The organism is Mycobacterium sp., from assembly GCF_032159565.1.
Classification (GTDB): Bacteria; Actinomycetota; Actinomycetes; order Mycobacteriales; family Mycobacteriaceae; genus Mycobacterium.
Genome location: NZ_JAVHWR010000122.1, coordinates 1 through 55,695 on the forward strand (window position 1 = coordinate 1; position 55,695 = coordinate 55,695).

A 55,695-nucleotide genomic window follows, 5' to 3' on the forward strand; every position below is an offset into this window, starting at 1 on the left:
ACCGGATGTGGAATTGGCTCAAACGTCATCACGACAATTTGGCATCGATAGGGGCGCATCACGTCGTCCTCTACACGTCCATTTGGGAACCCGGCCGAGTGCTGGTGACGATCGGTATTCGGCACGCCCGCTCGATTCGCGACGTCATCCGTTCGCCCGCGGTATTCAAATGGTTCGACATCGCCGGACTCGACGACATCCCGCCGATCTTCGGCGGTCAGGTGGTCGAGAAGATCGATCTAGATCCGCCATCGTCGGAAGAACATGTGGGCAGGATCGTGGTCGGCGTCATGTCGTCGGTAGCCGATGTGTCGGCGCTGATGGAGAAGGTGCACGACGGCCTCGACCGGTTCAAGCGTGGAGGCGTGCGCAAGATCTGGGTTTACCGCGCCCTCGACGACGGGCAGGAAGTGATGATCCTGCAGGAGATCGACAACGAGACCAATGCCCGGCAGTGGATCGATCACCCCGATGCCGCCGCGGAGTGGATGTCGAACGCTGGGCTCGGCGCCTATCCGACGCGATTCGTCGGCAAGTTCGCTCATCTGATGAGCATCGGCAGTAAGAACTGATGGGTCAGTAGATGTTCGTCTGCCTCTGTACCGGAGCCACCAGCCACGTGGTGAGCGAGTGCGTTGCAAAGGGCGCCTCGACATCGAAGGAAGTGGCGGCCGCGTGCGGAGCCGGATCCGACTGCGGACGATGCAAGCGCACGGTCCGGGCGATCATCGAAGCTCACTTCGCCAACAACGGCACCCCCTCGGCCGCCAGCCGCTAGTCCCCAGTTCAGTAACTGGCGATTCGTTCGACGCACCCGCCGCTAGGTGCCCGCACTCCCCCGCCTGTCATTGAACGCGGCGAGCGCGTCGGCGTTGGCCGCTGCCCCCATCAACGCGGCGAAGTGAATGTTCTCGCGTTCGGTGGCCGCGGCGATTCCCGGCCGGAACGGATCTGCAATCGTCTGCTTGACCGCCATCAGGCTCGCAATCGGTCTGGCCGAGAGGATTTCGGCGTGCCGACGGGCCTCGGCCAGGAGATCGTCCGGCTCACACACCCGCCATGCCAATCCCATGCGCAGCGCCTCGTCGGCGGTGACCCACTCCGAGGACATCAGCATCCACGCCGCATTCTGCCTGCCGACCAACTTGGGCAGCAGATACGACGATGCCGCTTCCGGTGCGACGCCGAGACTGGTGAATGGACACTTCAACCGCGCCTGCGCCGACATGAACACAAGGTCGGCATAGCCGAGAATCGTTGCGCCGATGCCGACGCCGAGCCCATTGACGGCACAGATCAACGGCTTCGGGAAGTTGGTCAACTCCTCGATCATCGCCGTGAAGTGGCTGCCCGCCTCCGCCATCGAAGGATCGGTGATCCGCGCCTGCATCTCCGTGAGGTCGTTGCCAGCGCTGAACGCCCGTCCGTTGCCGGTCAGCAGAACGACAGCGATCTCGGCATCCTCGGCGGCCTCGCGGATCGCGACCGCTGTCGCCTGGTAGAGCGCCTCGTTGAACGCGTTGAGCACATCGGGCCGGTTGAGCGTGAGCGTCCGTACCCGTTTGGCGTCGCTGATCTGCAACACCGACTTGTACTCCTCGCGTGCGCCTGCCACAGCAGAAGCGTAAGGCTCAGCCGTTGCTGTACACCCGAGTGGGTGCGACGAGCACTGCCGTGCGGCGTTGTTCGGCCATCGTCCGGTCGTAGGTGTCCCAATCGTCGTGGGTGCCGCCTGCGGCGGCGAACACGTCACGCAGCAGCAGCCGAAGCTGGTCGGCGTCGGAGAGCCAGGGCTGCGGATCGTCGGGTCCGGCGAGTTCGGCATTGCCCTCGACGGTCGCCCACTGCCAGCCGTTGCGGAAGGTCGCCGCCAGCTGCGGTCGGGCCCGTAGATTCGCGAGCTTCACCCTGCCGTAGGTGACGAACGCCAGCACCGGGCTTCCGCTTCCGGGATGCGGAAGCACGCCCGCGTTCACCAGGGACGCCTGAATGGTGTTGTCGGCTCGCAGGGTCGACACCACCGTCAAGCCGCTCTCGCCGCGGGCCAAGGCCACCGCCTCATCGATGGTGGTCATCTGCTCACCTTCTGCCTTCCTTCGTCGAACGGGCTGCGGTAGACGTAACGGCTGGTGGGCACGGTGTCGACGTTCTCATTTGCGCCGAAGGCGGCGGTGCTGGCGAGCATGCGCTCCATCCGGTTACGGAGGTCGTCGTCGTCGGCAGCTCCGAAGAACGCGTGCAGATCGGACATCGCCTCTGCGGGAAACAGTTCCTCGACGATCGCCGAAAGGGCAGGCGCGCCATCGGTCAACGGCCGCACCACCGCGTTCTGGGTGTAGCCGAACGTTGCCTGGGTTTCGATCGCCACCGGTGTGTGGTCGATGTGCCAGCGCGACAGCCAGATCGCTTCGTCGAGGTCGCCGGGGCGGCGCAGCAGTGCCACATTGGCAAGACCGGCCGTGCGCTGACCGGGCACGGTCGCCGGCGGTGGCAGCGGCACGGATTCTGTGACGAGATAAGCCGCGACGTCCTCACACTCCTTGCGCAGCCGCGCCGTCGTGGCAACGAGCTGCGCCCCGTAGGACTGCTGGGTCCAGACGCTGACGACGGCGACCACCGGGGGGTCCATCGTCGTCAGTGTCATCAGCGAGTCGCGCACGTCGGCATCGCGGACATTGATCGCCAGTCCCGGCAGGCCGATGTCGAGAAGGTCCGCGGCGACCTGCGTGCGCAGCCTGGCGCACCAGGCGCCGTCGGCGTCGGCTCCCCGCAGAGTGAGGATGACTTTCTCCACCACCCGAACCTAATCGGAATCGTTGTGCTCAGGTTGTGCTCAGGCCTCGAGCCGTTCGCGGATGCTGGCGAGCCGTTGTCTCAGCTCGGCTTCGTCGATGACACCGCGGGCCAACAAGGAGTGGGCCAAAGAGACCAGTTGGCTTTCCGGATAGGGCAGATCCGCGTAAAGGGTCGCCGACAGCTCGTCCTCCTCGTCGCGCCGTTGCTTGAAGTCCGGGATGTCCGCGTCACAGGCCGCCCGGTCGAGCGCGTCGCACATCCCGTCCAAGCTCGTCTTCCACGGCGGCACAGGGTTTTCGACACCCCACTTGGCGGCCATCGCCGGCCAGACCTGATTGCGTTCGACGATTTCGTCCAGCGGCGCGATCCGGGAGCGCCCTGTCGCGGCGTCCGCTTCTGTCATCCGCCCGTTCCCGGGTGCAGTGCCGGTCGGGTGTCGACGATCGCGTTGGTGGTCACGCCGGCTTTCGGCAGCGCGACGCCGATAAGGCAGTCGCGGGTGAGGATCTCCACCAACTGGTCCTCGGTCCAGTCCTCGGTGCCTTCGGGCCGCATCGGCATGACCATGAACCGGTGCTTCTGGTTCGAATCCTGGACGTGAACGGTGATCTCGTTGGACAGGTAAAGCCCGAACTCCGCCAGCACCTGACGCGGCCAGCGAACCAGACGACGACGATAATTCGGTGTCCGGTACCACTCCGGGGAGTTGCCCAGGATGGGCCGCGGGTAGCAAGAGCACAACGCGCACACGATCACGTTGTGCACCGTCGGGGTGTCGGCGAGAATCTGGAACGCGGTGAAATCGCTAGGGGTGCCCCACCCGGTAGGGTGCAGCCAGTCGACGCCGACCTCTTTGCTGGCCGTCATCGGTTCGACCAGCGCCAGCTTCTTGAAATCAGGATCCAGCCACGCCTTGGCCACCAGATGCGCCGCCGGTGTGATCCCGATGTGCTCGGCGAACTCGGTCATCCGGCGGTGTTCTTCGGCAGTGAAGATGCCTTTCTCGATGCACAGTTCGCGCAGCGCGATCTCGAGGACCTCGAAGTCGGTGATCTCGTCGACCATCGGCGCGACGGTGCGGTCGTGATCATGGTCATGACTGTGGTCAGACATGCGAACTCCTTTCCGGACGACTCACTCGGCGGCTTGAAGCCAGTGTTCGGGAATTTCGGTGGAGATGACGTCGTCGGCTGTTCCCGTGTAGCCGTACCACAGGTCGGCCATGTTGAAGCGGACGACGTAAAACCACTCGGCCTGCGCGGGCCGGTCCCACGTCTCGTCCTCGGCGGCCGGGCTTTCGTACGCCACCGTCTCGATCTGGCCGGTCGCGCCGCGGACATACGCCGGCGTGCGGGTGTAGAAGATCACCGGAAGCTCGCGCACCACGACGGGATCGCCGACCTTGAACCTCGGCGTTCCAGCCTGCCCGGCAAACATCTGCGGATCGCCCTTACCGGCCGCCTCCTCGGCGTGGTTGTTGCGCTTGACCCCCGATCCGTCCCCTTCTGACTTCGGCTTGGCTTCCAGTTTCTTGCCGTCGAGCCCGCCTGCATATCGCTCCTGGACTTCGGCCATGCGCTCGCTCAACTCGGTCAGGCCGATGTGGTGTTTCTCGACCAGGACGCGCGCGACGGCCAGCAGCCAGCGCCCGTAGTACGGCAGCCCCAGGTATTCGGCCCGGCCCACGTCGACGTTGCCCATTCGGCGGCGCTCCTCGGACAGCCAGATGCCGCGCCAGCCGAGTGTCTCGCAGATGATGTAGGTCTCTTCCTCCCACTGCTCGTACTGCTTGTTCTCGTACTTCATCGGCGCACACGACTCGCCGCCGACGTCATGGACGGGTTTGAGGTAGGCGGTGATCCGGTGATGATCAAGCATGTCCGGCGTCGGTGCATCCGGTAGTTCCGGATACGACGATTTCAGCCGGGCCACCAGGTCGAGTTGAGTTGCTCGCTCCGCGGCCGTACTCATCCGACTCCCTTCGTGCGCGGCCGACGTCGAGCCGGCGCACGCGACACCAATTGGCAAACCCCGTGGGTGACTTTCGTGATCTGAAATCGTTAGCTGACTCTATCGCCGAATGGTTGCTGGTGTACGGAAATTCGGAATGGGTCGGCCCGCGGTTATCCCCTACTGCGGACAGGTGATCCATGCACTGTGGCGTATTGCTTTCAACGTGGTGAAGCCCGCTCGGACTGTTGGAGGGGGCGGCGGTCCCCAATGAACATGGCGCGGGAGCGGTTCAACAGGGCCTGACAGCCGACATGTCGTGGTGCCAGCTTGCCCCGGATGCGGCCGCGGCCGGGTGAGAATGATCGGGTGACCAAGGGGCTGGGCCTGCGACTGAACCTGCCGGGCAACGGCGCGGTCGCCAGGAGCCTTCTCGGCGTGCTCGTCCTGACCGCCGCGGCCTTGTTGTGGGCCCCGGCGGGCGCGGCGACCTCGACCGCCGCGGCCGGTGCGATCGCGAGCGCGATCGCACTGCAAGACAACCCGCTCGGTCGGATCCCGATCGTGCTTGCGGTCTCCGCCGAACTGGGAGTCGCCGTTCTGGCAGGCGCTCTGACCTCCGGCTACAGCGTCGTCTTCGTCATCGTGGTCGCAGTGTGGTGTTTTTTCGCGGGCATACAGTGGGCGGTCGGCGCACCCGCGGGGCTTCTTGCCGGAGCGTCGGGCTTGCTCTTGGTCATCCAGCACCCCCAACCGATCCTGGCCGCATTCGGGTCCGCCCTTTTCGCCGTCTTGGCCGGCCTGACGCAGGCCGCGCTGATCGCGCTGAGACCACCGCGGCGTTGGCGCCTCGAGCGCGAAGCGCTGACGACGGTCTACCGGTCGCTGAGCACCGATGCGCGGCGGCTGGCAACCGAGCCAACGGCGGAGGTCGACTCGTCGCAACTGTTGGCGTGTAAGGAAGCGTTCAGCAGTAACGAGACCCAGGCCGGTCGCCGCGCACCGGCATATCGGGACTGGCACGCGCTTCCGGAGCAGATCGCCAAGACGTTGATGGCATTGCGTGGCAAGGCGGCGGGGCACGACGCGATCCGCGATGTGTTGACGGCGACGGCGGACATGCTCGCGGCGATCGCCGGTCAGAACCGGACTGCGCGGCGGGATGCGGAATACGCGCTCAAGGGCGTCGACGCGTCCGTCGCGGCCGTCGCGATATCGGACGCCCCAGTGGCGCAGCGTCTTTCCCGTCAACTCCACCGCGCAGATGCGCTGCGCTTCGGTCGACGCCACGTCGGTGACTGGACCGACACCCTGAAAGCGGCGCTAGGCGTCGCCGCCGGACATCTCACCCTGAAATCGCCGATATCGCGGCACGCCGCCCGGCTCGCCGGGGCCGCCGGGTCCGGAATCGCAATCGCACGCTTCGCCGACGTCCCCGCGGGCTATTGGATTCCTCTGACGGTGCTGCTCGTCATGCGACCGGAGACGGCCCACACCTACACGCGGTGCGTCGGTCGTGTCGCGGGCATCTGCGGCGGAGTTGTGGTCGCGTCCGCCGTGACGCTGCTGTGGGAGCCGACCGGCTTTGCCGCGGCAATCCTTGCGGTGGGTTTTCTCGGGCTCACATACGCGGTATCGATCTTCGGGTATATCGCGGTGACGGCAGCCTTCGCTGCGACGATCGTCCTGCTCCTCGACATCACGGATGCATCGTCGTCCATCACCGACCTCCTCTTCGCGGTCATCATCGGTGGTGCACTCACAGTGCTGTTCCACGTGGTCATTCCCGATGACGCGCTGATCCGGCTTCGCCAGCGTGCCGGCGAGCTGCTGAAGACCGAAATCGACTACGCCGCAACGGTCATCAAGGCGTATGTGCACGACCTCGACCATCCATCGGATGCGCTGGACGCGGCGTGGCAGCGTGCGTTTCGGGCCCGTGCGGCCTTCGAAGCCGCCGCCGGGGCAACCCGAATCGAGTCACGGGACCTGAGGCGCTGGCTCAGATCGTTTCGCGCGGGCCTGAATGTCGTCACCACTTCGTGTACCGCGCTGGAACAAAGCCTGCCGCCGCACCCGTCCGCGGCGCTGAGCCGCGAGTTCGTGCTGGCCGTGGACGACTACGTCGAAGCGCTGCGCGGCGATCCCCCGTCTCCAGCGACTCCGTGGAGCGTCGACACGGTGCAGTTGATAGCCGCAGACCAGCAATTACGCGACGCCGCAACACATATCGACGACGGTGCCGCACGAATTCTCGTCGCGGAGATCGGCACAATAACCCGCAGCCTCGCTGGCATGGCCGTCGACGTCCCTGACGTGGCCGCGCCCTGATTCTCAGCCTCAGTTCTCGTCGCGCGCCCACTTGGGCGTGATGAAGACGCCCTCGGCCTCGACGGTGACGCCGTCTTCGTCGGAGAGATGGCCGACCACATGGGTTTTCACACCTTCGGTGCGGTCGATTCGCGCCTCGGCATGCAGCCGGCCCAGCCGCGTCGTACGCAGGTAGCGCATCGTGATGGTGCCGGTAAACCGAGGTGTTATCCCGTCGCTGGCCGCCTCGCCGAGCACGTGATCGAGCACCAGTGCCGAGATCCCGCCGTGCACATGACCGGGCGGACCTTCGTACGGCGCCCCCATCACGAAGTCGGTGAACGTACCGCCCGCTTCGTCGCGGTGGATCACCAGGGGCGGAGCGATCGGGTTGCGAATACCGACGACGGGATTACCCCACGCCATCCGGTCGCCTCCGGTGGTGTACCGCACCCCGAACGGGCCGTCGATCTGCCGTGCCCGTAATCGTGCGGTCAATGCGTCGATCTCGGCTTTGACCGCCGCCACCTCCTCGGCGTCGACCTCCGTTCGGATCGTTGCGTCGACGAGGTCGCGGACCGATTCGGCGAGCGGCTGGTAGACGGCACGCATCCGGTCGACTTCCTCGGAAGTCAGGTCCCCGATGTGGGTGAACTCCAACACCCCGAAACTAGAACACGTTTCTATTATGAAGTCGAATCACGCCCGCCTGCGGGGTGGAGCAACACGATTGCAATACGGCGGTACCACGACCGCCATCATTCCGTGAAAAAAACAGCTGTGGTTGGTGGCGTAGCAGGTCCGTCTGTCGGTCCCTCGGTGGCCGAGATCCTTCAGTGGCATGCCGGTGGAAGTGGTTCACCCACCAAGACGGCCGCCCGAGTCGCCGACGCGATCGCGGCAAGGGGTGATGACGGCACCTGGCTTTCCGTCGTGCCGCGCGATGCGTTGCTTGCGGCTGCCGAGGACATTGAAAGGCGCCAAGGCGCACGGACACCGCCGCTGTACGGCGTGCCATTCGGGGTCAAGGACAGCATCGACGTCGCGGGCGTCGCGACCACGCTCTCCTGCCCCGACTATGCGTACACCGCCTCGACGACGGCACCCGCCGTGCGCCGACTGATCGACGCCGGTGCGCTCTATGTCGGCAAGACCAACCTCGATCAGTTCGCCACCGGGCTCAACGGCACCAGGACCCCGTACACGGTGCCGCGCGGTGTGTACGGCAACGACATGATCTCCGGCGGATCGAGCTCTGGCTCGGCGCTGGCCGTCGCACTGGGCCAGGTGCCATTCGCCGTGGCCACCGACACGGCAGGCTCTGGCAGGGTGCCCGCGGCACTCAACGGCGTCGTCGGGTTCAAACCGTCACGCGGCCTGATCAGCACCGTCGGCCTGGTCCCGGCGTGCAAATCGCTGGACTGCATAAGCGTTATGGCCGGCTGCATCGACGACGTCGACCGCGTCTTCGAGGTGATGGCGGCCCGTGACGACAACGACGCGTGGTCGCGCGGACGCGGCCCTCGTTACGACGGCTCTGACATTCGGATGGGGCTGCCTGCCGCCGATGTGCTGGAATTCTTCGGCGACGACGGGATGCGCCGCGCGCACATGGCCTTCCGCGAGCAGGTGAGCGGCATGGCCACCGTCGTCGACACATCGCTCGAGCCCTTCCTGGCCGCCGGTTCCCTTCTCTACCAGGGCCCGTGGGTGGCGGAACGGTTGGTGGAATTTGGTGACTTCCTTGCCGCCCAGCCAGATTCGATCCATCCAGTCGTCCGCGACATCCTGCGCAGCGGGCAGAAGTACACCGCGGTCGACGCTTTCGCCGCACTGCAGCGGCTCGCCGAACTGAAGGCGGTCGTCGGTCGGCTTTGGCAACACATGGACGTGCTTGTGGTCCCCACGATCGGCACCACCTTCACCGTCGACGAGGTGCTTGCACGGCCGATCGACTGCAACACGATGCTGGGTCACTACACACATTTCGGCAATCTGCTCGACCTGATCGGGATTGCGTTGCCGCTCGGCACAACGGCCGACGGCAGGCCCTACAGCGCCATGCTCCTCGGGGCGGCTCTGTCCGATGACACCGTGCTCGAGTTTGCCGCGCACATCCTCGACGAACCACGCGATCGTTTTTCGCCTGATCCCGTTGCGACATCCATCTTCCCCACCTCCGCCGAGGAGCACTCGTGAATGCGACCATCGACCTGCTTGCGGAACCCACGCCGTTCACCCTCGTGGGCGGCAAGACGGCGCTGATCGTCATCGACATGCAGCGAGACTTCCTGCTGCCCGGCGGATTCGGCGAGAGCCTGGGCAACGACGTCGATCAGTTGCTCAAGGTGGTACCGCCGTTGGCGGCTCTGATCGCGGCGGCCAGGGCGTCGGGAGTCTTGGTCATCCACACCCGCGAAGGCCATCGGCCCGATTTGTCGGACTGCCCGCCGGCCAAGCGCAACCGCGGAGCCCCGTCCAAGCGGATCGGAGATGCCGGGAAGTACGGCCGGATCCTCATCCGCGGTGAGTACGGCCACGACATCGTCGACGAGTTGGCGCCAGTCGAGGGAGAGATCGTCATCGACAAGCCCGGCAAGGGCGCGTTCTACGCCACCCAACTCCAGGACCTTCTCACCGGCGCGGGCATCACCCAGTTGCTGATCACCGGCGTCACAACCGAGGTCTGCGTGCACACCACCACGCGCGAGGCGAACGATCGCGGCTACGAGTGCCTTGTCGTATCCGATTGTGTCGGTTCATATTTCCCGGACTTCCAGCGCATCGGGCTGGAAATGATCAAGGCCCAGGGCGGCATCTTCGGATGGGTCGCCGACAGCACGGCTGTGATCCCGGCACTTCAAGCCCTCACCATCACCGCCGTCTGAGAGGAACCCGCCATGTCCACCGACGTGACACCAGCCGATCCACCCATTGATCCGCCTGGCCCGACTGAACCCGCACCGACGTCGATACCGTGGTGGACGCGCGGCGACCTGAACGCGTTCTTCGGTCTCGGCTTCAACATCCTGGTCAATGTGCTGACGCTGACCGGACTGATGATCGGTGTCATCTCGGTCCCTGCTGGCGACGTACTCGGCACCATATTGCCTGCCCTCGGCGTCGCTCTGATCCTTGGCAACCTGTACTACACATTCCTCGCGCGCCGGCTTGCAACTCGCGAGAACCGAACCGACGTCACGGCCCTCCCGTACGGCCCCAGCGTGCCGCACATGTTCATCGTCGTCTTCGTGGTGATGCTGCCGGTATATCTGAACACCAAAGATCCTCTGCAAGCCTGGGAATCGGGACTGGCATGGGCCTTCATGATCGGTGTGATCGTCATGATCGGCGCATTTGTGGGTCCCTTCATTCGCAAGCTCACCCCCCGCGCCGCGATGCTCGGCACCCTGGCCGGCATCTCGATCACGTTCATCTCCATGCGGCCCGCGGCCCAGATGTGGGAAGCCGCCTGGATCGGCCTCCCAGTCATGGCGATCATCCTGATCGGGTTCTTCACCGATGTGAAGCTGCCGTTCGGCATCCCGGTCGGACTCGCCGCGCTACTCGTGGGCACGGCGATCGGTTGGATCGGCGGCTTTATGTCCGCACCCGACGTCGGACAGGCGATCTCCGACATCGCAATCGGCATCCCCGACCTACGGATCGACATGCTCTTCTCTGGCCTTACGCACCTGGCGCCCCTGCTGGGCACCGCAATACCGTTGGGTGTCTACAACTTCACAGAAGCCATGAGCAATGTGGAGAGCGCCGCGGCCGCCGGCGACAGCTATAACCTGCGCAGCGTGCTTCTCGCCGACGGCGCCGGGGCCGTCATCGGCTCCGCGTTCGGCTCGCCGTTCCCACCGGCGGTCTACATCGGTCACCCTGGCTGGAAGGACGCGGGCGGCCGTACCAGCTATTCACTCGCCAGCGGCGTCGTCATCGGAATCTTCTGTTTCCTTGGCCTTTTCGGTGTCCTGGACGCGCTGTTGCCTGTCCCCGCGATCGTGCCGATCCTCTTGTACATCGGCCTGTTGATCGGTGCCCAGGCGTTTCAGGCGGTGCCGCGTCTGCACGCAGTCGCCGTCGTCGCCGCCATCCTGCCGAACCTCGCGCAGTGGGCCAGCGGGCTGATCGACAACGCGCTCAACGCTGCTGGGACGTCGGCGGACAAAGTCGGTCTTGAAGCACTCAACGGCGCGGGCGTCGTCTACGAAGGGCTGCAGACACTCGGTGAGGGCGCCGTTCTGGTGGGTCTCATTCTCGGCACCACGGTGACCTTCATCCTCGAGAAGAAATTCCTCTACGCGGCGATCGCGTCCGCCGTCGGGGCGGCGTTGTCGTTCATCGGTCTGATCCACGCGCCACAAGTCGCATGGGCGGCGAATCCGGCGGTCGCGCTGGGCTATCTGTTCTTCGGAATCGTATGCGTCGCCTACTCATTCCTGCCCGGTGCGAAAGATCCGGTGGAAGTCGACGAGTCGGACATCGTCGCGGGTCACTGAGCCGTACCGTCCGGTGTGAACGGGACGTCGGCGTCGGGTTCGAGTACGACATACATTCGTCGCCACGGGTCGGGACCCTCCAGTCGCCACTGATGACCCGAGCCTGCGGTGTCCTCGGCGGCAGCACATCGCCCGGGCGAAGCGTGAACTCGTCGCCATCGCGGGTTGAGAAGATCAGCGTGCCGGACAACGTCACCACCAGTTGGCGGACGGGCGCATTGTGCCAGGCGAGCGATCCCCCGCCCGCGGTCTCCTCGACCTTCACGTGCGCGGCCGACATCGCGGGCGACACCAGATCGTTATTGCGACCCGGCAAGATGTCGAGCCTGCCGTCGCGGAAATGCGAACCGCCGTCTTGTCCCGTCCAGAGTCGGACGCAGCGGATCATTCGGGGCTCCTCGCGTACGTGACCAATCCTGCTCCTCGCGTCCGCGCCCGGTCGTACTCTGCGTAGGTGAACACCGCCACCGTAGTCGTGACGCTGTTGCTCGCAGCCCTGTTCACCTTCGCCTCGAGTATCAAACTGCTCGGCGTCCCCAAGTCCCTGGAGATCCGCGACCATCTCGGGGTCTCACCGATTCAGTGGCGGATCATCGGAGCGCTTGAACTCGCTGGCGTCGCCGGGGTGCTGGCCGGATTGCTGTGGCCGCCGATCGGCATCGCTGCGGCGATCGGGCTCATCCTGCTGTCGATCGGCGCTGTCGCGTTTCATCTCCGCGCGTCGGATCGCGTCGCGGACATGGTGCCTGCGGTGATCGGCGTCGCATTGGCCGCGGCGACCGCCGTGCTGCACACCATCTGAAGTCACCGCCGTCACACCAGTCCAGGAAGGTGTCTTAGCTTACCTAAGCTTTCGTGGTCAACTGTCTACAACAAGGATTATGGTGCAGGTATGGCACCACGCACCGACAGTTTGGATCCCCGCGCCGAGCGGGTTCGCGGCAAGCTTCGCGAGGCGGCGTTCGCGCTGGCGCACGAGCGTCCGGTCGACCGGCTGACGGTGGTTGACATAGTGGCGCGCGCCGCGGTCAGCCGCCAGGTCTTCTATCAACACTTCGACGATCGCGACGACGCGATCGCGTACGCATTCACGGCGGCGTTCGCGTCGGCCGCCGGGGGTATCGCCGGCGATCCGCGTGCCCGGATCGTGGCCCTCTTCGACTTCGCCTCCGAGCACCGTGCGATGTATCGAAACGTGGTTCCGAGTGCCGTCACCCTGCCGGTGGTCGCCGCCTTCCGCGCCGAACTCGCACCCGCGTGTGAACAGATGGCCTGCGACGGCATGGCCGCTGTCTCCGGCATTTCCGGCCTCAGCGCGGAGTCGGTGAGCCGGTTTCTGGTCGGCGGCTTCATCGAGGTGCTGCGCTCCTGGATGGAGGACCGCGACGCCACCGATCTGCGCGGCAGGGTCACCGCCGCACTGGACACCGTCGGCGCGCTGCTTGGCCTGTCTGCTTCCGCCGCAGTGCGCTGAACCGATTCGAGCTTCCAAGAAGGGTTTTCACATGGCACGACATGCTTCTCCCGAGATGACCGAGGTGACGAAGACGGGCATCCGCAACATGGTGCTCGCGATGGTGGCGTTGACGGTGTTCGTCGTCGCGATGATCGCCAGCTACTCCGGCGCCTTCGCCAGGCCCACCCTGCACCACCTGACCGTCGCGGTGTCCGCGCCGGCACAAGTGGTCGACGCGGTCCGCGGCCAGGATGCTCTGACGGTCAACGTGGTTGGTGATGACGCGGCGGCGCGGCAACAGGTCCTCGACCGAGCGGCCGACTCGGCCATTGTCGTCGCCCCGACAGGCCAGATGAAGATCTATGTTGCCGGCGGCGGTGGCAAGAGCGTTGCGACCGCAGCCGAAGCCGTCGGCCGGGCAATCGCGTTGAAGGGGCGTTTCACCCCGGCCGTGGAGGATGTGGCGCCGACGTCTGCGGCGGACCCCTCGGGCACCGTCGAGTTCTACGCCGTCATCTTCCTGTCAATCGGAGCATCGTTGGGCGCGACGGCATTCGGCTACATCATGGGCAAGGTGCGCAGGCCCGGCACCTTCCTTTTGCGCACGCTGACGCTGAGCGGATATTCGGCGCTGCTGGCCGGCGTGGTGACGGTCTACGCCGACGCCATGCTCGGCGCTTTGCCTGGACACCCGTGGGCCGTGTTCGGTGTGCTCTGGCTCTACTCGATGGCCGTCGGTGGCGCGGTCACCGGCGCCGCGGCGGCGTTCGGATCCGCAGCCTCGATGTTGCTCACCCTGTTCCTCGTGGTCGTCGGCAACGCGGCTGCCGCAGGGCCCGTAGGCAGGCCGCTGCTGTCGCCGTTCTACGCCACGTTCACGATGATCGTGCCGCAGGGTTCCGGTGTCGCACTTCTGCGCAGCATTTCCTACTTCGGCGGTCACGGCGCGGCGACTCCGCTGCTGACGCTCGGCGTGTGGGGTGCGGCTGGCTGCCTGCTTGCGGCGCTCGCCACGGCATCACGAGTGAATTATGGTGCCCTTCGTGAGCGTATCGCTGAGCCAGTCCGATCGGTACTACGACCTCGGCACCTATCACCGGCAGGTCGACACGCCGTCGGCGCAGGCGCAGACGTGGGTTGACCGTGGGCTCGTATGGGCGTACGCGTTCAATCACGACGAAGCGATCCGCTGCTTCGAACGTGCCCTCGAACTGGACCCGGATCTCGCCATCGCCCGCTGGGGCATCGCCTACTCCGTCGGCCCGAACTACAACAAGGCATGGGAGGCGTTCGATCCGGTCGATCTCGCAGCGTCATTGGCCCGCGCGCGAATGGAACTCGGGCTGGCGACCACCGGACGGGCTTCCGCTGTCGAACGCGCGATGATCGAGGCGCTGAAAGGTCGGTTTCCGACCGACGACCCTGACGACATCGACGCGTTGCATGCCGGACACGTTAGCTACGCCGACGCGATGGCGACACTGGCCGAGGTGTATCCCGACGACGTCGACGTGCAGGCGCTTGCCGCCGACGCGCTGGTCAACGTCACCGCGTGGGCATTGTGGGACACCAGAACAGGTGAGCCCGCACCCGGCTCACGGGTTCTGGAAGCCAAGCGCATCCTCGATGACGCGCTGGCGGTTGCGGCGGGCCGCGAGCATCCCGGCGTGCTGCACCTCTATCTGCACACCATGGAGATGTCGGCCACCCCGCAGGACGCCCTGCCTGCCGCCGATCTGCTACGTGGCCTGGTCCCGGACGCGGGTCATCTGCAGCACATGGCCAGCCACATTGACGTGCTGTGCGGCGACTACCGCAACTCGGTGGTGTCGAATCTGACTGCTGTACAGGCCGATCGACTTTTCGTCGAACGCGAGGGACCGCTGAATTTCTATTCGCTCTACCGCGCGCACAATTTGCACTTCGTGGTCTACTCGGCGATGTTCGAGGGTAACTCGGCCATCGCATTGCGTGCCGCCGACGAGCTGGCCGAACAGCTCACTCCGGAACTGCTGGCCATCGAGTCACCTCCGATGGCGGATTGGCTGGAAGCGTTCGTACCGTTGCGAATTCACGTGCTGGTCCGGTTCGGCCGGTGGGACGAGCTGATCTCCCAGCCTGTCCCAGACGACGTCGACCTGTACTGCACGACGGCCGCCACCATTCACTACGGCCGCGGGGTCGCGCACGCTGCGAAGGGGCAGATCGCGCAGGCGCATGCGGAGCGTGAGGCGTTCACGGCCGCTTACGGCCGCATTCCCGAGTCCCGGTACCTGTTCAACAACACCGCACGCGACATCCTGGCGGTCGCCGCGGAAATGCTGGACGGCGAAATCGCCTACCGGAAAGCCGAAGTCGACGACGCGTTCGCGCACCTGCGACGCGCGATCGAACTCGACGACGCGCTTCCCTACGACGAACCCTGGGGCTGGATGCAACCGACCCGCCACGCGTACGGGGCACTGCTGTTGGAGCAGGGCCTGGTCGAGCAGGCCGCCGCGGTGTACGCCGCCGATCTCGGGCTCGATCCCACCCTCAGCCGGCCGTGCCAGCACCCCGGCAACGTGTGGAGCCTGCACGGCTATCACGAATGCCTGCAACGGCTGGGCCGCACGGCGGAGGCGGGCATCATCGGCCAGCAGCTGGCGCTGGCGGTGGCGCGTGCGGACGTGCCCGTCGCCGCATCCTGCGCATGCCGGCTCGAGGTCGTCGAGCCATGTCATTGATCGTCAGGTGGGGGCTTCGTGCAGTTCGATCGGATTGCCGTCGGAATCGGTGATCTGTACCTGCTTGCCGCCGGGGCCTACCATGACGTCGCTGCGGACCGTGACACCGCCGGTGCGCAAACGGTCGACCTCTGCGTCAAGATCGTCAACGTAGAGCACGATCCGGTTCCATCCGCCGGGCTCCTGGCTTTGGCCGTCCATCGGTCGTGATCCCGAGCTCTCCGGCCCGCTCAGCAGGAGATTCAGAGCGCCGCGCGAAACGATCGCGATCGGGCCGGAACGTTGCTCGAGCCGGAACCCGATCCGGGTTGTGTAAAAGGCGATTGCACGATCGAGGTCGGTGGTCTGGTAGCGCACGACGGCGTCTTTAGTGCTCCTCGGCCGCCACGGTGCAGGCCGACTCGGCGCCGGGCCTTGATCAGACATAGGCCATATGTTACGAACGTTCGTCGCCAGGATCTTGTAGGAATTTGACCCCATCGCGGTCAGCTAGGTGAAGGTCCTTGACCGGTCGGCCTACCCGCATCAATTGGGCCGGCGAGGTGCCGGTGAACTCGCTGACATCGTGTATGAGATGCGATTGGTCGAAGTAGCCGCTGGCGACAGCCAGTTCTCCCCAGTCGGGTATGTTGGCATGTCGAGCCAACGCATGGATTCGCTGGAATCGCATCACCCGACTGAGCCGTTTCGGGGTCATTCCGACCTCCGCTGTGAACACCTCGATCAACCTGCGCCGGCTGAGCTGAACACTGGCCGCCACATCGCCGACGGTCACGCCTGGCCGCGCAAGCTGATCGAGTGCTACCGGCACCGCTGGGTGACCGCGGCGAACGTCTGACAGCCGGGACCGCAACGCCTGTTCGAGCACATCAAAGCGAGACCCCGGGGTCGCGGCGACGATCAGCCGCTCTCTCAGTTCGGTCGCCGAGCGTCCCCAGAGTGTGTCGAGATCGACGTGCCGGTCGATAAGCTCACCCGGTGGCAGACCGACGAACGCCATGGCGCCACCGGGCCGGAAGTGGACACCAACGATCGACGCATGGTCACGCGGGTCTATCACGAAATAGCGCCGATAGGCGCCGGACACCACCGCGCCGGTGTAGCGCCGCCAGGCCATGCTGCGTGGATCCCGAATGTGCAGCGCGTCGTTCTGCAGGTTGACCACCAGTTCGAGCGTGCCACTGGGCAGGATTCGTTCCGTTGAGTGAACCGGCGCATCGCGCAGCATCCAGAGGTACGCCACGTACTCCGCAAGCGGTGGGCCTGGACAATGCGTCAGGTACTGCACTCTCTCAGGATGCCCGCTCAGCCGAAGCCGACCCGCTCGAGCCAGAAGCCGACGAGCTCGCCATCACCGGTCACCTCGACGTGGCCCGAGTCCACGGGGATGCGCCGATAAACCGTCAGCAACAGATCCGCCACCGGTGCCCGCATCCCGGCCGTGGCGTGCTCGTCGGACCGGCGCCGTGCGATCACGTCCCCGGCGAAATCCACCAGCCAGGCGGTCCTGGTGCCTGTAGCGCACAGCCCGATCGTCCGGTCCGGGCCAAGCAACTCCCGCATCCATGGATGAACGTCGAAATGAAATGGCAGACAGCCAAGTTCGAGCCACTCGTCGACGGCGTCCATTGCAACATCACCATCAAGCGCGAATCGAGGTCGACCGCGATGGCGGCGTCGGCCCCGGTGGATCGCGGTTTCGTGTGTGAAGCGCCGCGCATAGAAGGCAGAACCTCCACCGTCGACGGGGCACCACATCTGTGCATCGGGTCCCTTCTCCTCAAGATCGCAGCCATCCGCTGCGCGGCCTCTGGAAGCGATGCGCGGAGCAGTGTCGGTTGTTCGCCGGCGAAGGCCGCCAGGTCACGGAGGGCCACGTCCGGCGGAGGCTCCGTTGCGCGGATGCCGACGATCTCCGCCGCCCAAAGCAATCCACCGTCGACGTGGCGCATCAGCTGGCAGACATTCCTGCCGGACATGTCGGCACCGGCCTGCGGACATCCGCGCCGCCGATATAGCGGGTCGGTTGCGCGGTCTGCGCCATGTTCTGCGCGCAATGCCGGTCGAAGTCCATCATCACGTCCGCCCGTTGGACCACGGCGGCGCCCCAAATTCATCGTGACACGGGCTGCGTAAACTCCGGCCATGGGCGAACCGGGATGGGTGCAGCACGCGATCTGGTGGCAGCTCTATCCGCTCGGGTTCGTCGGCGCGTTCCCCGCAGATCCGTCGCCGAGTCCCGACGAGCACCGGCTGCGCCGCATCATCGAGTGGCTGGACTACGCCGTGGCACTCGGGGCGTCGGGGATCGCGCTCGGCCCGATCTTCGCCTCCTGCACTCACGGTTACGACACCACCGACCACCACCGGATCGACCCCAGGCTTGGGGACGACGGGGACTTCGACGAACTGGTCGCCGAGGCGCACCGCCGAGGGCTGCGGGTGCTGCTCGACGGGGTCTTCAACCACGTCGGCACCGACTTTCCCCGCTACCGCGCCGCGGTCGCCGGAGGCGACAGTTCGTGGTTCCGGCCGACCGGCAGCGACTTCGAGACGTTCGAGGGGCACGGCGAACTCATCGCGCTCAACCACGACAACCCCGAGGTCATCGACTACACCGTCGACGTGATGAAACATTGGCTGAGCCGAGGAGCCGACGGCTGGCGCCTCGACGCCGCATACGCCGTGCCCGACGGATTCTGGGCGCAGGTGCTGCCGCGGGTGCGGACCGACTTCGGTGACGCGTGGTTCGTCGGCGAGGTCATCCACGGGGATTACTCGGTGCACGTCCGCGACGCCGGGTTCGACTCCGCCACCCAGTACGAACTGTGGAAGGCGATCTGGAGCAGCCTCAACGACGGCAACTTCCACGAGCTCGACTGGGCGATGCAGCGGCACAACGACTTCCTCGACGTGTTCGTGCCGATGACCTTCGTCGGCAACCATGACGTGACCAGGATCGCCAGCAAGCTCGACAATTCCCGCCACCTCGAACACGCGCTCGTCTGTCTTCTCACGATCGGCGGCACTCCGAGCGTGTACGCCGGCGACGAGTCGGGTTACCGCGGCGTCAAAGAGGAGCGCGTCGGCGGCGACGACGCCGTGCGGCCCGAGTTCACCTCGCGGCCGGTGGGTGGCGAAGGGCACGGCCACGACATCTACCGGCTGCACCGGTACCTGATCGGATTGCGCCGACGTCATCCGTGGTTGCACACCGCCGAGACGTCGGCCGTCGTGCTGACCAACACGCAGTACGTGTACCGGACGCGCCGCGGCTCGGACGCGCTGCTGGTCGCACTCAACATCGACGATGCGCCAATGTCCTTGTCTCTGAGCGAGTTCGGGTATGCTGAGGGGCGGATCGTCGCGGGTTCCGGTGCACCGCCGCAGGACGTGATCGCCCGGGCCGAGATCGAGCCGCACGGCTGGCTGATCATCGCGCCGAGCTGACCCTCAGGACAGCCGCGCCAGCGTCGCGGGGTCCTCCTCGCCGCCGTAGAACTTGTCCAGCACCGCGACGAAGTCGGCATTGTCCTCGGTCGCTCTGGCGAACAGCGTCATGGACGACCGCAGCTTCATGTCGTCGGGCCGGCCGAAGATCTCCTCGGCCGAGCGGCCGTCGATCCTGGCCACCAACGTTGCGCACTCCCGCAGCCGTGGGCCGAGCTGTTCATGTTCCAGGTAGGCGCGGGCCTCGTCGGCCGACGAGATCCCGAACCGCACCGCGGTGGGGCTACTGCCGAGGCCGCGCAGTTGCGGAAACACGAACCACATCCAATGGCTTCTCTTGCGGCCTGCGGCCAATTCGTCGATGACGGTGTCGTAAATACCAACTTGTGCGTCCACAAACCGGCGCAGGTCATACCGATCGTCGGTCATGTTGTCCATCCCAATATCTCGCGATTTCCTCACTGTGATGATGACTTCAAGTTTCACCAAGTAGTCTTCGCCCGGCAGCCGATTTCTTGGGAAAGGACGCCCATGCCGCCTTTGTCCACGGGCCGCAACGGTGCGCAGGCGACGACCGAGGAACACACCGGGGTGGAGCCGGCTTCCGGGACGGGCCGATTCCGCAGGCGAAATTTGCTGTCGAGAGTCAGTATCCAATCCAAGCTGTTGGTCATGCTGCTGTTTACGAGCATCTTGTCGGCGGCCGTCGTCGGCTTCATCGGCTACCAATCCGGCCGCAGCTCGCTGCGCGCGGCGGTGTTCGACGGACTGACCGAGATCCGGGGTTCGCAGGCCAGGCAATTGGAGGGGCAATTCAGAGACCTCGAGAATTCACTGGTCGTGTGGTCCAGGGGGTCCACCACTGCCGACGCGATCGACGCGTTCACCGCCGGTTTCGATCAGCTCGGCAGCGCCACCATCAATCCCGCCCAGCAGCAGTCCATCGCCGACTACTACACCAACAATTTCGCCAAGTCCGAGGAACGGCAGACCGGCAACAAAGTCGACGTCGCCACGCTGCTGCCGGCCTCCAACGCCGAGAGGTACCTGCAGGCTTACTACACCGCGCCGTTCAACGACTGGGACGTCGCGATAAACAACGACGACGCGCACGACGGCAGCGCCTGGTCGGCGGCCAACGTCCGCTTCAACGAGTTCTTCCGGGAGATGGTGAACCGGTTCGAGTTCGAGGACGTTCTCATGCTCGACACCAGGGGCAACGTGGTGTACAGCGCCTACAAGGGTGTCGACCTCGGCACCAACATCCTCACCGGTCCGTATCGTGAGGGCGAACTACGCGACGCTTACCAGAAGGCGCTGGCCGCCAACGTCGTCGACTACGTCGGCATCACGGACTTCGGTGATTACCTGCCGGCCGACGAACCGACCGCCTGGCTGGTGTCGCCGGTGGGTCCGCCAGGACGCGTGGACGGCGTTCTGGCGCTGCAATTTCCGATATTCAAGATCAACGGGCTGATGACGGCAGACCAGAAGTGGGAACAAGCCGGCCTGGGGAAGACGGGTGAAACGTTCCTTGTCGGTCCCGATGACCTAATGAGGTCGGATTCGCGATTGTTCCTCGAAGATCCTGACGCCTACAAGCGGGAGGCCATCGAGGCGGGTACACCGCCGGACGTGGCGGAGAAATCGATCCGCCAGCACGGCACCACGTTGGTGCAACCGGTGGCCACCGAGGCCACCCGGCTTGCGCAGCGCGGCCAAAGCGGAACCCTGGTTGCCGATGACTATCTCGGCCGCCAGACGCTCCAGACGTATGCGCCGGTGAACCTGCCCGGTTTGCATTGGTCGGTGGTCGCGAAGATCGACACCGCCGAGGCATTCGAGCCGGTGACGAGATTCACCCGGACCTTGGTGCTGTCCACGGTGGTGATCATCTTCGTGGTATGTGTGGCGGCGATGTTGCTGGCCCGATTGTTCGTTCGGCCGATACGGCGCCTGGAGGCGGGGGCGCAACGAATCAGCACGGGAGATTACGAGGTAACTCTGCCTGTTCAGTCCCGCGACGAATTCGGCGATCTCACAGTCGCTTTCAACGACATGAGTCGTAACTTAGCCATCAAGGAGGAATTGCTCGCGGAGCAGCGCAGAGAGAACGACCGGCTGCTGCTGTCCTTGATGCCCGAGCCGGTGGTGCAGCGGTACCGCGAGGGTGAGGAGACGATCGCTCAGGACCACCAGAACGTCACCGTGATCTTCGCCGACATCGTCGGCCTAGACGAGCTGTCCTCGGAGCTGACCTCTGACGAAGAGTTGTCAATCGTCAACAAGCTCGTCCGCCAGTTCGACTCCGCCGCAGACAATCTCGGTGTGGAGAGGGTACGGACGCTGCATAACGGCTACCTCGCCAGCTGCGGTATGAGCGTCCCGCGGCTGGACAACGTGCGCCGTACGGTCGACTTCGCCATCGAAATGCAACACATCATCGATCGCTTCAACAGCGAGTCCGGTAACGATCTCAAGTTGCGGGCCGGAATCGACACCGGCACCGTGTCGAGCGGACTCGTCGGTCGGGCCAGCCTGGCCTATGACATGTGGGGCGGAGCCGTGAATGTGGCCTACCAGGTGCAGAGCGGATCTGCACGACCGGGCATCTACGTCACCTCGCGGGTCCACGACGTCATGCGTGACTCCCGCCACTTCACCCCGGCCGGCGAAGTCAGCGGTGAGGACGGTCCCGAGGCCGTCTGGCAGGTGACGGAGCACAAGTCATGAGCGTTCTGGATTCCTCGTGGTTCTACTGGGCGCTCAGCGTGGCGATAGGCCTGCCTGTCGGCCTGGTGATCCTCACCGAACTGCAGAACGCGTTGGCGCGCCGTGGCAGCAACCTCACCAGACCGGTACACCTGGTTCGCAATTACCTTCTGCCCCTTGGTGCCCTGCTCGTCCTGCTGACAAAGGCCACTCAGGTGGAGGCGGGCGCGACAACGGTGCGCATCGTCGCCACGGTGTTCGCCTTCGTCGTGCTGGTCCTGCTGCTGTCTAGTATGAACGCGACCCTGTTCCAGGGCGCTCCGGAAGGTACCTGGCGCCACCGCATACCGTCGATCTTCCTCGATGTCGCACGATTCGCGGTGATCGCGGTTGGGCTGGCGCTCATCCTGGCCTATATCTGGGGGGCCAATGTCGGCGGCCTGTTCACCGCCCTCGGCATCAGCTCGATCGTTCTGGGCCTTGCGCTGCAGAACTCCGTCGGGCAGATCATCTCCGGACTCCTCGTCCTGTTCGAGCAGCCATTTCAGCTCGGCGACTGGGTCGACACCCCGTCGGCGCGGGGGCGTGTCGTCGAAGTCAACTGGCGGGCAACTCATATCGACACCGGTACCGGCCTGCAGATCATGCCCAACTCGGTTTTGGCGGCGGCGTCGTTCAGCAACCTGAGCAGGTCACCCGGTGGCCACACGATCGCGGTCACCATTGTCTTCTCGCTTGCCGACGCACCCGACGAGGTCTGTGCGGTGCTGACCCGGGTCGCGACCGCCTTGCCGCAGCTGCGGCCGGATGCGGTGCCCTCCACGGCGGCCGCAGGAGGCAACAAGTACACGACGTCGATCCCGCTCCGCTCCCCCGGCGACGACATGGCGACGCGGTCGGTCTTCCTGCGCTGGGTCTGGTACGCGTCACGGCGCGCCGGCTTGCACCTCGACGAGGCGGAGGACGACTTCTCGACGCCGGACCGGATGGCCGATGCGCTGCATGCCATCGCTCCGACTCTGCGATTGACCCACACCGACCAGCAGGTGCTCTCCGCTCATGCGCGCATTACTCGCTACGGTGCCGACGAGTACATCCAATTCGCCGGTCAGGTTCCGGACCGGATGACGTTCCTGGTCAAGGGCCACGTCCGGCTCATCGCCAGGGGTGAGGACGGCGTGGTCGTCCCCATTCGCACGCTGGAGGAGGGCGACTTCATCGGCCAGACCGCGCTTACCCGCGAGCCGGTCGTGGCGAGCGCCTACGCGCTCGACGAGGTGACCGCGCTGCAGATCGAACGCGACTACATCGCGGAGCTGGTCGAGCGGAAGCCCCTGCTGTTGCAGGACATCGGCCGAGCGATCGAGGAACGGCGGGCGTACGTGCGACGTGCGATCACCGCCGTCACGCGATAGACATGGACCGTCGAATACCGAAGCCGCGCGACCTGGCTCCGCTGATCCAGTTCAAAAAGCCGACGCGCAATCGCACGGCCCGCAGGCTGTCCGATGCGCTGACGATCGCCGACCTGCGACGAATCGCCAAGCGGCGCACGCCCAGAGCGGCCTTCGACTACACCGACGGCGCCGCGGAGGAGGAACTGTCGCTCGCCCGGGCGCGGCAAGCCTTCCTCGACATTGCGTTCCACCCGACGATTCTGCGCAACGTCGCCGAGATCGACACCGGATGGGACGTGCTCGGCGACCGGGTGGCGCAGCCGTTCGGAATCGCGCCGACGGGCTTCACGCGCTTGATGCAGACCGAGGGTGAGGTCGCAGGTGCACACGCCGCGGCGCGGGCGGGCATCCCCTTCTCGTTGTCGACGCTCGGCACCAGGTCGATCGAAGAGGTCAAGGAAGCTAACCCGAACGGACGCAACTGGTTTCAGCTATACATGTGGAAGGACCGGGACCGCTCGATGGCCTTGGTCGACCGAGCCGCCGCGGCCGGGTTCGACACCCTGCTCGTCACTGTCGACGTTCCCGTCGCAGGCGCACGGCTTCGCGACACCCGCAACGGGATGTCGATACCGCCCGCCCTCACCCTGCGTACGGTGCTCGATGCGGTGCCCCACCCGCAGTGGTGGTTCGACCTGCTGACCACCGAACCGCTGTCGTTCGCCTCGTTGGACCGCTGGCCCGGCACCGTCGCCGAATACCTCGACACGATGTTCGACCCCACGGTGACGTTCGAAGACCTGGCCTGGATCAAGTCGCAGTGGCCGAACAAGTTGGTGGTCAAGGGAATTCAGACACTGGAGGATGCCAAGTCGGTGGTCGATCTCGGCGTCGACGGCATCGTGCTGTCCAACCACGGCGGACGTCAGCTCGACCGGGCGCCGGTGCCGTTCCATCTGTTGCCCACCGTCGCGCGTGAAGTCGGCGGCGACACCGAGATCGTGCTGGACACCGGGATCATGTCCGGTGCGGACATCGTCGCCGCCATCGCCCTCGGCGCACGGTTCACCCTGGTCGGGCGTGCGTATCTCTACGGCCTGATGGCGGGCGGTGAGGCCGGTGTCGACCGCGCCATCGCGATCCTTTCCGAGCAGGTCGCGCGCACCATGCGGTTGCTCGGCGTGACGTGTTTGGCGGAGTTGACGCCGCATCACGTCACCCAGCTGACCGGCCACAGCGAGTAGACCCCAGTTCGGCGGCTTGATATCGGCGCCGAGTCGCAATCGTTAGCCATTCGCGATACCCGAACGCCGTGTTGGTGCCCCTGTGACGGATGCGGCGGATGTTTCACTAATCCACGCAAAGCAACGGCAATGCTTTGGAGCAAGTAATTGGAAAGGTGGGTTGGTTGCCGTTATGAATTTCATTGAGAAGTTTCGAGGTAAGTGGGGACGCCGACTGGCGGCCGGCGCCCTCGTCGCGACGGCCCTGCCAGCGCTGATCGGTTTCGCCGGGGGGTCGGCGACTGCAGGCGCGTTTTCCCGTCCGGGTCTGCCGGTTGAGTATCTGGACGTGTTCTCGCAGTCGATGAACCGCAACATCAAGGTTCAGTTCCAGGGCGGTGGACCGCATGCGGTGTATCTGATGGACGGCCTGCGGGCGCAGGACGACTACAACGGTTGGGACGTCAACACCCCGGCGTTCGAGTGGTACTACGGCTCGGGCCTTTCGACGGTGATGCCGGTCGGCGGCATGTCGAGCTTCTACACCGACTGGTACCGGCCATCGCAGGGCAACGGACAGGACTACACCTACAAATGGGAGACGTTTCTGACCCAGGAGCTGCCGGTCTATCTGGAGGCCAACCAGGGTGTGTCGCAGAACGGCAACGCCGTGGTCGGCATCTCGATGGCAGGCAGCACCGCGCTGACGTATTCGATCTACTACCCGCAGAAGTTCATCTACGCGGCATCGCTGTCCGGCTTCCTCAACCCCTCCGAGGGTTGGTGGCCGATGCTGATCGGTCTCGCGATGAACGACGCGGGCGGCTACAGCGCAGAGGACATGTGGGGCCCGTCCTCGGATCCGGCCTGGAAGCGCAACGACCCGATGGTGAACATCAACCAGCTGGTCGCCAACAAGACCAGGCTCTGGATCTACTGCGGCAACGGCACGCCTGCCGATCTCGACGTGGGTAGTGACGGCGGCAACCTGATGGCGGCACAGTTCCTCGAGGGGTTCACGCTCCGCACGAACGAGAGCTTCCGGGACACCTACGTGGCCGCAGGCGGCCAGAACGCGGTGTTCAACTTCCCCTCCAACGGGACACACAGCTGGGGCTACTGGGGTCAGCAGCTCGAGCAGATGAAGCCCGATCTCCAACGGGTGCTGGGCGCGTCCCCCACCTCCGCGTAACAGCACCTCCCCTTCAGTGGGCCTGCCGCTACCCCTGGCGGCAGGCTCACTGCTTTTGGGCCTAGTTCTGAACGGTTGGGCGGATGACGATTTCACCGATCTCGACGTCGCGCGGCTGTTCGATCGCGAATGCGACCGCCCGTGCCACGGCTTCCGGCGAGAGGCCGATAGCGCCCATGTTCGACCGGATGCGGGCGCGGGCGTCCGGGTCGTCGATGGAGTCGCCGAGTTCGGTGCGGACGAACCCAGGCGACACCGAGGTGGTCCGGATGACACCGTCGGTGGACTCCTGCCGCAGCGACTCCATCACCGTGCGGACCGCATTCTTGGTGGCGGCGTAGACGGCCATATCCGGGACGATCTTCAGCCCTGCCGTGGACACCGTCGTCACGAAGTGGCCGATTCCCTGCCGCCGGAACACCGGCATGGCGGCGGCGATGCCGTTCAACACGCCGTGCAGGTTCACGTCGATCATCGCCGACCAGCCGTCCACGTCGCCGTCGGCCAACGGTCCGAGCTTGCTGACGCCCGCGTTGCTCACCAACACGTCGAGCCGGCCGAACCGGTCGACCGCCGTCTGCACCAGCCGCTGGAGGTCGGCGCGACGAGTCACGTCCACCTCGACCGGGACTACTTCCCCACCGTCCTGCCGGATTTCGTCCGCAAGGGCTTCCAGTCGGTCCGTTCGACGCGCGCCGATGACCAGACGGGCTCCCCGCGTAGCCAGGTGTCGCGCGGTCGCCTCCCCGATGCCACTGCTGGCTCCAGTGATAGCGATGACAGATTCGGGTGTCATTTCGACCATGGCAACTACGACCTATGTCTTCGAGGGGCTATTCCCGCCGGATTGCCCGCACCGCCCCGTCACCGGGTCACAGCCGAGTACGCAGCGCAATGTCTTCTTCGAACTCGGACAGCATCGCGTCAGTCAACGTCGGACGCGTATCGGCGATGGCGGTCAGGTAGTCGTCGGTGCGAGCGGGTTCCCCGCGCCGGAACTCGACCTCGCGTTCGAATGCGCACTGAGCGCCCTTGCGTGCGGCGAATTCGATGTCGGCGGGCGTGAACATCGCACTTGCCTCGACCAATTTGTCAACCTCTACCGCATCCGTCATCGGACCCAGGTAGCGATTCCAAATCGCAGCGCGGGCAATGGCATCCGGCGGTCCGATCGGGATGATGCAGTCAAATCTGCCTGGCCGCAAGAACGCCGAGTCGAGCGATCGCACTGAGTTCGTCGCACACACCAGCAGGCGCCCGCCTTGCTGGCGAAACGCGGGTATCAGCTTGAGCAATTCGTTCGTCACACCGTGTGAGGGATCTGAGGGGGCGCCAGAGCGACTGCCTGCAATCTCCTCTACTTCGTCGATGAAGACGACGGCGGCTTCCAATTCCATCAGCGTTGCGAAGGCCTCGCGCAGTGCGCTGGCCATCGCGACGTCAGGAGTCGCGAGCCGTGACGGGAACAGTTCGACGAACGGCCAACCCAGCCGACCTGCCACGGCCTTGGCGAAACTTGTCTTCCCCGTGCCGGGCGGGCCGTACAGGATAACCGCCTTCGGCGGCGAAACGCCGTACTGCGCAGCGGTATTCGGTTCGACGAGCGGCAGCACGATGCGCTTCTCGATGAGTTGCTTCTCGCGTTCCATCCCGGCCATCGCGTGCCAGAGTCCACCGCCCATCACCTGACCGCCGAGGTTGGCCAGCAAACCCGCATCTGCGGTGCCGACATGGTCGAGCTTTTCGAAATAGCTCAATGCGGTGCGTTCGGCGTAACCCGAGTTCTGCAGGGCCGCCGTCCCCGTTGCATCCGCAGGCAGAAGCGCACAAATCCGCCGCACCCCCATCGTGCGCAGCCGGACCTCCAATTCGCCGAGCAGCGCACTTCCGATGCCGCCATTCCGCCAAAGATTACTCAGCGCTACTACGGAGATCCACGCTCGCTCCCCGTGCGCCTGCGCGGCCGCCATGCCGACAAGATCGTCGCCGATGACGGCGACCACCGCCGGCTGGCCGGACCTGGCCGCCGAAATCACCTCCGACACTCCGAACACCGGATGTGCCTCGTCACGGCTTCGGCTCTGGTCCCAGACGCCGATCGCCTGGTCGAGGTCGTCCTCGTGGAAGTCACGCAGTCGCCAAGGGGGCATGCTCGTGAGTACCTGGCGCAGCGGTAGCCGGACATCGCCCAGATGGGTGGTCGCGCGGGGGGGCGGACGTCTCACCGGCGACCCCCAGGGCATACAAGGCCCGGTGTCTCGACCCGTTCGCCTGCTATCTCCTGCTGACCTTCGGACTGAGTCTCGCCGTGGCCCTGGCCACCACCGATCCCGAACTGATCCTCGCGCGCAACACGCCGGTGAACGGAACCGGCGGCCTGCTCGTCGCGGCGACCGTCCTGATCGGGCGGAAACTCGGCGCTCGCCGGGAACAAAGGAGCCCCTCACAAGGTTGAGTGCAACAGGCTGAACTTTGGAGGAGATGAATGCCTGAAGCAACGAGCGTGACGACTGCGGTGCCCGTCCTTTTCTTGAGCGAGCCCATCGTGCTGCCCAGCATGGTGGTGCCCATCGAACTCGACGACGCCGCGCGTACCGCAATAGACGCCGCGCAGGCCAGCGACAGCGGAAAACTGCTGATCGCCCCGCGGCTCGACGACCGCTACCCCACATACGGCGTGCTTGCGTCGATCGTTCAGGTCGGACGCATCGCGGGCAGCGGCGGTTCGGCCGCGGTGGTGCGCGGCGAACGCCGTGCGCACATCGGTACCGGAACCACCGGCCCGGGCGCCGCGCTGTGGGTCGAGGTGACCGAGGTAGAGGAGCCCCAGCCCAGCGATGACACGCGTGCGCTGGCGGCCGAGTACAAGAAGCTGCTGCTGGCGATGCTGCAGCGGCGCGAAGCGTGGCAGATCATCGACTTCGTCAACAAGCTGACCGACCCGTCGCAACTCGCCGACACGGCCGGCTACGCGTCGTATCTGACCGATATGCAGAAGCGGCAGCTGCTGGAGACGCCGGACGTCGCCGAGCGGCTGCGCGCGTTGATCGACTGGACCAGCGACCACCTCGCCGAGGTGGAAGTGACCGACAAGATCGCCGAGGACGTCCGCGACGGCATGGAGAAGACGCAGAAAGAATTCTTGCTGCGTCAGCAGCTCGCCGCGATCCGCAAGGAGCTCGGCGAGGGCGAGCCCGACGGATCCGACGACTACCGCACCCGCATCGAGGCAGCCGAGCTGCCCGAGAAGGTCCGCGAGGCGGCGCTTCGCGAGGTCGGCAAACTGGAACGCTCCAGCGAGCAGAGCCCTGAGGGCGGATGGATCCGCACCTGGCTCGATACCGTGCTCGACCTGCCGTGGAACGTCACCACCGAGGACTCGACGGACTTGAAGGCGGCCCGCGAAATTCTCGATGCCGACCACCACGGGCTGGACGACGTCAAGGACCGCATCGTCGAGTACCTGGCGGTGCGGGCCCGACGGTCCCAGCGTGGCATGGCCGTCGTCGGCGGCCGCGGTTCCGGCGCCGTGATGGCGCTGGCCGGGCCTCCGGGAGTCGGCAAGACCTCGCTCGGCGAGAGCGTGGCTCGTGCGCTGGGCCGCAAGTTCGTTCGCGTCGCCCTCGGCGGCGTGCGCGACGAGGCCGAGATCCGCGGACACCGACGCACCTATGTCGGTGCGCTGCCCGGCCGGATCGTTCGCGCGATCGGTGAGGCGGGGTCGATGAACCCCGTCGTGCTGCTCGACGAGATCGACAAGGTCGGCTCGGACTACCGAGGCGACCCGAGCGCCGCGCTGCTCGAGGTGCTGGACCCCGCGCAGAACCACACGTTCCGCGACCACTACCTCGATCTGGACCTGGACCTGTCCGATGTGGTGTTCCTCGCGACGGCGAACGTCATCGAGAACATTCCGTCGGCGCTGCTGGACCGGATGGAACTGGTCGCTATCGACGGCTACACCGAGGACGACAAGGTCGCCATCGCCCGCGACTTCCTGCTGCCCCGGCAGCGTGAGCGGGCGGCGCTGACGGCCGACGAGGTCACGGTCACCGAAGACGCGCTGCGCAAGGTTGCCGCGGACTACACCCGCGAACCCGGTGTGCGGCAGTTCGAGCGGCTGCTGGCGAAGGCGCTGCGCAAGGCCACGACCAAGCTTGCGGAGAACCCCGACGCCCTCGTCATCGACGAGCCGGATCTCGTCGGCTACCTGGGCCGTCCGCGGTTCACCCCGGATGCCGAAGAGCGCACCGCGGTGCCCGGCGTGGCGACCGGTCTGGCCGTCACCGGCCTCGGCGGCGACGTGCTGTACATCGAGGCGAACGCCAACGACGGCGAGCCCGGTCTGAAGCTGACCGGGCAGCTCGGCGACGTCATGAAGGAGTCGGCTCAGATCGCGCTGTCCTATGTCCGGGCGCACGCCGAGCAGTTGGGCGTCGACCCGAAGACACTGGACCGGACAATCCACGTGCACGTGCCTGCGGGCGCGGTGCCCAAGGATGGCCCGTCCGCAGGCGTCACCATGGTCACCGCCCTGGTGTCGATGGCGACCGGACGTCAGGTCCGCTCCGACGTGGGTATGACCGGTGAGGTCACGCTGAACGGTCGGGTGCTGCCGATCGGTGGGGTCAAGCAGAAGCTGCTTGCCGCCCAACGGGCCGGTCTGTCAACGGTCTTCATCCCGCAGCGCAACGAGCCCGACCTGGACGATGTCCCGGCCGAGGTGCTCGAGGTGCTCGAGGTGCGGCCGATGACCGATGTCGCCGACATCGTCGCGCGGGCACTCGAACCCGTTGGCGCGGAAGCCACCGTCGCCGCCTGATCGCAAGATTGCACTCAGGGTCGTGATCGCAGACCGGTCACGACCCTGACTGCATTTTCGGTGATACTTCATCGCATGGCGTATGACGAGGACCTGGCCGACCGTATCCGCGAACTCCTCGGCGCCCAGAAAGGCGTCGAGGAGAAGCGGATGTTCGGCGGTCTGGCGTTTCTGGTCAACGGCAACATGTCGGTGGCCGCAAGCGGCCGCGGCGGCCTGATGGTTCGCGTGCCGCCCACCGAAACCGACTCGCTGCTTTCGCGCCAGCACGTCGAACCGATGGTGATGGCAGGCCGGGAGACCCGCGGCTGGCTTCGGGTCTCCGCCGATGGCGTCAAGACCAAACGTCAGCTGCAGTCCTGGGTCACCCGCAGCGTCGACTACGCCAAGTCCCTGCCCCCGAAGTGAGCGCGACGTTTCCGCACCATTGCGACGGGTAAGTCAGGTGCAATGGCACGGTCAACGCACAAGCAGCTCGTGGAGCGCCTGATGAAGGTCGCCGGCACCACCTACGCCGAAGAGGCCGGCATCACGCTGCGGGACAAACCGATGCCGCTCTTCCAGTTGCTGGTGTTGTGCATGTTGGCCAGCAAGCCCATCGACGCCACGATCGCCGTGCAGGCTGCGCGGGAACTGTTCCGGGCCGGCCTGAAGACCCCGAAGGCGGTCCTGGCCGCCGACCGGGGCACCATGATCGCCGCATTCGGGGAGGCGCACTACGTCCGCTACGACGAGAGCTCGGCCACCCGGTTGGCCGACATCGCCGCCGCTGTCCGTGACGACTACGGCGGCGACCTGCGGCGGCTGGCGGCCGCAGGCAAGTGCGATTTCACTGCGGTGAAGCGACTCTTGAAGCAGTTCAAGGGAATCGGCGACACCGGCGCCGACATCTTCCTCCGCGAAGTGCAGGACGGGTGGACCTGGGCGCGGCCGTACTTCGACCAGCGCGCCATCACCGCGGCACGTGCCATCGGGCTGGCCGCCGATCCCGCCGCGTTGAGCGCACTTGCACCACGGAACACGGCGAAGCTCGCCGCGGCGCTCGTCCGCGTCTCCCTCGACGACGACAAACGCGCCGAACTCGTCGCGTGATCCGGATCGGCACCTCCGGCTGGTCGTACGACCACTGGACCGGCGTGCTCTATCCCCCCGGCCTGCCGCCGGCCAAACGGTTGGCCCGCTACGTCGAGGAGTTCGACACCGTCGAGCTCAACGCCAGCTTCTACCGGTGGCCGCGGGACGCCGCCTTCGCCGGATGGCGGCAGCGCCTGCCCGACGGCTTCACCATGGCGGTGAAGGCGCATCGCGGGCTGACCCACTTCCGCAGGCTGACATCACCCGAGCCGTGGATCGAGCGTTTCGAGCGGTGCTGGACGGCCCTCGGCGACCGCGCGGAGGCGTTGCTCGTTCAGCTGCACCCCGAACTGCGGCGCGACGACGCCCGGCTAGACCACTTTCTCGGCCTGATGCCGCGATCGATCCCGGTTGCGATGGAGCTGCGACATCCGTCGTGGAACGACCCGGCGGTGTTCTCCCTGTTGGAACGACACGATGCGGCGTATGTGGTGATGAGTGGAGCCAAACTCGACTGCGTTCCGGTTGCCACCAGTGACCTCGTCTACATCCGGATGCACGGGCCCGAGCCGGCCTCGCTGTACACCGGCTCCTATTCCGACGACCAACTGCGCCAGTGGGCCGACCGCGTGGCGGCCTGGCAGGCCGAGGGCAGGCGGGTGGATGTGTATTTCAACAACGACCTCGGCGGGCACGCGGTGCGCAACGCTCGGCGGCTACGCGCGTTGCTAACCCCCGGCTGAACGGCCAAGATCGGCGTCCGGCAAGCTGACGTGCGAAATGCGGACCATGACCTTGATCTCGGCGGCGCTTCTGGCCGTCACGGGCTGCTCGGCCGAGCGCGTCGTCAATACCGGAGAATGGGAGAGCGTCACAGCGACGAGCACGTCCGTCGCACCGTCGCTGCCACCCACGAATCCCGTGCATCTGGCCAACGCGTTCGACTTCGTCCAGACCCCGAATGGTCAGACGGCCTACTACTTCTCCACCCCCAGCGGCCGCTGGCAGTGCGCGATACTGCCCCATGACAAGGCGGCCTGTCAGGCCACATCCGGCGCTATCGGCATCGAGGGCGCACCTGAAACAGTGCCCAACGCCGCGGGCGGGCAGACGACTCCCAACGCGATCGTCATCGAGCCGGAGGGCGACGCTCACTTCGCCGCCATAGCCGGGCCGCCGCCGACTGCGGCCACCGTACTGCCGTTCAACCGGACGCTTGTCGTTGCCCGATTCCGATGCAACGTCCAGGAAGCGACCGGGGTGTCGTGCCTGAGCGAGGAAAGCGGCGCAGGCTTCACGTTCAGCGCCGACGGATTCATACCGCAGTACAGCGAAGTACCGCTCGACGCGCCCTAGCGGCGTCGCGTCGAGCCATGTCGTCCCAATCGGAAGCCTTCGCCGGTCGAGTCGACCCCGACCAGCTCGCCGGCGCCGCGCAGGCGTTGGGATCGCTCAGCTTAGGTTGGCGGTGCCATCGGGATGCACCGTCACCGTCGCCCCCGCGATGTCCTCGCGCACCGTGGCCTCCGCCTCGCCCGTGTCGATGATCACCGCGAGGGTTCGCGAGTCGTTGGGCGTGCGGACCGCCAGATATACCTTTTCCGGGGCTCCGCTGCGGTCGTACGGTGTCGTCCAGGCTTCCACGGTGCCCGAACCTGACCACTCCACCTCGGCCTTGCTTGTCGGTTCGGCGTCGACCGTGGACTGCACGTCTTCCCAACGGAATTCGTGTTGGGGTGGTTGCGTGCCGTAGACACCGAAGCTGTGTTTGGTGAGCCAGCCGCCGTTGGCGGTGATCAGACCACGCTGACCCGGGTTCGCGACCAATCGCTCGGCCATCGTGGCGATCGAATGTGTGACGTAGTTGTTCCACGGACCGCCCGCGAAGGTCAGGCCGCCGGTGACGGTCAGCGGTCGGTCCGTGTCGTCCAGCGACAGGTCCAGTTCCGCTGCGGCGACCTGAACTGCCGATGGGAAGCACGAATACACATCGATCAGATCGAGGTCGTCGACGCCAACGCCGGCCAGCTCGAGCGCGCGGCGACCCGCGATCCGGATGGCCGGTGAGCGGTGCAACTCTCCACGTTCCGCGATGGCGTAGGTGTCGTGCGCATCGGTGCCTGCATACGGAAAAACCCAACGCTCCGAAGGGATCTGCAAGTACGTGGCCTTCTCCGCTGACGCCAGGATGATGACCGCGCCCTGATCGACCATGTTGTTGGAGTTCATCCACTTGGTGTAGGGGAAGCTGATCATCCGGTTGTCGGTACCCGGTTGCCATATCTCCTCGCCGGGCAGCGCCTTGCGGCTCCATGCATGCGGGTTGCCCGCCGCCACCGCGCTGAATCGGGCCCACAGTTCGCCGATACGGGCGCGGTGAGCATCGGGCCGCTCGCCCGCATCGATGCGCAGAGCCTGCTCGAACATTGCGTAGAAGTACGGCGCCCGGTTGAGTTCGATGCGGGTCTCTGCTGGGCCGACCAGCGGCTCACCCTCGTTGGCGCCCTCGGCGAACGGCACCGATTCGCCTTCACTGGTCCAGTTCGGCTTTTCTCCGCGGTTGCGCAATCGAGTACGCGTGCGGAACGTTTCGGCGCCCGCGATCAACACGAGGTCGGCCCGCCCGGCCTGGATGTCCAGGCACGCCTGGTTGACCAACGTCTGCGGCACGTTGCCGCCCACACCCGTGTAGCGAGTGGTCGCGTCGTCGGCGTTGATCCGTTGCGCGAGCAGTCGGCCGGGATCGCGGTAGCGCCAGGACAGGATGTTGACGATCCGGACGGAGTCGACCGCTTGCAGCACCCGCGGATCGGCGGCCGCACGCGCCGCTTCGGCCATCAGGTCGACGGGCTCCACGCCCGGCGTCTCGTCGTGCTGGTTGACCTGCCCATAACCGATCAGAACCGGCGTACGGGGTGTTGTCATGATCGAGTTCTCGATGCGTCGTCGAGGTCGGAAGCGGTGAACAACACGCCCTCAGCGATCAGGCGGTCGATCTCCTCGGTGTCGAGCGACAGCAGTTTGTGGCAGACCTCGCGGGTGTGCTCGCCGGGCATGGGGGCAGGGCGCAACTCGGCCGGCGGGATGTGGGCGAAACGCGTCGGGCTCGTTTCGGTGGGCAAAGGATGCTCGAACAGTGGGTGCACCATATCGGTGTACGAATGTCTATGCAGCAGAACGGGATCGGCCAGCACATCGGCTGCGCGGTTCATCGGAGCGGCAGGCACCCCTGCCCGCTGAAGGATCTCTGCGACGGCGTTCTTGTCCATCCGCGACGTCCATTCCGACACCGCATCGACGAGTTCGGAGCGGTCGTCGGGTAGTCCTGCCACCTCCATCACGGCGGCCAGCGCTCGGCGGTCGGCGGCGGTGCGCAGCGAGATCACACACCATTCGTCATCGCCGGCACACGCGTACACGCCGTGCGCCGTGCTCCCCTCGTCGACGGGCAGCCCGGCGACGACGGCGGCATCGGTCACATAGCTGGCGGCGAGCTGGTTGACCGCGGACTCTGCCTGTGAGATGTGCACCCGCGCACCGGTTCCGGTCTGCTCGCGGCCGATCAGCGACGCCAGCGCGGCGATCGCGGTGATGCGTGCCGCCACGTGGTCGGGAAAGATCGTGGTGGCATCGAAGAAACCGGGACAGTCGTCGGACGACCACAGCCTGGTGATGCCTGTGGTGGCCCGTACAAGGGGTCCGTATCCCATGCGGGCGCTCCACGGCCCGGTGGCACCGAAGGCGCTGCTCTCCGCCAGCACGATCCGCGGATTCAGCTCGCGCAGTTTCTCGAACGAAAAGCCCAGAGAGGTAAGCGTTCCCGGCTTGAAGTTGGCGAACACCGCATCGGCATCCGAGACCAGGCGCGAGAAGACGTCGGCGCCCTGTGGGCTGCGCAAGTCCAGCCCGAGGCCGTACTCGTTGCGGTGGGCCAGCGCCCACGATCGGCTCATCACCTGCCCGGGCGGCGTCTGACGCAGACCGTCCGGATACGTGGCGCTTTCGATCTTGATGACCTCGGCGCCGAGGTCAGCGAAGAGGCGGCCGAGTTCACCGCCCGCGACGATCACTCCGAGATCGAGAATCCGCAGACCGTCGAACGGACGATTGCCGCTCGACGAGCCCGACATGTCCGGGCGATCGGATCGCGATGTCGCCCAAGTAGCTTCGTCGTCGCCCGCCGCAGGCGCGGGCCTCTGGTAGCCGCAATGGTGCGCGTCGACGACGAATGCGCCGACGGGCACCGTGATGTCCACGCCGGGTGCGATCGTGGCCTCGGTCAGCGCGCCGACCGACCGGAAGTGTTCGGATGCGAGTGTCTCCGCAGGAGTCAAGACCGCCGCGATCGGCACGCCACGGGACTGTCCCGCCACGACGAGTTCGTCCATCGTCTGCGATGCGAACAATTCGGTTACCAACTCATTGAGCTCGCGGGACGCGGCGTATCTAGCCGCGATCGTGTCGAACTTCGGGTCCTGGAACTGTTCGGGCTCGCCCAACCACGACCGCATACCGCGCCATTGACGTGGCGACAGCAGGCAGATCCTGACGTGGCCGTCGCGGCACCCGAAGATCGGATAGATCTGCTGATTGCGCGGCCTGCCCCGCCACAGTTCGTGGGATTGCTTCAGGCCGACGGCCGCCTGTCCCTCGGCGCCGAACGGCGGATCGAGCGACTGCACCACCGCCTCGAAACGGGAGAAGTCGAGGTAATCGCCGGTGCCGTAACGCAAGCGGTGAAAGTAGGCGACCAGGCCTGCCCATGCCGCCTGTACCGCCGCGGTAGCCGAGGCGATGCCGGTGGGCGGCAGCACCGGGCGCCCTGTCGTCGGCCCTGACCGGGACAGCGCCGTCGACAGCGCATAGAACACCGGGTCGGTGGCCGACCAGGACGCCCGTGGACCGTCGGCGCCGAAGTCGGTGACCAACATCGCGACCAGGTGCGGATACCGTCGCGACAGCGCCGCACACGAGGTGCCGAACGCGTCAGCGCGCCCGGGGTTACCGCTGTCCACCACGATGTCGGCCGCCGCGGCGAGCTCGACAAGACGGTCGCGATCCGTCGCGTCGGCGGGGTCGAGCACACAGCTGCGCTTGTTGGCGTTGTTCAGCCAGAACGGAACAGCGACGCCCGCCACGCACGGCGGCTGCGACCGTCCCGGGCTGCCGCCGGGCGGTTCGACCTTCAGCACATCGGCACCGAGGTCCGCATACGGCCGGGTTACCGCGTCGGCGTCGCCGTTGCATAGGTCCAGCACCCGCAGTTCCGACAGCAGCACGATGGTCAGGTTAATGCTTAGGTCTTCGTGAGCCGGGTACCACTCGTTGTTCACCCACCACGACAACCATGGTTCCGATGAGCACTGACCTCCACACAACGACCGCCCCGCGCCTTTCCGACGACGAACTTTCCGGGATCGACGCCTACTGGCGGGCCGCCAACTACCTTTCCGTCGGCCAGATCTATCTTCTGGACAATCCACTGCTGCGAGACCGGCTGGCGGCCGAGCACATCAAACCGCGACTGCTCGGCCACTGGGGCACGACACCCGGGCTGAACCTCGTCTACGCGCACCTCAACCGCATCATCCGCGAGCGCGACGCCGACGTCATCTACATCACCGGCCCCGGCCACGGCGGCCCAGGTCTGGTCGCCAACGCCTACCTCGAGGGCACCTACAGCGAGGTGTATTCGGGCATCGAAGAGGACGTCGACGGGATCCGAAAGCTGTTCCGGCAGTTCTCCTTCCCGGGAGGCGTCCCCAGCCACGTGGCCGCCGAGACGCCGGGATCGATACACGAGGGCGGCGAGCTGGGCTACGCGCTCGTCCATGCCTACGGCGCCGCCTTCGACAACCCCGACCTGGTGGTGGCCTGTGTGATCGGCGACGGCGAAGCCGAGACGGGTCCGCTGGCGGCCAGTTGGCACTCAAACAAGTTCCTCAACCCGGCCACCGACGGCGCGGTGCTCCCGATCCTGCACCTCAACGGCTACAAGATCGCCAACCCCACGGTGCTCGCCCGGATTCCGCACGAGGAACTCGAATCGCTGTTGACCGGCTACGGTTACCGACCGATCACGGTGGCAGGCGACGACCCCGCCAACGTCCATCAGCAGCTTGCCGTCGCGCTCGACGAGGCCTTCGACCAGATCACCGCCATCCAGCAGGCGGCGCGCGCCGACGGCGTCACACAGCGTCCAAGGTGGCCGATGATCGTGCTGCGCACGCCCAAGGGGTGGACCGGTCCGCACGAGGTGGACGGCAAGCAGGTCGAGGGCACCTGGAGGTCGCACCAGGTCCCGCTGAGCGAGACGAGGACCAACAAGAAGCATCTGGCACAACTCGAGCAGTGGCTGCGCAGCTACCGGCCCGAGGAGTTGTTCGACGACGACGGCGCGTTTCGGCCCGCGCTTCGCGCCCTGGCGCCCGCAGGCGCCCGGCGGATGAGCGCCAACCCGCACGCCAACGGCGGCGTGCTGCTGCGCGACCTCGACCTGCCGGACTTCCGTGACTACGCCGTCGCGGTGGACAAGCCGGCGAGCGAAGCCGCAGAAGCCACCAAGGTGCTCGGCACGTTCCTGCGCGACGTCATCACGCGCAACCTCGACCGGTTCCGTCTGATGGGTCCCGACGAGACCGCTTCGAACCGGCTGAGCGCGGTGTTCGAGGCCACCGACAAGGTCTGGCTGGCCGACACCGAACCCGGCGATGAGAACCTCTCCCCCGACGGCCGTGTGATGGAAGTGCTCTCGGAGCACCTGTGCCAAGGCTGGCTCGAGGGCTACCTGCTGACCGGCAGGCACGGGCTGTTCAACTGCTACGAGGCGTTCGTGCACATCGTCGACTCGATGCTCAATCAGCACGCCAAATGGCTGTCCAGCAGCTCCGACCTCAGCTGGAGACGACCGATCGCGTCGCTGAACTATCTACTGACATCACATGTTTGGCGCCAGGATCACAACGGCGCATCGCATCAGGATCCCGGCTTCATCGACCATGTCGCCAACAAGCGGCCCGAAGTCGTGCGGGTCTACCTGCCGCCGGACGCCAACACACTCCTGTCGGTGGCTGACCACTGCCTGCGCAGCCGTCACTACGTCAACGTCATCGTCGCGGGCAAGCAGCCCGCGCTGACCTACCTGGACATGGACCAGGCGATCGCGCATTGCACCCGGGGCATCGGCATCTGGGAGTGGGCAAGCAATGCCGCAGGCGAACCGGATGTGGTGCTTGCCTGCGCAGGCGACATCCCGACGCTGGAAGCCGTCGCGGCGACCGACATCCTGCGCCGAGAACTGCCCGAGTTGGCGGTCCGGGTGATCAACGTCGTCGACATCATGCGACTGCAACCCGACACCGAACATCCGCACGGCCTTTCGGACCGCGAATACGACGCCCTGTTCACCACCGAGAGACCGGTGATCTTTGCCTACCATGGCTATCCCTGGCTGATCCACAGGTTGACGTATCGACGCGCCAACCACGCTCAGATGCACGTGCGGGGATTCAAGGAGCGCGGCACCACCACGACGCCGTTCGACATGGTGATGCTCAACGACCTCGATCGCTTCCATCTCGTCATCGACGTCATCGACCGCGTCGATGGACTGGCGACCCGCGCCGCGGGGCTGCGCCAGCGGATGGCCGACGCACGGCTGGCGGCGCGCCGCTACACCCGGGAAAACGGCGAGGACGATCCGGCCATCTCGGGCTGGACCTGGGACTCGGGCTTTCGTCCGTCCGGAACACAGTCGATGGCGCAGGACACCGCCGACAACGAATGATGCCAGCAGGCGCCGGTACACTCAGCAGCGTGTCCGACCAGGCGGTAAGCCCGCATCCCGCGGTGGCTCAGCTGTCGGCGCTACATCATTTCCGCACGTACATCGACATTGCGGTGGTCGTGGTGATGCTCGCGATCACCAACCTGGTCGCCCACTTCACCACGCCGTGGGCCAGTATCGCCACGGTGCCCGCGGCCGCCGTCGGACTGCTGATCCTGGTGCGGTCGCGCGGCCTGGGCTGGGCGGAGCTGGGCCTCGGCCGCGAGCACTGGAGATCCGGCGCCGGCTACGCGCTGGCGGCGGTCGCCGTCGTGCTGACGGTCATCGTGATCGGGGCACTGCTGCCGTGGACCCGCCCGATGTTCATGAACAACAACTACGCCACTGTCTCCGGCGCGCTGATCGCGTCGATGATCATCATCCCGCTGCAGACGGTGATTCCCGAGGAGCTGGCGTTTCGCGGAGTGCTGCACGGCGCGCTGAACCGGGCGTGGGGTTTCCGCGGCGTGGCGGCGGCGGGCTCGCTGCTCTTCGGTCTCTGGCACATCGCCACCTCGCTGGGCCTCACCAGCAGCAATGTCGGCTTCACCCGGATCTTCGGCGGCGGCCTGCTCGGCACCGCCGCAGGAGTGGTGCTCGCCGTGGCGGCGACAGGTGTGGCCGGCTTCGTGTTCACCTGGCTTCGCCGTAGGAGCGGCAGCCTGCTCGCGCCGATCGCACTGCACTGGTCGCTCAACGGGATGGGCGCACTTGCGGCCGCGCTGGTGTGGCATCTGTCAACTTGACGGCGCGCCGCGCTTACGTGCGCGGAATTCGCGGTTCTTGAGCTTGTTGCCGCACGACGACATGTCGCACCAAGTACCACCATGGTTGCGGGAGCGGTCGTAGAACGCCCACTGGCACTCGTTGTTCCCGCATGCCTTGAGCCGTGCCCAGGTGCCGTCGCGCTGGGCGTCGCGGATGACCAACAGCAACTCGATCAACCGCCCGGACACCGTATCGCCGGTGGCCGACAGCAGAATTTCGCCCTTCTCGTCGAGGACTGCGCTCGCGGTGCCGTCTCCGGCGACTTCGCGCAGCGGTGCCAACGCTGCGGCCGTCGGCGGCGGACCGCCGGCATTGTGCACGAGCATCTCGCGAAGCGCCTCACGCACCCCGCGCACCAAGGCGAGGTCGTCGGCCGGCAACTCGGAATCGGAACGCAGCAGGCCATGGGCCACCAACCAGGGTCTGGCCTCGCCGGGGTCGGCGAGACGGTCTTGGCCTTCTGGCATCTCGATTGTGTTGACGAGTGCCTGTATACGGCTGAGCGGATCGGGCGCCGGCTTGGACTCGTCGTCGCCCAGCCAATGCGAAGCAGGCATATCGCCACTATAGAACCTCGTGACCGGTAAATCAATTTGACTAGTCATGCATGACCGGTGTAGCGTTTTTGACAGTCATAGTACGAAACGGATGTGAGTGGAAAGAGGTCTACCGACATGAGCGCGAACCGGATTTCGATCGGCTTTCTTTCGGCCGCCCAGCTGCAGGGTGCAAGGCGGCGCGAGGAGATGTCGCGCACCCCTTTGAGCGCACGCTTGATGGCCCGGCTGTTCGCCACCAGGTTCGACCGGATGCTCGCGGTCGGTGTCAGCGCTGCCGCCGGCAGCGCACTCGCCGTGCATGCGGAGCGGTTGACGTCGGTCGACGAACGCGAGGCCCTGGCCCGCTCGCTGCGCCGCTCTGTCGGCGACGCCCGCAACCGCGACGCGCCGATGTCGTCGCGCGTGCCGCTGAACATCCCGAACATCACCGCGGCGCAGGACCGATTCGACCAGATCACGCTGCGGCTGCACTCGACGCGGCCGGTGAGCGCACGCGGAATCGCTCGTCTGCGGGTGCTGCTCGCCGACGGGACCGGGCCGATGTACCGCTACGGCCGCGGCGACCTCGAGGGGCGCCTCGGGGCGGCGCTCGCGGCTCTGTGAGCGGGGGTCGCGCTACACCCGCAGGACGGCGGCGCCCGAGATGCGCCCGGCGCTGAGATCGGCGAGTGCGTCGCCCGCGCGGTCGAGCGGATACTCCGGCGTCGTGACGGCGATGCGGTGGCGCCCGGCGAAGGCGAGAAATTCGCGGGCGTCGTCGCGGGTATTGGACGTCACCGAGCGCACCTGACGCTCGTTGAACAGGTGACGGTCATAGTTCAACACCGGGATGTCGCTCAGGTAGATACCGGCGATCGCCAGTGTGCCACCACGATCGAGCGCCTCCAGCGCGGGCAACACCAGTTCGCCAACGGGTGCGAACAGGATCGCGGCATCCAACTTCACCGGCGGTGGGTCGTAGGCGCCTTGCGCCGAGGCCGCGCCGAGTGCGAGCGCCAACTCCTGCGCAACCGCGCCGCGCGTCATCACGTGCACTTCGGCGCCCTGCGCCAGCGCCACCTGGGCGGTGATGTGTGCGCTGCCGCCGAACCCGTAGATGCCGAGCCGGCCGCCGTGCGGAAGATCCGCGCGCAGGAAGGACCGATAGCCGATGATGCCCGCGCACAATAGCGGGGCCAATTCGTTGTCGGAATACCCGGTCGGTAGCGGGTGCGCGAAAGCCGCAGGAGCCGTAGCGAATTCGGCGTATCCCCCGTCGGCGTCCCAGCCTGTGTAGCGCGACTGCGGGCACAGGTTCTCGTCGCCGCGGATGCAAAACGTGCACTGCCCGCAGGTATGGCGCAGCCATGCAACCCCGACGCGATCACCGACTGTGAACTCGTCGCCGGCATCTTGACCCACCGCAACGACTTCGGCGACCACTTCGTGTCCGGGTATGACATTCGGCCGGTGAACCGGCAGATCTCCCTCGGCGACATGTAGATCGGTGCGGCACACACCACACGCCCGCACGGCAACGAGAATTTCGCCCCGGCCGGGTGACGGAACCGCAACGGTGACGCGTTCCAACGGACGGGTACTCATCGGGCCGGGGTCGCGGACCTGCCACGCGGTCATCGACTTGGCAGAAGTCATGCTCGACGAACGTTCCTTACGAGTCGAGGTTTCGCCCAATTGTCAGCCGGTACGAAACGTTCGGCCGTATCGCCTAGTTCTTGCGTTGCACCATCCCGACGATCCACAGCAGGATCACCGATCCCAGGATCGCGGTGAACAGCGTGAACCACCATCCGCCCGCGGCGGTGTCGACGAAGAAGCTGAGCAGGAAGCCGCCGATCAGCGCGCCGATGATACCGATGACGATATTCATCAGAATGCCTGAGCCGCCACCCTTGACGATCTTGCCGGCGATCCATCCCGCGATTGCTCCGATTATGATGTAGCCGATCCAGCCAACGCTGGTAAGTGTCGTTGACCGAGCGGCCAACTCGGTCGCTGTAATGGCATCCATCTCCGGATCTCCTGCCTGTCGGCGCCCAGCGCGACCGCTGGGCCAAACTCCGGTATACGCCCGAAGCGTAACGATTCAAGGGTCGAATCGGCTACGAACAAGATCAAAACGGCAGGTAAACGAAAACGTTCTCGTTCGTCAGCCCGCGGGCATCATGCCGGGTGCGTTGGCCGGGTCAACGGGGACCCCGACTCCGACCGGCGGACGTCCCGGCGCATTGTTCGGCGCGGGCGGAGCGTTCGGGTCCGCAGGTGGCGCGTTCGGATCCGGCTCGGGCGGTGGGGGCGGGCTCCACGGCCGGATCGAGTTCGCGAGCGCGGCGGCCGCGCCCTTGTCGACGGGGTTGTTCGCAGTGCCCAGCCAGACGACGAACCACCGCTCGTTGCGCTGGCCGCGCGGAGCCAGCGGCTGGCCAGGGGCCACGGTCGGCGTCGCGTTACCGACCACGCCGGCCCAGATCTGGCCGGTCGGCTTGTTCGTGTCGGTGAACTTCACGTCGTACGCGGAGAAGGCGCCCGGCATATCGCCCGCGGCGAGCGCCCCGCTTTCCTGGTTGACCCGGGTGCCGGGGAACGGCATGAAGAACTCGCCCATGTCGGAGGCCAGCCGGGTGGCCGCCTTGCCGTTGTCGGCTTCGGCGCCTGCGAACAACTTCATGTCCAGCCTGCCGAGCAGAACGCTGGTGTCGTTGGCGGGCTGCGCACCCTGCTGTCCGGGCTGAGTCGCCGGGGCCGGGGTGGTCGCCTCCGGTCCTGTCTTGGTCAGCAGAGCCTGGCCGTAGGACAACTGGGTGGCGTCGGCGACCTTCCAGCCCGCGGGCACGACATAGCTGAAGCCACCGGCGGCGTTATCGACGCGACCGGGCTCCGGTGCGGGCGGTGGGGCGGGCGCGTTCGGATCGGCGGCCGCAGGCGCAGGTGCGGCGGGATCGGCCGGAGGCGGCGGTGCATTCTGGTCGGGCGGGCCTTGAAGGAAGGTGTTGCCTGCAGGTGGCGGCGGGGCGGGCGACGGCGACGGTTCTGGATCGGCTTGAGCCACGGACGGCAGCGCGAGGGCCACCACCGTGGCACCGGCCGCCGTGGCCATCGCCAGCGTCTTCACGCGGCGCGTGCGCTTGCGGTGTTCAGGGATCGCATCCGGCTCATGCATGCAGACGAAACTACAGTGTTGCTGCCGTGACGCAAGTGTGGGGCGGTCTTAGAGTGTTTAACTGTGACATTGCTGGGAGCGGCAAAAGGCACGCTAGCGCCCTCGACGAAATTTGCTCGCACGCCAAGCTGCTCGCGCGGTGCAACGCGAGCTTCGATGATTTGATCGATGCGCGCCCAGCCATTGTTACGGAACGGGGTGAACGGTGATTTCCTGCGTCTTGACCGTGAAGTAAACACGCTCCCCTGGCGCCACCCTGAGTTCGGCCGCCGATTCGGCGGTGATGTCGGCGGCGAGGCCCGGCGCGCCGTCGGGTTGCTCGTCGGCGCGCACGCGAAGGGCGGATCCCCTGCTGTCCAGTTCGGCGACCACCACCTCGACGGTGTTCCGCGGACTGCCGTGTGGCTTGTCGCGATAGACCGCGACGGCGGATGGCGGGAACACCGCAACGGCAGGACCCCCGACGACGACCTCCGCAGCGGGGTTGCCGTGCCAGGCGGCACCCCACTCGGTGTTGAGGGCGCCGTCCGGTCCGGCGGTGCCGCTGACGAGGTTCACGCCCGCGAACCGCGCACCGAAATGACTCCGCGGCGCGGCCAACACCGACGCCGCCGAACCGGTTTCGACGATCCGGCCGGACTCCAAGACGAGTACCCGATCGGCAAGGGTCAGCACGTCGAGTACATCGTGAGTGATCAACACGGCTGAACGCCCTTCTCGGGTCAAGTTGTCACGCAACAGCCTTCGCATCGCGGTCGCGGTCGCGACGTCGAGGCCTGCGAGGGGTTCGTCAAGCAGCAACACGTCAGGGTCTGCCGCAAGAGCGCGTGCCAGCGCCACCCGCTGCGCCTGGCCGCCGGACAACTGCCGAGGCATGCGGGGGGCGAGTCCGGCGGCGTCCACCTTCGCCAGCCAGTGCTCCGCCGTTGCGCGGGCTTCTCGGCGGGGTCGCCCGCGATGGCCGCTGCGCGGTGCGAACGCCACGTTGGCCGCGACATTCAGGTGCGGGAACAGCAGTGCGTCCTGCAACAGCATGCCGACGCGGCGAGCGTGTGTCGGCACGAATACGCCGGACGCCGTGTCGGTGAGTACGCGGCCACCGAGTCGTACGAGTCCCTCGTCGGGCCGCACCAATCCGGCGATCACGTGTAGCGTCGTCGACTTTCCGGCGCCGTTCGGCCCGAGGACGGCCAGCACTTCGCCTGCAGTGGTGGTGAATTCGATGTCGACGTCACGATCGGCGACGATCGCGCGCACGTGCACGCCGGTCACGGTGCGCTCCCGGCAATCGCGGACCCTGATCGAAGTCTTCGGGTGCCCAGCGCGAGCACCACCACAGCGGCGACGGCGACCAGCAACACCGAAAGGGCGACGGCCGCGTCGGCGTCGGTTTCACGCTGCAGGTAGATCTCCAATGGCAGGGTGCGGGTGACGCCTTGGCGCGAGCCCGCGAACGTCAGCGTCGCGCCGAACTCGCCGAGTGAACGGGCGAAGGCCAAAACCGCACCCGAGACCAGCCCGGGCGCCAGAAGTGGCAGGGACACCCGCCACCACACCGTGGTCGGCCGGGCCCCGAGCGTTGCCGCCACCACGTCGTAGTCGCGGCCGGATGTGCGTGCCGCACCTTCGAGCGCGATGACCAGAAACGGAAGAGACACAAAGGTTTGCGCCAATACCACCGCAGTCGTGGTGAACGCGATCCGGATGCCCGCCGCATCGAGGTAGTGGCCGACCAACCCGAGCCGGCCGAATGCGTACAGCAGCGCGATGCCACCCACCACCGGCGGCAGTACGAGCGGCAGGAGAAGCAGCGGCCGGATCGCCTGCACCGCCCGATGGTCGTTGCGGGCCAGCACGAGCGCCATCGGGACGCCGAACAGCACGCACAGCAGCGTGCTTGCTGCTGCTGTCTTCAGGCTCAATACCAGTGCGGCGCGCGAGGATTCGCTGGTGATCAAAGTCCAGAACTGCGGCAAGTCCACCTTCGCGACGATCGCGACGAGCGGCAGCATCACGAAGAGCGCCCCGACCGCGGCGGGGAAGTACATCCAGCGCGGCAGCGCGGGCCCGGGGTGCACGCGAGGAGCGCGAAATCCGGTGGTCAAGGCTTGGCGAAACCCGCCTCGGACAGCACCTTCTGGCCGTACTCCCCCGTCACCAGGTCGACGAACTTCTTCGCCACGTCAGGTTTGGGGGCGCCCTTCAGCACTGCGATGGGATAGGTGTTCACCGCGGCCGAGGACTCGGGGAAGTTCACTGCCGCCACCTTGTCGCCTGCGGCGAGAGCATCGGTGACGTAGACGACGCCCGCGTCGGCCTGGCCGCTGGTCACCTTGTTCAGCACATCGGTCACCGACGACTCCTCGCTGACGGGCTGCAGAACCGTGTTGGTGGCCTTCTCGACCTTCTCGGTAGCCGCGCCGCACGGCACCTCCGCGGCGCAGACCACCACCGAAAGGTCCGGCTTGGTCAGGTCCGCGAACGACGTGACCTGCTTCGGGTTCCCCGGTGCGGTGACGATCGTCAGCGTGTTGGACGCGAAGGCGACCGGCTTACCCTCCACCAGCTCAGCCTGCTCGGCCTTGACCATGTTGTTGGTGTCGGCCGACGCGAACACATCGGCGCTCGCGCCCTGGACCAGCTGAACAACCAGATCGGCAGAGCCTGCGAAGTTCAATTCCACCGAACTGCCCGGGTTGTCCGTCTTGAACCGCTCGCCGATTTCGGTGAAGGGCTTCTTCAGCGAGGACGCCGCGAAGACAGTGATCGACTGGCTCGCCGAGCCCTTGTCCGACGAGCCGCAGCCGACAAGCCCGACCACGAGCACCAGCAGGGAGAAGACGAACGCGAGCGGGGAGGATCTCGTCACCGGTCAAACCCTAGGTCACCGATCCAGCACGGGTCGATGTCATCGCGCAACCGATACGCGCGTCAGGTTTCGCCTAATAGCTACCGTCCAGTAACATCGTCGGCGGATCACCGCCACGACGCGCGGAGATCCCGCGCTGACAGGAGGAATGGCGATGGAGGTGCTGGTCACCGGCGGTGATACGGATTTGGGCCGCACGATTGCGGAGACCTTCCGCGATGCGGGTCATCGAGTGGTGATCACCGGCGCTCGTCGTGACGACCTCGAGGTGGCGGCCAAGGAGCTCGACGTCGACGCAATCGTCTGCGACAACATCGACCCGGCCAGCCTCGAAGAGGCCCGCAGCCTGTTCCCGCACCACCTCGACACCATCGTCAATGTGCCCTCCCCGCGGTGGGATGCGGGCGACCCGCGCACCTATACGCTGGCCGACCACGCCGCGGCCTGGCGCAACGCGTTGGACGCGACGATCCTCTCGACGGTGCTGACCATGCAGGTCGTCGGCGATCACCTACGGTCGGGCGGCTCGGTCATCAGCGTCGTTCCGGAGAACCCGCCTGAGGGCGGCGCCGACGCGGCGATCAAGGCGGCCGTGGCGAACTGGACCGAGGGCCAGGCCGTCCACTTCGGCACCCGCGGCATCACGGTCAACGCCGTGGCCTCCGGCCGCAGTGCGCAGGAGGGCTATGCAGGCCTCGGCAGTTCGGCGCCGGTGGCGGCCGAGATCTCCCGACTAGCGCTGTTCCTGAGCACACCCGCCGCTCGGCACATCACCGGGCAGACGATGCACGTCAGCAACGGCGCGCTCGCTCACCTGGGCTGATATTCCCGCGTTCGCCCGAAGCTAAAGCGGGGTGACCGCCCCGCTTAGTTGTGGTTACGTGACGGCGTGACCATCAAACTCGGGCTCCAGATCAACAACTTCTCCTACGGCACCGATGTCGCCGGGCTGTATCCCACCGTCATCGCGCAAGCGCAAGAAGCCGACAAGGCCGGCTTCGACTCGCTGTTCGTGATGGACCACTTCTATCAACTGCCCGGTATCGGAACGCCTGATCAGCCCATGCTGGAGGCATACACCGCACTGGGCGGCGTGGCGACCACGACGTCGAACCTTCAGCTCGGCACCCTGGTCACCGGGAACACCTACCGCAACCCGACGCTGCTGGCCAAGGCCGTCACCACGCTGGACGTGATGAGTCAGGGCCGCGCCATTCTGGGCATCGGCACCGGCTGGTTCGAACTCGAGCACGATCAGCTCGGCTATGACTTCGGCACGTTCACCGATCGGTTCAACAGGTTGGACGAGGCGTTGCAGATCATCCTGCCGATGATCAAGGGCGAGCGCCCGACGTTCTCCGGCAAGTACTACCGCACGCAGGACGCGATGGCCAATCCCCGCCTACGCGACCACATTCCGCTGTTGATCGGTGGCAGCGGCGAGAAGAAGACCATCCCGCTCGCAACCCGGTTCTTCGACCATCTCAACGTGATCGCCGGATTCGACGAGCTGACCCGCAAGGTCGACGTCATCAAACAGAGCTGCGAGAAGATCGACCGCGACCCGGCGACCCTGGAGACCAGCATGCTGATCGGCGTGATCTTCGGAGACGGCGTCAGCGCCGATGTGATCCCCGCAGGCATGGAGCAGCGGATAGTCGCGGGCGCGAGCGCCGACGACGTCGCCGAACAGATCAAGACCAAGGTGCTCGACGCCGGAATCACCGGGGCGATCGTCTACCTCCCCACCCAGATCATCGGCTACCAGCCGGGGCAGATCACTGAACTCGGAAAGGCGCTGAAGCCGCTCGTCGAGGGTTAAACATGCTCTAACGTGGCAAATCTCACCCGTAGGACCGCTCTCGACGGGATGGGGGCGACTACGGTAGATGCTGTATAAAACGTGAAGCCCTTCGAGGAGCAACAGCTGATGAGCCACCCCGGAGCGACGCCGTCTGACCGGCACAAGGTAGTCATCATCGGGTCGGGGTTCGGCGGGTTGACTGCCGCCAAGGCTCTCAAACACGCCGACGTCGACATCAAGATCATCGCCAAAACCACACACCACCTGTTCCAGCCGCTGCTCTACCAGGTGGCTACTGGCATCATCTCCTCCGGTGAGATTGCCCCGCCCACCCGGATGATCCTGCGCAAGCAGAGGAATGCCCAGGTGCTACTGGGCGAAGCCACCCACGTCGACTTGGCGAGGAAGTCTGTCCGGTCGCAATTGCTTGGGCACACCTATGTCACCCCTTACGACACCCTGATCGTCGCCGCGGGCGCCGGGCAGTCGTACTTCGGTAACGACCATTTCGCCGAGTTCGCGCCGGGTATGAAGTCGATCGACGACGCGCTCGAGCTGCGCGGCCGCATCATCGGTGCGTTCGAACAGGCCGAGCGATCCAGCGATCCGGCGCGACGAGAAAAGCTGCTCACCTTCACCGTCGTCGGCGCCGGTCCGACGGGCGTGGAAATGGCCGGCCAGATCGCCGAGCTTTCCGACTACACCCTCAAGGGTGCGTTCCGCCACATCGACTCGACTAAGGCCCGGGTCATCCTGCTCGACGCCGCGCCTGCGGTGCTGCCTCCCATGGGCGAGAAGCTCGGCAAGATGGCGCAGGCGCGGCTGGAGAAGATGGGCGTCGAGATCCAGCTCAATGCAATGGTCACCGACGTCGACCGCAACGGCATCACGGTCAAGGATTCCGACGGGACCACTCGCCGTATCGAATGCGCAACCAAGGTGTGGTCGGCCGGAGTGTCGGCCAGCCCCCTTGGCAAACAGATGGCCGATCAGTCCACCGCCGAGGTGGACCGGGCAGGCCGCCTCAAGGTGGGGCCCGATCTATCGGTTCCCGGCTATCCCAGCGTCTTCGTGATCGGCGACATGGCCGCGGTGGAGGGCGTGCCGGGGATGGCGCAGGGCGCGATCCAGGGTGCAAAGTACGTCGCCAACACCATCAAGGCCGAGCTGCGGGGCGCAGATCCTTTCGAGCGGGAGCCGTTCGAGTATTTCGACAAGGGGTCGATGGCGACGGTGTCGCGATTCTCCGCCGTGGCCCAGATCGGCCCGCTCGAATTCGGTGGTTTCATCGCGTGGCTGGCGTGGCTGGCGCTGCACCTGGTTTATCTCGTCGGATTCCGGCGCAAAATCACCACGCTGCTGTCGTGGACGGTGACGTTCCTCGGTCGCGCGCGTGGAAATCTCTATATCACCGAGCAGCAGGCCTACGCCCGCACGCGGATAGAGGAACTGCAGGAGATCGCTGCGGCTGTCGAAGGCGAGAAAGCGGCGAGCTAGCCGGGCGACGATCAAGCGGCGAGGTACGAGCAGCGTTGAGGAGACCGGCCATCTGTCTAGCCGGGCGACGATCCATCTGTCTAGCGGGCGCCGAGTCGCGGCCCCTGCCACGTCGCGAGGCTGCCGCCGCGCGCGAGTTCGAGCACGGTGCCGAGTGCGTCGGTGCCGACGTCTGGATAGCGCAGTTCGCTCACCGACGCCAGCGGCGCGCTGATCAGATCGTGACCGGCCGATTCGTCACCGAGCTCGATCCGGTGTCGCAACAGCGGTTTGCCGTCGACGTTGGCGTGTAGCGACCCTGACCAAAAACCTTGGCACTCATCGGTTCTGCCGATCTGCACACGCTCGCGCAGTCTGACCCGGCCGGACCCGATGACCGCCAATTGTGTCGATGTCGCATGCCGGGAGGCGCCTGCGACCACCGTGGGCTCGGTGTCGACATCGAGGTCACCCGCCGCCTCGAGATGCCAGTGCACGGTCGACTCTGCGGTGCTGCGACCGGGCAGCGTCACCGTCGCGGCGGCGCTGCGGACACGCAACCGGGCACCTGGTTCGACGATCACCCGCAGCGCGATGGTGTCACCGCCGAGGGGGGTCGCCGCCGTTGACACCAGGTGCACGGTGTCCGGCTCGGTGGCGCGCGCGGCCACACCGCCCGCGCATTCGATCAGCGGGTGCCGATCGGGCCGCGCCACGATCAGGACGTCGGAATGCATCTAGACGACCTGGGCGACACGGAGCTGGTCGCGGACCCACGACTTGACCGGCCCGGCGGACGGGTCGTCGGTCAGCGAGATCAACACCGTCGGACGGTCGCCCCGCGCGGCCGCGGCGTCGCGGCGCATCACGCCCAGGTCGGCCCCCACCAACGGCGCAAGGTCGGTCTTGTTCACCACGAGCAGGTCGGAGAAGGTGACACCGGGACCACCCTTTCGCGGCACCTTGTCGCCACCGGCGACGTCGACGACGAATACCTGAACGTCGACCAGACCGGACGAAAACGTGGCGGTGAGATTATCGCCGCCGGACTCCACCAGGATGAGGTCCAGTGCGGCGTGCGCGGCGATCAGGTCCTCGATGGCGTCGAGGTTGGCCGTGATGTCGTCGCGGATCGCGGTGTGCGGACATCCACCGGTCTGCACCGCGGCGATCCGGTCGTCGGGCAGCACCGCATGCCTGCGAAGGAAGTCGGCGTCCTCGGTGGTGTAGATGTCGTTGGTCAGCACGGCCAGGGACAGTTCGTCACGCAGCTCGCGACACAGCGCCGCCACCAGTGCCGTCTTGCCCGACCCGACGGGACCGCCGACGCCGATCCGCAACGGCTCGCCCGCTGTTCGCGCTCGTTTCGGCCGGTGAGGGTGAGGGCGATGCTGCTCGCCGTCGATGAAATGCGGTGCCATGGTGAATCTTTAGTCCTTTCAGGAGACGAACAGCGGGCGCTCGCGTTCGCTGTGGCGCTGGGCCAGCACGTCGAGCAACGGATCGGACAGGTCGGCGAGTTCCTTGCATGCCAGATCGGCGGTCCGATCACACATGTCGGATAGCTGGAACGTCAGCGCCGCGACGTCGCCCGGGTCGAGGGCCAGCAATCGTTGTGCGGCGGTCGCCGAGCCGGTCATGGTGGTGTACACGATGGACAGCGCGGTGTGCTGCGGTGTCATGCCGCTCGCCGTACCGACCGCGCCCGCCGCGACCGCGAAGTGCGGAGTGGCGCCGAGCGCATCCCACTCGCCGCCGGGCCACACTCGCCGCGCCAGCCTGGCCAGCCCGCGGCCCTGTGCGCGGGAGGCCTGCCGGGCAGCGGGAGCCGGTGTGCGGGCGTCGGTTTCGAGGTCGGCGGCCGCGAAACACAGCGATCCGGTGTGTACCGCCGCGGCCACCGACGCGGTCACCAGCCCCTGGGTGGCGATGCGGCGACGCAGGAAGGCCCGCAACGTCGCGAGGTCGACGACCAGGCCGCTGGTCACCGCTTCCTCGACACCGCCGGAGTGCACATGGCCACCGGTCGGCAACCGGGAATCGGCCAAGGCAAGAAGCGTCGCCAAGCTCGTCATCAGAACAGGAAATACCGTTGTGCCATCGGCAGTTCGGCGGCGGGCTGCTCTTGCCAGACCTCACCGTCGATGCGCACCGTGAACGTGTCCGGTTCCACTTCTATGCGTGGCATGGCGTCGTTGAGCGGCATATCCGCCTTGCCGGTCTTGCGGACGTCACCGACCGGCACCAGGCGGCGGTTGACGGCCAGCCGATCGGCCAGCCTGTCCTCGATCGCCTGCGGCGATACGAAGTGCACCGAGGTCGCCGCGGCCGCGGCGGGCGCCGCCCCGAACATCGGCCGGGGCAGCACCGGCTGTGGAGTCGGGATCGACGCGTTCGCATCGCCCATCGCCGCCCACGCGATCATGCCGCCCTTGATCACCGCGTGCGGCCGGACGCCGAAGAAGGCGGGCTCCCACAGCACCAGGTCGGCGAGCTTGCCCACCTCGACCGAACCGATCTCTGCGTCGAGCCCATGCGCGATCGCCGGGCAGATGGTGTATTTCGCGACGTAGCGGCGGGCCCTGTTGTTGTCGGCCGCGCCGTCACCCGCCAGGGCGCCGCGACGGCGCTTCATCACATGCGCGGTCTGCCAGGTGCGCAAGACCACCTCGCCGATGCGGCCCATGGCCTGGGCGTCACTACCGATCATCGAGATGGCGCCGATGTCGTGCAGCAGGTCCTCCGCGGCGATGGTCGACGGCCTGATCCGGCTCTCGGCGAAAGCCAGATCCTCGGGGACACTTGGGTTCAAGTGGTGGCACACCATCAACATGTCGAGGTGCTCGTCGAGGGTGTTGACGGTGTGTGGCCGGGTGGGGTTGGTCGAACTCGGCAGGACGTATGGTTCGGCGGCGACCGTGATGATGTCGGGCGCATGCCCGCCGCCCGCACCCTCCGTGTGGTAGGCGTGGATGGACCGACCGCCGATCGCACTCAGCGTGTTCTCGACGAAGCCCATCTCGTTGAGGGTGTCTGTGTGGATGTTCACCTGCACGCCGGACGCATCGGCGACCTTCAGGCAGGCGTCGATCGCCGCGGGCGTCGTGCCCCAATCTTCGTGAAGCTTGAAACCGGCTGCGCCGCCGCGCAATTGCTCCCACATCGCTTCGGTGCTGACTGTGTTGCCCTTGCCGAGGAGTGCGACGTTCAGGGGCCAGCCGTCCAGCGACTCGAGGATCCGCGCCAGGTGCCAGGCGCCGGGCGTGACGGTGGTCGCCTTGCTGCCCTCCGCCGGACCCGTCCCGCCGGCGACGATGGTGGTGATGCCGCCACCGAGCGCCTCCTCCATGATCTGCGGACAGATCAGGTGGACATGGCAGTCGATGGCGCCCGCGGTGACGATCCGGCCGTTGCCCGCGATGATCTCCGTCGACGGGCCGACGACCAGATCGGGGTGCACGCCGGTCATGGTGTCCGGGTTGCCTGCCTTGCCGATTGCGACGATACGACCGTCACGAATGCCGATGTCGGCCTTGATGATTCCCCAGTAGTCAATGATCACCACACCGGTGATGACGGTGTCGGGAGCACCGTCGGCCCTGGTCGCGCGTCCCTGGCCCATCGATTCGCGCAGCACCTTGCCGCCGCCGAATACCGCCTCGTCGCCCGCCAGTCCCGGACCGCCGCTGCGGTCTTCGGTGATCTCGACGAACAGGTCGGTGTCGGCCAACCGGATCCGGTCCCCCGTGGTGGGACCAAAAAGGGCTGCGTAACGGGTTCTCGACAGGTCGGTCATGAGGCGTCCAGTCGGCCCGGTGGATCGAGGCTGAGCCCGTGCACCTCGCGTGTGCCGCCCAGCGGTACCAGCGAAACATGCTGGATGACACCGGGTTCGAAACGGACTGCCGTGCCTGCCGGGATGTCGAGCCGGTGGCCGTGGGCGGCGGAGCGGTCGAAGTCGAGCGCCGCGTTGGCCTGCGGGAGGTGGACGTGGCTACCGACCTGCACCGGACGGTCGCCGGTGTTGACCACATCCATCGCGAGGCGCGGCGCGCCCGGATTGATGGTGATATCGCCGTCGCCGTACACGATTTCGCCCGGGATCATGGGATCGGGTGGTGGACGGTGACCAGCTTGGTGCCGTCGGGGAAGGTGGCCTCCACCTGGACATCGTGCAGCATCTCGGGGACGCCCTCCATGACGTCTTCGCGGCCGAGCACCTCACGGCCGGTGACCATCAGCTCGGCGACCGTGCGTCCGTCGCGGGCACCTTCGAGCAGATGGTCGGTGAGTAGGGCGACAGCTTCTGGGTGATTCAGGCGCAGGCCGCGTTCTCGACGGCGCCGCGCGAGATCGGCCGCGTAAGAGATCAGCAGCCGGTCCTGTTCGTGCGGGGTCAGACGCATAGTGGGCGATGCTGCCACGGGTCGCGCGAGTCCGCAGCACACGCCGGCGCGCTACTCCTGCGGGATGTTCTGCAACCGCACCTGACCGCGTGCCACGACGCGGTCGTTCTCGTCGGTGATGGTGATCAGCCAGAGCTGCTGGCGCCTGCCCCGGTGTATCGGTGTCGACACCGCTGTCACCGCGCCAGATGTGATGGCGCGCAGAAAGTCGGTGTTGTTGTTGACGCCCACGACGGTGCCGCCGCCGTTCTCGGACAACCAGACAGCCCCCGAGACGCTCGCCAGGCTCTCGATGATCGAGCAGTAGACGCCGCCGTGCACGATGCCCCACGGCTGCAGCAGTTTGTCCGTGATGACCAGCGCAGCGCTTCCGCCGTCCGGGGTGACCTCGATGTATTTGAGGCCGAGTTCGGTGTCGAACCCCTTACCGAGATCGTCCATTGGCACACTTGACACAAGGAGTGTCTACACGGTGAAGTCTCAACGCCCGCAGCGGGCCTCGCGTTACCGTCGGGCATGGGAAAAAGTGTCAAGGATCTGGTGGCGGCGGCCAACGCCGTCGTGCCGCGCATCACGCCTGACGAAGCGCGGCAGAAACTCGAGGCAGGCGCCGTCGTCGTCGACGTGCGCGACGCCGCAGAAGTCGCGAAGAGCGGCAAGGTCGCGGGTGCGGTACACATCCCGCGCGGGATGGTGGAGTTCCGGGCTGACCCCGAGACGCCCTACTACGACGCGAGCTTCGACAAGGACAAGGCGCTCATCCTGTACTGCGCCTCCGGTGGCCGCGCGGCGCTGTCTGGACAGGCGCTCAAAGAGATGGGCTACGCCGAGGTCTACAACCTGGGCGGGTTCAACGACTGGGCAGAGAGCGGCGGCGCGGTGGAGAAGGCCTGAAAGCAGTGGGCGGGCCCCGCGCCGATCGCTCGGGACCCGCCCTGGAGTGGACCGGGGGTCTCTGCAGCCCTCAGGACACCTGCTCGGCCCAACTGGGAATAGAATAGGCAAGGCTGCCCTAATTAAGCAAGCCCTTCCCTCCGCGAAGCCGAGATCCGCCGCGTACCGGGAGACCGAAGCCGACGAGTGAGTCGAGCACGGCTTGTGCGCGGCGCATGCTCTTCACCTCGCTCGACCTGGCAAGCAGCGGAACATGGGTCGCGGCGCCGACCACTGCCGCGCCGGCGATGTGCCACATCGACGCCTGCGAGATCGCT

The 55,695-nt window shown here is 66.3% G+C and carries 59 protein-coding genes (1 of these 59 only partly in view); 28 read left to right on the forward strand and 31 right to left on the reverse strand.

The window, feature by feature from the left end:
- Both QOC76_RS14935 and QOC76_RS14940 read left to right on the forward strand, forming a co-directional pair.
- The coding region (locus QOC76_RS14935; protein WP_526357616.1) for a fatty-acid--CoA ligase at window positions 1–572 on the forward strand (572 nt) is incomplete at its 5' end.
- A gap of 11 nt (window positions 573–583) precedes the next feature.
- Window positions 584–778 (forward strand): (2Fe-2S)-binding protein, encoded by a 195-nt coding sequence (locus tag QOC76_RS14940; protein ID WP_526357617.1) that lies wholly within the window; start codon window positions 584–586, stop codon window positions 776–778.
- Window positions 779–820: 42 nt separating this feature from the next.
- Here QOC76_RS14940 and QOC76_RS14945 read toward each other — a convergent pair whose 3' ends face one another.
- Genes QOC76_RS14945 through QOC76_RS14970 form a run of 6 tightly spaced genes read right to left on the reverse strand, consistent with a single transcriptional unit; the run spans window position 821 to window position 4,767 of the window.
- Window positions 821–1,615, reverse strand: a complete 795-nt coding sequence (locus QOC76_RS14945; protein WP_526357618.1) for an enoyl-CoA hydratase/isomerase family protein — start codon at window positions 1,613–1,615, stop codon at window positions 821–823.
- 16 nt (window positions 1,616–1,631) lie between these two features.
- A complete protein-coding gene (locus QOC76_RS14950) occupies window positions 1,632–2,075 on the reverse strand; it encodes a TIGR03618 family F420-dependent PPOX class oxidoreductase (protein ID WP_526357619.1) in 444 nt (147 codons plus the stop codon).
- Window positions 2,072–2,794, reverse strand: coding sequence for an EthD domain-containing protein (locus tag QOC76_RS14955; protein ID WP_526357620.1), 723 nt, complete (start codon window positions 2,792–2,794; stop codon window positions 2,072–2,074). The genes QOC76_RS14950 and QOC76_RS14955 overlap by 4 nt, the downstream gene beginning before the upstream one ends.
- A 39-nt stretch (window positions 2,795–2,833) precedes the next feature.
- Window positions 2,834–3,199, reverse strand: a complete 366-nt coding sequence (locus tag QOC76_RS14960) for a thiocyanate hydrolase (protein WP_526357621.1) — start codon at window positions 3,197–3,199, stop codon at window positions 2,834–2,836.
- On the reverse strand, window positions 3,196–3,909 hold the full coding sequence (gene scnC / locus QOC76_RS14965) for a thiocyanate hydrolase subunit gamma (protein ID WP_526357622.1): 714 nt from the start codon (window positions 3,907–3,909) through the stop codon (window positions 3,196–3,198). Before scnC ends, QOC76_RS14960 begins: the two co-directional genes overlap by 4 nt.
- 21 nt (window positions 3,910–3,930) lie before the next feature.
- A complete protein-coding gene (locus tag QOC76_RS14970; protein ID WP_526357623.1) occupies window positions 3,931–4,767 on the reverse strand; it encodes an SH3-like domain-containing protein in 837 nt (278 codons plus the stop codon).
- A gap of 348 nt (window positions 4,768–5,115) precedes the next feature.
- On the opposite strand from QOC76_RS14970, the gene QOC76_RS14975 reads away from it, so the two are divergent.
- The gene (locus QOC76_RS14975) at window positions 5,116–7,077 is read left to right on the forward strand and encodes an FUSC family protein (protein ID WP_526357624.1); all 1,962 of its coding nucleotides are present in this window, start codon (window positions 5,116–5,118) and stop codon (window positions 7,075–7,077) included.
- Window positions 7,078–7,086: 9 nt separating this feature from the next.
- Here QOC76_RS14975 and QOC76_RS14980 read toward each other — a convergent pair whose 3' ends face one another.
- Window positions 7,087–7,719, reverse strand: coding sequence for a PaaI family thioesterase (locus QOC76_RS14980; protein WP_526357625.1), 633 nt, complete (start codon window positions 7,717–7,719; stop codon window positions 7,087–7,089).
- Window positions 7,720–7,875: 156 nt separating this feature from the next.
- Here QOC76_RS14980 and QOC76_RS14985 point away from each other — a divergent pair, with 156 nt between their 5' ends.
- From QOC76_RS14985 to QOC76_RS15015, 7 genes are all read left to right on the forward strand, one after another.
- Window positions 7,876–9,255, forward strand: a complete 1,380-nt coding sequence (locus QOC76_RS14985) for an allophanate hydrolase (RefSeq protein WP_526357626.1) — start codon at window positions 7,876–7,878, stop codon at window positions 9,253–9,255.
- Window positions 9,252–9,944, forward strand: a complete 693-nt coding sequence (locus QOC76_RS14990) for a cysteine hydrolase family protein (RefSeq protein ID WP_526357627.1) — start codon at window positions 9,252–9,254, stop codon at window positions 9,942–9,944. Before QOC76_RS14985 ends, QOC76_RS14990 begins: the two co-directional genes overlap by 4 nt.
- A gap of 12 nt (window positions 9,945–9,956) precedes the next feature.
- The gene (locus tag QOC76_RS14995) at window positions 9,957–11,564 is read left to right on the forward strand and encodes a regulator (RefSeq protein WP_526357628.1); all 1,608 of its coding nucleotides are present in this window, start codon (window positions 9,957–9,959) and stop codon (window positions 11,562–11,564) included.
- A gap of 454 nt (window positions 11,565–12,018) precedes the next feature.
- Complete coding sequence (locus QOC76_RS15000) at window positions 12,019–12,366, forward strand: DoxX family protein (protein ID WP_526357629.1); 348 nt, start codon at window positions 12,019–12,021, stop codon at window positions 12,364–12,366.
- A 90-nt stretch (window positions 12,367–12,456) separates the two neighbouring features.
- Window positions 12,457–13,038 carry a TetR/AcrR family transcriptional regulator gene (locus QOC76_RS15005; protein WP_526357630.1) on the forward strand — a complete coding sequence of 194 codons (582 nt, stop codon included), beginning with the start codon at window positions 12,457–12,459 and terminating at the stop codon, window positions 13,036–13,038.
- Between the two features lie 31 nt (window positions 13,039–13,069).
- The gene (locus QOC76_RS15010) at window positions 13,070–14,161 is read left to right on the forward strand and encodes a hypothetical protein (protein ID WP_526357631.1); all 1,092 of its coding nucleotides are present in this window, start codon (window positions 13,070–13,072) and stop codon (window positions 14,159–14,161) included.
- Window positions 14,052–15,746 (forward strand): tetratricopeptide repeat protein, encoded by a 1,695-nt coding sequence (locus QOC76_RS15015; RefSeq protein WP_526357632.1) that lies wholly within the window; start codon window positions 14,052–14,054, stop codon window positions 15,744–15,746. The genes QOC76_RS15010 and QOC76_RS15015 overlap by 110 nt, the downstream gene beginning before the upstream one ends.
- A gap of 3 nt (window positions 15,747–15,749) precedes the next feature.
- Here QOC76_RS15015 and QOC76_RS15020 read toward each other — a convergent pair whose 3' ends face one another.
- From QOC76_RS15020 to QOC76_RS15035, 4 genes are all read right to left on the reverse strand, one after another.
- Window positions 15,750–16,172, reverse strand: coding sequence for a VOC family protein (locus tag QOC76_RS15020; RefSeq protein WP_526357633.1), 423 nt, complete (start codon window positions 16,170–16,172; stop codon window positions 15,750–15,752).
- Between the two features lie 10 nt (window positions 16,173–16,182).
- Window positions 16,183–17,034, reverse strand: a complete 852-nt coding sequence (locus QOC76_RS15025; protein ID WP_526357634.1) for a helix-turn-helix domain-containing protein — start codon at window positions 17,032–17,034, stop codon at window positions 16,183–16,185.
- 17 nt (window positions 17,035–17,051) lie between these two features.
- On the reverse strand, window positions 17,052–17,375 hold the full coding sequence (locus QOC76_RS15030) for a hypothetical protein (protein WP_526357635.1): 324 nt from the start codon (window positions 17,373–17,375) through the stop codon (window positions 17,052–17,054).
- A gap of 322 nt (window positions 17,376–17,697) precedes the next feature.
- Window positions 17,698–17,844, reverse strand: coding sequence for a hypothetical protein (locus QOC76_RS15035; RefSeq protein WP_526357636.1), 147 nt, complete (start codon window positions 17,842–17,844; stop codon window positions 17,698–17,700).
- Window positions 17,845–17,891: 47 nt separating this feature from the next.
- Here QOC76_RS15035 and QOC76_RS15040 point away from each other — a divergent pair, with 47 nt between their 5' ends.
- Window positions 17,892–19,196, forward strand: coding sequence for an alpha-amylase family protein (locus tag QOC76_RS15040; protein ID WP_526357637.1), 1,305 nt, complete (start codon window positions 17,892–17,894; stop codon window positions 19,194–19,196).
- Window positions 19,197–19,199: 3 nt separating this feature from the next.
- Here QOC76_RS15040 and QOC76_RS15045 read toward each other — a convergent pair whose 3' ends face one another.
- Window positions 19,200–19,634 (reverse strand): DUF1810 domain-containing protein, encoded by a 435-nt coding sequence (locus QOC76_RS15045; RefSeq protein ID WP_526357638.1) that lies wholly within the window; start codon window positions 19,632–19,634, stop codon window positions 19,200–19,202.
- A gap of 234 nt (window positions 19,635–19,868) precedes the next feature.
- Here QOC76_RS15045 and QOC76_RS15050 point away from each other — a divergent pair, with 234 nt between their 5' ends.
- From QOC76_RS15050 to QOC76_RS15065, 4 genes are all read left to right on the forward strand, one after another.
- A complete protein-coding gene (locus tag QOC76_RS15050; protein WP_526357640.1) occupies window positions 19,869–21,929 on the forward strand; it encodes an adenylate/guanylate cyclase domain-containing protein in 2,061 nt (686 codons plus the stop codon).
- Complete coding sequence (locus QOC76_RS15055) at window positions 21,926–23,323, forward strand: mechanosensitive ion channel domain-containing protein (protein WP_526357642.1); 1,398 nt, start codon at window positions 21,926–21,928, stop codon at window positions 23,321–23,323. The genes QOC76_RS15050 and QOC76_RS15055 overlap by 4 nt, the downstream gene beginning before the upstream one ends.
- Before the next feature lie 2 nt (window positions 23,324–23,325).
- Window positions 23,326–24,549, forward strand: a complete 1,224-nt coding sequence (locus QOC76_RS15060; protein WP_526357644.1) for an alpha-hydroxy acid oxidase — start codon at window positions 23,326–23,328, stop codon at window positions 24,547–24,549.
- A gap of 172 nt (window positions 24,550–24,721) precedes the next feature.
- Window positions 24,722–25,720, forward strand: a complete 999-nt coding sequence (locus QOC76_RS15065; RefSeq protein ID WP_526357646.1) for an alpha/beta hydrolase — start codon at window positions 24,722–24,724, stop codon at window positions 25,718–25,720.
- Between the two features lie 61 nt (window positions 25,721–25,781).
- On the opposite strand, the gene QOC76_RS15070 is transcribed toward QOC76_RS15065, so the two are convergent.
- Together QOC76_RS15070 and QOC76_RS15075 are read right to left on the reverse strand one after the other, a co-directional pair.
- Window positions 25,782–26,516: an SDR family oxidoreductase gene (locus tag QOC76_RS15070; protein WP_526357648.1), complete on the reverse strand. Its 735-nt coding sequence runs from the start codon at window positions 26,514–26,516 to the stop codon at window positions 25,782–25,784.
- Between the two features lie 76 nt (window positions 26,517–26,592).
- Entirely contained in the window at window positions 26,593–27,870 is a 1,278-nt protein-coding gene (locus tag QOC76_RS15075) for an ATP-binding protein (protein WP_526357710.1), read from the reverse strand.
- Between the two features lie 158 nt (window positions 27,871–28,028).
- Between QOC76_RS15075 and QOC76_RS15080 the strand changes: the two genes are divergently transcribed.
- From QOC76_RS15080 to QOC76_RS15105, 6 genes are all read left to right on the forward strand, one after another.
- Window positions 28,029–28,175 carry a hypothetical protein gene (locus QOC76_RS15080; protein ID WP_526357650.1) on the forward strand — a complete coding sequence of 49 codons (147 nt, stop codon included), beginning with the start codon at window positions 28,029–28,031 and terminating at the stop codon, window positions 28,173–28,175.
- A gap of 30 nt (window positions 28,176–28,205) precedes the next feature.
- Window positions 28,206–30,542 (forward strand): endopeptidase La, encoded by a 2,337-nt coding sequence (gene lon / locus QOC76_RS15085; RefSeq protein ID WP_526357652.1) that lies wholly within the window; start codon window positions 28,206–28,208, stop codon window positions 30,540–30,542.
- 75 nt (window positions 30,543–30,617) lie between these two features.
- Window positions 30,618–30,950 (forward strand): TfoX/Sxy family protein, encoded by a 333-nt coding sequence (locus QOC76_RS15090; RefSeq protein ID WP_526357654.1) that lies wholly within the window; start codon window positions 30,618–30,620, stop codon window positions 30,948–30,950.
- Between the two features lie 42 nt (window positions 30,951–30,992).
- Window positions 30,993–31,634 carry an HhH-GDP family DNA glycosylase gene (locus tag QOC76_RS15095; protein ID WP_526357656.1) on the forward strand — a complete coding sequence of 214 codons (642 nt, stop codon included), beginning with the start codon at window positions 30,993–30,995 and terminating at the stop codon, window positions 31,632–31,634.
- Window positions 31,631–32,359, forward strand: a complete 729-nt coding sequence (locus QOC76_RS15100) for a DUF72 domain-containing protein (RefSeq protein WP_526357658.1) — start codon at window positions 31,631–31,633, stop codon at window positions 32,357–32,359. The genes QOC76_RS15095 and QOC76_RS15100 overlap by 4 nt, the downstream gene beginning before the upstream one ends.
- Before the next feature lie 37 nt (window positions 32,360–32,396).
- Window positions 32,397–32,972 carry a hypothetical protein gene (locus QOC76_RS15105; RefSeq protein ID WP_526357660.1) on the forward strand — a complete coding sequence of 192 codons (576 nt, stop codon included), beginning with the start codon at window positions 32,397–32,399 and terminating at the stop codon, window positions 32,970–32,972.
- A 96-nt stretch (window positions 32,973–33,068) separates the two neighbouring features.
- Here QOC76_RS15105 and QOC76_RS15110 read toward each other — a convergent pair whose 3' ends face one another.
- Together QOC76_RS15110 and QOC76_RS15115 are read right to left on the reverse strand one after the other, a co-directional pair.
- Window positions 33,069–34,541 carry an acetyl-CoA acetyltransferase gene (locus QOC76_RS15110; protein ID WP_526357662.1) on the reverse strand — a complete coding sequence of 491 codons (1,473 nt, stop codon included), beginning with the start codon at window positions 34,539–34,541 and terminating at the stop codon, window positions 33,069–33,071.
- Window positions 34,538–36,904, reverse strand: a complete 2,367-nt coding sequence (locus QOC76_RS15115) for a CaiB/BaiF CoA-transferase family protein (protein ID WP_526357712.1) — start codon at window positions 36,902–36,904, stop codon at window positions 34,538–34,540. Before QOC76_RS15115 ends, QOC76_RS15110 begins: the two co-directional genes overlap by 4 nt.
- A 68-nt stretch (window positions 36,905–36,972) precedes the next feature.
- Between QOC76_RS15115 and QOC76_RS15120 the strand changes: the two genes are divergently transcribed.
- Both QOC76_RS15120 and QOC76_RS15125 read left to right on the forward strand, forming a co-directional pair.
- On the forward strand, window positions 36,973–39,402 hold the full coding sequence (locus QOC76_RS15120) for a phosphoketolase family protein (RefSeq protein WP_526357664.1): 2,430 nt from the start codon (window positions 36,973–36,975) through the stop codon (window positions 39,400–39,402).
- A complete protein-coding gene (locus QOC76_RS15125) occupies window positions 39,402–40,187 on the forward strand; it encodes a CPBP family intramembrane glutamic endopeptidase (protein ID WP_526357666.1) in 786 nt (261 codons plus the stop codon). Before QOC76_RS15120 ends, QOC76_RS15125 begins: the two co-directional genes overlap by 1 nt.
- Here the strand turns inward: QOC76_RS15125 and QOC76_RS15130 are convergent.
- The gene (locus QOC76_RS15130; RefSeq protein ID WP_526357668.1) at window positions 40,179–40,766 is read right to left on the reverse strand and encodes a CGNR zinc finger domain-containing protein; all 588 of its coding nucleotides are present in this window, start codon (window positions 40,764–40,766) and stop codon (window positions 40,179–40,181) included. The genes QOC76_RS15125 and QOC76_RS15130 overlap by 9 nt on opposite strands.
- Window positions 40,767–40,883: 117 nt before the next feature.
- Here QOC76_RS15130 and QOC76_RS15135 point away from each other — a divergent pair, with 117 nt between their 5' ends.
- On the forward strand, window positions 40,884–41,372 hold the full coding sequence (locus QOC76_RS15135; RefSeq protein WP_526357670.1) for a hypothetical protein: 489 nt from the start codon (window positions 40,884–40,886) through the stop codon (window positions 41,370–41,372).
- Window positions 41,373–41,384: 12 nt separating this feature from the next.
- Here QOC76_RS15135 and QOC76_RS15140 read toward each other — a convergent pair whose 3' ends face one another.
- The 6 genes from QOC76_RS15140 to modA form a co-directional block, all read right to left on the reverse strand.
- Window positions 41,385–42,404, reverse strand: coding sequence for a zinc-binding alcohol dehydrogenase family protein (locus tag QOC76_RS15140; RefSeq protein ID WP_526357672.1), 1,020 nt, complete (start codon window positions 42,402–42,404; stop codon window positions 41,385–41,387).
- Window positions 42,405–42,477: 73 nt separating this feature from the next.
- On the reverse strand, window positions 42,478–42,780 hold the full coding sequence (locus QOC76_RS15145) for a GlsB/YeaQ/YmgE family stress response membrane protein (RefSeq protein ID WP_526357674.1): 303 nt from the start codon (window positions 42,778–42,780) through the stop codon (window positions 42,478–42,480).
- Window positions 42,781–42,918: 138 nt separating this feature from the next.
- Window positions 42,919–43,929: an APA family fibronectin-binding glycoprotein gene (locus QOC76_RS15150; protein ID WP_526357676.1), complete on the reverse strand. Its 1,011-nt coding sequence runs from the start codon at window positions 43,927–43,929 to the stop codon at window positions 42,919–42,921.
- A 186-nt stretch (window positions 43,930–44,115) separates the two neighbouring features.
- On the reverse strand, window positions 44,116–45,201 hold the full coding sequence (locus QOC76_RS15155; RefSeq protein ID WP_526357678.1) for a sulfate/molybdate ABC transporter ATP-binding protein: 1,086 nt from the start codon (window positions 45,199–45,201) through the stop codon (window positions 44,116–44,118).
- Window positions 45,198–46,007 (reverse strand): ABC transporter permease, encoded by an 810-nt coding sequence (locus QOC76_RS15160; RefSeq protein WP_526357680.1) that lies wholly within the window; start codon window positions 46,005–46,007, stop codon window positions 45,198–45,200. The genes QOC76_RS15155 and QOC76_RS15160 overlap by 4 nt, the downstream gene beginning before the upstream one ends.
- 23 nt (window positions 46,008–46,030) lie before the next feature.
- Complete coding sequence (gene modA / locus QOC76_RS15165) at window positions 46,031–46,798, reverse strand: molybdate ABC transporter substrate-binding protein (RefSeq protein ID WP_526357682.1); 768 nt, start codon at window positions 46,796–46,798, stop codon at window positions 46,031–46,033.
- A gap of 148 nt (window positions 46,799–46,946) precedes the next feature.
- Between modA and QOC76_RS15170 the strand changes: the two genes are divergently transcribed.
- The 3 genes from QOC76_RS15170 (at window position 46,947) to ndh (ending at window position 50,099) form a co-directional block, all read left to right on the forward strand.
- Window positions 46,947–47,621, forward strand: coding sequence for an SDR family oxidoreductase (locus QOC76_RS15170; RefSeq protein ID WP_526357684.1), 675 nt, complete (start codon window positions 46,947–46,949; stop codon window positions 47,619–47,621).
- A 66-nt stretch (window positions 47,622–47,687) separates the two neighbouring features.
- Window positions 47,688–48,620 carry an LLM class F420-dependent oxidoreductase gene (locus tag QOC76_RS15175; RefSeq protein WP_526357686.1) on the forward strand — a complete coding sequence of 311 codons (933 nt, stop codon included), beginning with the start codon at window positions 47,688–47,690 and terminating at the stop codon, window positions 48,618–48,620.
- Between the two features lie 108 nt (window positions 48,621–48,728).
- Window positions 48,729–50,099, forward strand: a complete 1,371-nt coding sequence (gene ndh, locus QOC76_RS15180; RefSeq protein WP_526357688.1) for a type II NADH:quinone oxidoreductase Ndh — start codon at window positions 48,729–48,731, stop codon at window positions 50,097–50,099.
- An 80-nt stretch (window positions 50,100–50,179) separates the two neighbouring features.
- Here the strand turns inward: ndh and QOC76_RS15185 are convergent, their stop codons facing one another.
- The 7 genes from QOC76_RS15185 to QOC76_RS15215 are packed head-to-tail and all read right to left on the reverse strand — an operon-like array spanning window position 50,180 to window position 54,925.
- Window positions 50,180–50,815 (reverse strand): urease accessory protein UreD, encoded by a 636-nt coding sequence (locus tag QOC76_RS15185; RefSeq protein ID WP_526357690.1) that lies wholly within the window; start codon window positions 50,813–50,815, stop codon window positions 50,180–50,182.
- On the reverse strand, window positions 50,816–51,499 hold the full coding sequence (ureG, locus tag QOC76_RS15190; RefSeq protein ID WP_526357692.1) for an urease accessory protein UreG: 684 nt from the start codon (window positions 51,497–51,499) through the stop codon (window positions 50,816–50,818).
- Between the two features lie 18 nt (window positions 51,500–51,517).
- Entirely contained in the window at window positions 51,518–52,153 is a 636-nt protein-coding gene (locus QOC76_RS15195) for an urease accessory protein UreF (RefSeq protein WP_526357694.1), read from the reverse strand.
- On the reverse strand, window positions 52,153–53,874 hold the full coding sequence (locus QOC76_RS15200; RefSeq protein ID WP_526357696.1) for an urease subunit alpha: 1,722 nt from the start codon (window positions 53,872–53,874) through the stop codon (window positions 52,153–52,155). Before QOC76_RS15200 ends, QOC76_RS15195 begins: the two co-directional genes overlap by 1 nt.
- Window positions 53,871–54,185: an urease subunit beta gene (locus tag QOC76_RS15205; RefSeq protein ID WP_526357698.1), complete on the reverse strand. Its 315-nt coding sequence runs from the start codon at window positions 54,183–54,185 to the stop codon at window positions 53,871–53,873. Before QOC76_RS15205 ends, QOC76_RS15200 begins: the two co-directional genes overlap by 4 nt.
- Window positions 54,182–54,484 carry an urease subunit gamma gene (locus QOC76_RS15210; protein WP_526357700.1) on the reverse strand — a complete coding sequence of 101 codons (303 nt, stop codon included), beginning with the start codon at window positions 54,482–54,484 and terminating at the stop codon, window positions 54,182–54,184. The genes QOC76_RS15205 and QOC76_RS15210 overlap by 4 nt, the downstream gene beginning before the upstream one ends.
- A 51-nt stretch (window positions 54,485–54,535) precedes the next feature.
- Window positions 54,536–54,925 carry a PaaI family thioesterase gene (locus QOC76_RS15215; protein WP_526357702.1) on the reverse strand — a complete coding sequence of 130 codons (390 nt, stop codon included), beginning with the start codon at window positions 54,923–54,925 and terminating at the stop codon, window positions 54,536–54,538.
- Window positions 54,926–55,000: 75 nt separating this feature from the next.
- On the opposite strand from QOC76_RS15215, the gene QOC76_RS15220 reads away from it, so the two are divergent.
- Window positions 55,001–55,378, forward strand: a complete 378-nt coding sequence (locus QOC76_RS15220) for a rhodanese-like domain-containing protein (protein WP_526357704.1) — start codon at window positions 55,001–55,003, stop codon at window positions 55,376–55,378.
- Window positions 55,379–55,496: 118 nt separating this feature from the next.
- Here QOC76_RS15220 and QOC76_RS15225 read toward each other — a convergent pair whose 3' ends face one another.
- Window positions 55,497–55,695: the final stretch of an iron reductase gene (locus QOC76_RS15225; protein WP_526357706.1), read on the reverse strand. It continues 743 nt past the right edge of the window; 199 of the gene's 942 nt are visible here — the last part of the coding sequence; its start codon lies off the right edge, out of view; it ends in the stop codon at window positions 55,497–55,499.

Bases quoted from the DNA above. Each gene is read 5' to 3' on its own strand.
- QOC76_RS15195 (WP_526357694.1), bottom strand. From the start codon at position 52,153: ATGACGAGCTTGGCGACGCTTCTTGCCTTGGCCGATTCCCGGTTGCCG.
- QOC76_RS15150 (WP_526357676.1), bottom strand. From the start codon at position 43,929: ATGCATGAGCCGGATGCGATCCCTGAACACCGCAAGCGCACGCGCCGC.
- QOC76_RS15030 (WP_526357635.1), bottom strand. From the start codon at position 17,375: ATGGACGCCGTCGACGAGTGGCTCGAACTTGGCTGTCTGCCATTTCAT.
- QOC76_RS15005 (WP_526357630.1), top strand. From the start codon at position 12,457: ATGGCACCACGCACCGACAGTTTGGATCCCCGCGCCGAGCGGGTTCGC.
- QOC76_RS15045 (WP_526357638.1), bottom strand. From the start codon at position 19,634: ATGGACAACATGACCGACGATCGGTATGACCTGCGCCGGTTTGTGGAC.
- ndh (WP_526357688.1), top strand. From the start codon at position 48,729: ATGAGCCACCCCGGAGCGACGCCGTCTGACCGGCACAAGGTAGTCATC.
- QOC76_RS15170 (WP_526357684.1), top strand. From the start codon at position 46,947: ATGGCGATGGAGGTGCTGGTCACCGGCGGTGATACGGATTTGGGCCGC.
- QOC76_RS15220 (WP_526357704.1), top strand. From the start codon at position 55,001: ATGGGAAAAAGTGTCAAGGATCTGGTGGCGGCGGCCAACGCCGTCGTG.
- QOC76_RS15070 (WP_526357648.1), bottom strand. From the start codon at position 26,516: ATGACACCCGAATCTGTCATCGCTATCACTGGAGCCAGCAGTGGCATC.
- QOC76_RS15185 (WP_526357690.1), bottom strand. From the start codon at position 50,815: ATGCATTCCGACGTCCTGATCGTGGCGCGGCCCGATCGGCACCCGCTG.
- QOC76_RS15105 (WP_526357660.1), top strand. From the start codon at position 32,397: ATGCGGACCATGACCTTGATCTCGGCGGCGCTTCTGGCCGTCACGGGC.
- QOC76_RS15040 (WP_526357637.1), top strand. From the start codon at position 17,892: ATGGGCGAACCGGGATGGGTGCAGCACGCGATCTGGTGGCAGCTCTAT.
- QOC76_RS15055 (WP_526357642.1), top strand. From the start codon at position 21,926: ATGAGCGTTCTGGATTCCTCGTGGTTCTACTGGGCGCTCAGCGTGGCG.
- QOC76_RS15130 (WP_526357668.1), bottom strand. From the start codon at position 40,766: ATGCCTGCTTCGCATTGGCTGGGCGACGACGAGTCCAAGCCGGCGCCC.
- ureG (WP_526357692.1), bottom strand. From the start codon at position 51,499: ATGGCACCGCATTTCATCGACGGCGAGCAGCATCGCCCTCACCCTCAC.
- QOC76_RS15140 (WP_526357672.1), bottom strand. From the start codon at position 42,404: ATGACTTCTGCCAAGTCGATGACCGCGTGGCAGGTCCGCGACCCCGGC.
- QOC76_RS15110 (WP_526357662.1), bottom strand. From the start codon at position 34,541: ATGACAACACCCCGTACGCCGGTTCTGATCGGTTATGGGCAGGTCAAC.
- QOC76_RS15090 (WP_526357654.1), top strand. From the start codon at position 30,618: ATGGCGTATGACGAGGACCTGGCCGACCGTATCCGCGAACTCCTCGGC.
- lon (WP_526357652.1), top strand. From the start codon at position 28,206: ATGCCTGAAGCAACGAGCGTGACGACTGCGGTGCCCGTCCTTTTCTTG.
- QOC76_RS15075 (WP_526357710.1), bottom strand. From the start codon at position 27,870: ATGCCCCCTTGGCGACTGCGTGACTTCCACGAGGACGACCTCGACCAG.
- QOC76_RS14970 (WP_526357623.1), bottom strand. From the start codon at position 4,767: ATGAGTACGGCCGCGGAGCGAGCAACTCAACTCGACCTGGTGGCCCGG.
- QOC76_RS15015 (WP_526357632.1), top strand. From the start codon at position 14,052: ATGGTGCCCTTCGTGAGCGTATCGCTGAGCCAGTCCGATCGGTACTAC.
- QOC76_RS15145 (WP_526357674.1), bottom strand. From the start codon at position 42,780: ATGGATGCCATTACAGCGACCGAGTTGGCCGCTCGGTCAACGACACTT.
- QOC76_RS14960 (WP_526357621.1), bottom strand. From the start codon at position 3,199: ATGACAGAAGCGGACGCCGCGACAGGGCGCTCCCGGATCGCGCCGCTG.
- QOC76_RS15125 (WP_526357666.1), top strand. From the start codon at position 39,402: ATGCCAGCAGGCGCCGGTACACTCAGCAGCGTGTCCGACCAGGCGGTA.
- QOC76_RS15060 (WP_526357644.1), top strand. From the start codon at position 23,326: ATGGACCGTCGAATACCGAAGCCGCGCGACCTGGCTCCGCTGATCCAG.
- QOC76_RS15065 (WP_526357646.1), top strand. From the start codon at position 24,722: ATGAATTTCATTGAGAAGTTTCGAGGTAAGTGGGGACGCCGACTGGCG.
- scnC (WP_526357622.1), bottom strand. From the start codon at position 3,909: ATGTCTGACCACAGTCATGACCATGATCACGACCGCACCGTCGCGCCG.
- QOC76_RS15210 (WP_526357700.1), bottom strand. From the start codon at position 54,484: ATGCGTCTGACCCCGCACGAACAGGACCGGCTGCTGATCTCTTACGCG.
- QOC76_RS15010 (WP_526357631.1), top strand. From the start codon at position 13,070: ATGGCACGACATGCTTCTCCCGAGATGACCGAGGTGACGAAGACGGGC.
- QOC76_RS15135 (WP_526357670.1), top strand. From the start codon at position 40,884: ATGAGCGCGAACCGGATTTCGATCGGCTTTCTTTCGGCCGCCCAGCTG.
- QOC76_RS15200 (WP_526357696.1), bottom strand. From the start codon at position 53,874: ATGACCGACCTGTCGAGAACCCGTTACGCAGCCCTTTTTGGTCCCACC.
- QOC76_RS15120 (WP_526357664.1), top strand. From the start codon at position 36,973: ATGAGCACTGACCTCCACACAACGACCGCCCCGCGCCTTTCCGACGAC.
- QOC76_RS14995 (WP_526357628.1), top strand. From the start codon at position 9,957: ATGTCCACCGACGTGACACCAGCCGATCCACCCATTGATCCGCCTGGC.
- QOC76_RS15095 (WP_526357656.1), top strand. From the start codon at position 30,993: ATGGCACGGTCAACGCACAAGCAGCTCGTGGAGCGCCTGATGAAGGTC.
- QOC76_RS15205 (WP_526357698.1), bottom strand. From the start codon at position 54,185: ATGATCCCGGGCGAAATCGTGTACGGCGACGGCGATATCACCATCAAT.
- QOC76_RS15020 (WP_526357633.1), bottom strand. From the start codon at position 16,172: ATGTCTGATCAAGGCCCGGCGCCGAGTCGGCCTGCACCGTGGCGGCCG.
- QOC76_RS14940 (WP_526357617.1), top strand. From the start codon at position 584: ATGTTCGTCTGCCTCTGTACCGGAGCCACCAGCCACGTGGTGAGCGAG.
- QOC76_RS15215 (WP_526357702.1), bottom strand. From the start codon at position 54,925: ATGGACGATCTCGGTAAGGGGTTCGACACCGAACTCGGCCTCAAATAC.
- QOC76_RS14950 (WP_526357619.1), bottom strand. From the start codon at position 2,075: ATGACCACCATCGATGAGGCGGTGGCCTTGGCCCGCGGCGAGAGCGGC.
- QOC76_RS15050 (WP_526357640.1), top strand. From the start codon at position 19,869: ATGCTGCTGTTTACGAGCATCTTGTCGGCGGCCGTCGTCGGCTTCATC.